Raw genomic sequence first — 56,122 nt, forward strand, 5'->3', positions numbered from 1 at the left:
TCGGAGGGCCGGAGCGTCGGACCGAGATCGTCACGCTGGTCAATGGCTTCGAGGAACGCAACAGCCTCTGGGCCCATTCGCGCCGCCGCTACGACGCGGGCGTGGCGCTGCGCTCGCTCGACGATATCCAGGCGCTCCTGGCCTTCTTCGAGGCGCGCCGTGGCCAGCTTTACGGTTTTCGCTGGAAGGACTGGGCCGACTATCGCTCGTGCCCGGCCACCGCCTCTCCGGGGCCCAAGGATCAGCCTCTCGGCATCGGCGACGGGATCAGCCGGGAGTTCGCGCTGGTCAAGACCTATCGCTCGGGAAGCGAGCAGTATGTGCGGCCGGTGGCGAAACCCGTTGCAGGCTCGGTGAAGGTGGCGGTGGCAGGCGCGGTGCTGGTAGAAGGCGCGGGCTTCTCGGTCGACGAGACCAGGGGGCTCGTCACGCTCGCCGCGGCCCCTGCCGAAGGCGCCGCGGTCACGGCGGGGTTCGAGTTCGACGTGCCGGTGCGGTTCGATACCGACCGGATCCAGATCTCGATGGCCTCCTTCCAGGCAGGCGAGGTTCCGAGCGTTCCGGTGATGGAGGTGCGGGTCTGATGGGCGCGGCAGAGCTTCATGCGCATCTGAAGGGCGGCGCTGCCACCGTCTGCCGGTGCTGGGCCGTGACACGGCGGGACGGGACGGTGTTCGGCTTCACCGATCACGACCGGGATCTGACGTTCGAGGGGCGGCTGTTCCGGGCAGAGACGGGGCTCACCTCGTCGGCGTTGCAGCAGACGACGGGCCTGTCGGTGGACAATGCCGAGACCGTCGGGGCGCTCTCGCATGTGTCGGTGACGGAGGCAGATCTGCTCGCAGGCCGGTTCGACGGCGCGGAGGTGCTGGCATGGCTCGTGAACTGGGCCGATGTCAGTGAGAGGCTGCTGCAGTTCCGCGGAACGCTGGGCGAGATCACCCATTCCGGGGGACGGTTCCGGGCAGAGTTGCGTGGCCTGACCGAGGCGCTGAACCAGCCGCAGGGGCGGGTCTATCAGCGGTCTTGTCAGGCGGTTCTGGGCGACCGGGCCTGCGGTTTCGACCTGAGCGCCGAAGAATTTGCCACCGAACGGGCTGTCGAAACCGTCGTCGGGCGGCAGAGCTTCAGTTTCGAGGGTCTGCACTCTTTCCCGGATCGCTGGTTCGAGCAGGGGCGGCTTGTGGTGATGACCGGTGAGGCGGCAGGAGCGATGGGCGTGATCAAGTCCGACCGGCGCCGGGGAGAGGTGCGAACAGTGGAGCTGTGGGAGGCGCTCGGTCCGCAGATCACCGTGGGCGACCGTGTCCGTCTTGAGGCGGGCTGCGACCGGATGGCCGAGACCTGTCGCCTGAAGTTCAACAATCTCAGAAACTTCCGGGGCTTTCCTCATCTTTCGGGAGAAGACTGGCTCAGTGCCTATCCCGCGGCGACGGGGACGCATGACGGTGGGAGCCTGTGGCGATGAACGGGGCCGATGTGGTGGCCGAGGCACGGTCCTGGCTGGGCACGCCCTACGTCCACCAGGCTTCGGCCAGGGGGGCCGGCGCGGACTGTCTCGGCCTTCTCAGGGGCATCTGGCGGTCGTTGATCGGCCCGGAGCCGCTGAAAGTGCCTGCCTATACGCCGGACTGGTCGGAGCCGTCTGGCCATGAAGAGCTGATGGCGGCCTGCGACCGGTGCCTTGTCCGCAAGCCGCTTGAGGCTGCGGCGGAGGGAGACGTCCTGCTCTTCCGCATGCGGCCGGGCGCGGTCGCCAAACATCTCGGCATTCTGGTTCGTCCGGGCCCGAATGCCTCGTTCATCCACGCCTATGGCGGCCATGGCACCGTCGAAAGCCCGCTCTCCGAGCCCTGGGCCGAGCGGATCGCGGCCCGTTATGCATTTCCGGAAAGGACGGACTGATGGCGACGCTTCTGCTGGCCGCGGCCGGATCGGCGATCGGAGCAGGCTTCAGCGGCACGGTGCTCGGGCTGACAGGGGCGGTCATCGGGCGCGCGATCGGGGCGACGGTCGGCCAGCTGATCGACCAGCGGCTGATGGGCGCCGGATCGCAGACGGTCCGCACCGGGCGGATCGAACGTTTCCGTCTGATGGGCGCCGGCGAGGGCGCCCCCGTGGCCCAGCTGTTCGGTCGCAATCGGGTGGCAGGACAGGTGATCTGGGCCTCGCGCTTCCTCGAGAGCCAGTCCGAGAGCACGGGCGGCGGAAAGGGCGGCGGCCCGAGATCGACCGTCGTGAGCTATTCCTATTCCGTCAACCTCGCCGTCGCGCTGTGCGAGGGAGAGATTCTGCGCGTGGGCCGCATCTGGGCCGATGGTGCCGAGATCGCGACGGGGTCGCTCAACCTTCGGCTCTATCGCGGGACGGAGGGTCAGCTGCCGGATCCCAAGATCGAGGCAGTGGAGGGGGCGGGCATGGCGCCGGCCTACCGCGGGATCGCTTATGTGGTGATCGAGGATCTCGACCTCGCCCGGTTCGGCAACCGGGTGCCGCAATTCTCGTTCGAGGTGATGCGGGCAGCGCAGGGGGCTCTGGCGGATCGGGTGATGACGCTTCAGCGCGCGGTGAAGGGCGTGGCACTGATCCCGGGCACGGGAGAATACGCTCTGGCCACGAGCCGTCTCGCCTACAGGCCCGATCCGGGAGAGACCGAGGTCGCCAACGTGCACACGGCGTCGGGGGAAAGCGACATGCGCAGCTCGCTTGCACAACTGAGGGGCGAGCTCCCGGCCTGCCGGTCGGTGTCGCTGGTCGTGTCCTGGTTCGGGAGCGACCTGCGCTGCGGCGCCTGCGAGATCCGCCCCAAGGTCGAGGGCCATCTCGACGCAGCGACCATGGCCTGGCGGTCGGGTGGGATCGACCGCGCGCAGGCCGAGCGGGTGGCGCGGATCGACGACCGTCCGGTCTATGGGGGAACGCCTGCGGATGCGGCGGTGGTCGAGGCGATCCATGCCCTGAAGGCGCAGAACCTCTCGGTGCTCTACTATCCGTTCATCCTCATGGAACAGCTTCCCGGTAATGATCTGCCGGACCCCTGGTCAGGTGCTGCGGGCCAGCCGGTGCTGCCCTGGCGCGGGAGGATCACGCTCTCGACAGCGCCGGGTCAGCCGGGGACGCCTGACAGAACGGGAGCCGCCGAGGATGAGGTGCGCGCCTTCTTCGGGGATGCGGAGCCTCGCCAGTTCCGCATCGAGGACGGGCGCGTGCTCTATGACGGCGCCGACGAATGGCGCTACCGGCGCTTCATTCTCCACGCGGCCTGGCTCTGCCGGCTGGCCGGCGGGGTGGAGGCCTTCTGCGTGGGCTCCGAGTTGCGCGGGCTGACGGCGATCCGGGGGGCGGACGACAGCTTCCCGGCGGTGGCCGAACTGCGGAGGCTCGCGGCCGACGTCCGCGGCATCCTCGGGCCCGAGGTGAAGATCGGTTACGCCGCCGACTGGAGCGAATGGTCCAGCCTCCATGCCGATGGCAATCTCTACTTCCATCTCGATCCGCTCTGGTCGGATCCGAACATCGATTTCATCGGCATCGACAATTACATGCCGCTCTCGGACTGGCGCGAGGCCGAGACTCATGCGGACGCGCGGTGGCCCTCGGTGCAGGATCTGGGCTACCTCAAGTCGAACATCGCCGGAGGCGAGGGTTTCGCGTGGTATTATCCCGACGAGGCCGCGGCGGCGGCTCAGGACCGGCGGCCGATCACGGATGCGGATTTCGGAGAGCCTTGGGTGCATCGCCCCAAGGACCTCCGATCCTGGTGGTCGCTGCCCCATCACGAGCGCATCGACGGCGTGCGGTTGGCGCAGCCGACCGGCTGGGTCCCGCGCTCGAAGCCGATCTGGTTCACCGAATATGGGTGTCCGGCGCTCGACCTCGGGAGCAATCAGCCGAACCTGTTCATCGATCCCAAAAGCTCGGAATCCGCGCTGCCGCGGGGCTCGTCCGGACGACGCGACGACGGGATCGCGATGAATTACCTGCGCGCGATGGCCGAATACTGGCAGGACGAGGCCAACAATCCGGTGTCGGACCTCTATGGTGGCTCCATGGTCGACATGGACCGCGCCCATGCCTGGGCCTGGGACGCCCGTCCATTTCCGGCCTTTCCCGCGCTCGGCGATGTCTGGTCCGACGGTTCGAACTATGCGCGCGGTCATTGGCTGAACGGTCGCGCGGCCTCGCAACCGCTGTCCGCCGTGGTGGCCGAGATCTGCGAACGGTCCGGGGTAACCGCCATCGACGTCACGCAATTGCAGGGCGTGGTGCGCGGCTATGGGATTTCCGAGGTCGTCAGTGCCCGGGCGGCCTTGCAGCCGCTGATGCTGGCCTATGGCTTCGAGGCGCTGGAACGCGATGGCAAGCTGATCTTCCGCATGCGCGACGGGCGCGCGAAGGCCGAGGTCTCGCGCGAGGACCTGGTGGCATCGGACGATCTCGAGGGCGCGCTCGAGCGCGTGCGCGCGGCGGAGGTCGAGACCGCAGGCCGGGTTCGGCTGCATTTCCTCGAGGCGGAAGGCGACTATGAGGCACGGCAGGTCGAGGCGGCCTTCCCGGACGAAGCGACCTTTGCCGTCTCGCAATCCGAAGTGCCGCTCGTGCTCACCTCGGGTGAGGCGCGGGGCGCCGTCGAGCGGTGGCTGGCCGAGGCCCGCGTGGCGCGCGACAGCCTGCGTCTGGCCCTGCCGCGGTCGGCTCTGGCCTTCGGTGCCGGCGACGTTCTGGAGATTGAAGGCCGGCGCTATCGCATCGACCGCCTCGATCAGGCCGAATGCCAGCTGGCGGAGGCGGTTCGTGTGGAACCCGGCATCTACCGCCCCGCCGATATGGCCGAAGAGCAGGTGCGCGCGCGTCGCATTGCGGCTTCCGGTCCGGTCCGGCCGATCTTTCTCGATCTGCCCCTGCTCACGGGAACGGAGCTGCCCCATTCCCCCCACTTCGGTGTGGCAGCAACGCCCTGGCCGGGGCAGGTTGCGGTCTGGAGCGCGACGCAGGATGCGGGCTATCGCCTGAACCGGCTTCTGGGCGTGGCTGCGACGGCGGGCGTCACCGAGACGATCCTGCGGGCTGCACCGATGGGGCGATGGGACATGGGCGCGCCGCTCCGGGTGCGGCTGCTGGGGCCGCCGCTCGCCGCGGCTTCGGATCTCGAGGTGCTGAACGGAGCCAACCTCATGGCCATCGGCGACGGCCGACCCGACGGGTGGGAGCTCTTCCAGTTCGCGGACGCGCGGCTGGTTTCGCCGCGGGTCTGGGAGCTTTCGCGCAGGCTCCGGGGGCAGGCGGGAACGGATGGGCAGATGCCCGAGATCTGGCCCGAGGGCAGCACGGTCGTTCTCGTCAACGGCGCCCTGACGCAGCTTCAGATGCCGCTCGCCGACCGGGGGCTCGCCCGGCATTATCGGATCGGCGCCGCCGCCCGCGGCTACGACGACCCGGACACAGTCCACCGGGTTCAGGCTTTCGCAGGGGTCGGGCTCCGGCCCTATTCGCCGGTCCATCTGGCGGTGGAGCGGGACGGGGAGCACATCCTGCTGCGCTGGATCCGTCGCACCCGCATCGACGGCGACAGCTGGGAGGGGCGCGAGGTGCCGCTGGGAGAGGAGAGCGAGCTTTATCTGGTCCGCGTCGTGGCGTGGGGAGAGGTACGCCGGCAGGAGGAGGTGAGGGAGCCCCGCTGGACATACACCGGGGCCGCGCAGGCGGCGGATGGTGTGGGAAGCGCCTTCGTCCTCGAAGTCGCCCAGGTATCGGAGAGCTTCGGGCCCGGGCCGTTCCGGCGCATCGCGCTCTGACCCATGCGGCGGGTTCTCCTCGCCGACCTCCTTGCCGTAGCAAACTGGCTCGCGCCGATGCCGCCGGGGCAGAGACCGGAGGCGCTGGCAACCCTCATCGAGCGGGCGCATCTCGCTCACAAGGTCTCCAGACGGCTCGGCCACGCGCATCCCTTATGGGGAAACGGGTGCCTCGCCTCGGCCGTGGCCGGGCTCGCGCACCGCAGCGAGGGGCACGACCCGGATCCCGACCAGCTCGAGTCCCTGGCCCTGGTGGCCGCTGCCGTCGCCGGACGGCAACGGCGGGCGCAGGCCCTCCGCGAGGGGCGAGGCCGAAAGAAGGCACCTTCGGAAAGTGAATGCGTCCCTTCCCCTGTCGGCCGGAGTGACTATGTGGTATTTTCGGCGGTGACGAGGAAAGGACGCTGCAATGGCTGAGGCAAGACCCCGTGTTGCGACAGTGGACCCGGTCTGGCAACGGATCGTGGAAGAGGGCCATGCCGCCATCCTTGCCGAGCCTCTTCTCGGCGGACTCGTTCATTCGAGCCTCCTGCACCATCCGTCCATGGAACGGGCGCTCGCCTACCGCTTTTCGCTGAAGCTCGCTTCGGGCGAGATGAGCGAGCAGATCCTGCGCGAGATCGCGGACGAGGCCTATGCGTCGGATCCGGAGCTCGGGCAGATGGCGCGGGCCGACATGGTCGCCGTCTACGAGCGCGACCCCGCCTGCCATCGCTTCCTGCAGCCGATCCTCTTCTTCAAGGGCTATCAGGCGGTTCAGGCCTATCGCGTGGGCCACTGGCTCTGGACGAACGGACGGCAGGACCTGGCCTATTTCGTGCAGATGCGCGTGTCGGAAGCCTTCGGCGTCGATGTCCACCCAGCCGCCCGGATCGGGCGCGGCATCATGATCGACCATGCGCATTCCATCGTCATCGGCGAGACGGCCGTCGTGGGCGACAATGTCTCGATGCTCCATTCGGTCACGCTCGGCGGCACCGGCAAGGAGGATGGCGACCGCCATCCGAAGATCGGCAACGGGGTGCTGATTGGGGCAGGGGCCAAGGTGCTCGGCAACATCCATGTGGGCCATTGCAGCCGGATCGCGGCCGGCTCGGTCGTGCTGCAGGACGTGCCGCCCTGCACGACGGTGGCGGGCGTGCCAGCCCGCGTGGTGGGGGAAGCGGGCTGCGCACAGCCCGCCGTCACGATGGACCATCTGCTCAGCGACGGGTGAGCTGCCCGACATGAAGAAGGGGCCGATCCGCAAGGATCGGCCCCTTCTTCATGTCCAGAGCGTGCAGCGGGCGCTCCCTCGCGAGGAGCGCCGCCGGCGTCAGGCCAGCATGGCGATCGGGTTCTCGAGATTCTCGACGATCGCCTTCAGGAACTCGGCCCCCAGCGCGCCGTCGATCACCCGGTGGTCCACCGAGAGCGTCATCGACATCATGGTGGCCGTCGTGATCGCGCCGTCCTTGCCCACCACCGGCTTGCGGATGCCTGCGCCGACGGCGAGGATCGAGCCGTGCGGCGGGTTGATGACCGCATCGAAATTCTCGACCCCGAACATGCCGAGGTTCGAGATCGCGAAGCTGCCGCCCTGATATTCGTGCGGTGCGAGCTTCTTCGTGCGGGCGCGGGCGGCGAGATCCTTCATCTCGGCCGACAGCGCCGACAGGCTCTTCTGGTGCGCATCGCGCAGGACCGGCGTGAAGAGCCCGCCCTCGATCGCCACGGCCACCGCCACGTCCGAGGGCTTCAGCCGCAGGATCCGGTCTCCGGCCCAGACGGCATTCGCGTTCGGCACCTGCTGGAGCGCCACCGCACAGGCCTTGATGATGAAGTCGTTGACCGAGAGCTTTACGCCCCGGCTCTCGAGCTTCGCATTGAGATCGGCGCGGAAAGCCATCAGCGCATCCAGAGCCACCTCGCGCCGGAGGTAGAAGTGCGGGATGGTCTGCTTGGCCTCGGACAGACGCGCGGCAATGGTCTTGCGCATCCCGTCGAGGGTCACTTCCTCATAGTCGCGATCCGCGAAGAGCTTCGCCACCGAAGCCGCGGAGGCGGCCGGCGCGGCGACGGGCGCGGCCGCAGCGGCGGGCGCTTCTGCCTTCGGTGCCGCGGCGTCCGCCTTGGCGGCGGGAGCGGCCGAGGGTTGCGCCCCCTCGACATCGGCCTTCACGATCCGGCCGCGCGGGCCCGAGCCCTGCACCGCGGCAAGGTCGATCCCCTTCTCCTTGGCGATCCGGCGGGCGAGCGGCGAGGCGAAGACGCGCTCTCCCTCGGATCGGGCCGCCTGCGCCGCGGGCGCCTTGGCGGCCGGGGCAGGGGCCTCCTTCGGAGCCCCCTGCGCGGGTGCGGCCTCGTCGGCCGGTTCCTGCGGCTCCGGCACCTTGGCGGAGGACACGGCGTCCACGCTCTCGCCCTCTTCCACCAGCACGGCGATGGGCGTGTTGACCTTCACGCCTGCCGTGCCCTCGGCGATCAGGATCTTGCCGAGGATGCCCTCGTCGACCGCCTCGAACTCCATGGTGGCCTTGTCGGTCTCGATCTCGGCGATGATGTCGCCCGAGCGGACCTCATCCCCTTCCTTCTTCAGCCATTTCGCGAGCGTCCCCTCCTCCATCGTCGGAGACAGCGCGGGCATCAGGATCTCGGTTGCCATGGGCTTCTCCTCAGCGGTAGCAGACGGATTTCGCGGCCTCGACCACCTCGGCCGTGGTCACGAGCGCGTGCTTCTCGAGATTGGCGGCATAGGGCATCGGCACGTCCTTGCCCGTCAGGTTCAGCACCGGCGCATCGAGCCAGTCGAAGGCCTGCTGCATGATCGTCGCGGCGAGATGGTTGCCGATGGAGCCCACCGGCCAGCCCTCCTCGACGGTGATGCAGCGGTTGGTCTTCTTCACCGACTCGATCACCGTCTCGTAATCGATGGGGCGCAGCGTGCGCAGGTCGATCACCTCGGCCGAGATGCCCTCGGCGGCGAGCTTGTCGGCCGCTTCCAGCGCATAGGTCATGCCGATGCCGAAGGAGACGATGGTGACATCCGTCCCCTCGCGCCAGATCCGGGCCTTGCCGAAGGGGATCGTGAAATCGTCCATCACCGGCACCTCGAAGGACCGGCCGTAGAGGATCTCGTTCTCGAGGAAGATCACCGGGTTCGGGTCGCGGATCGCGGTCTTCAGAAGACCTTTCGCATCCGCCGCCGAATAGGGCATCACCACCCTGAGGCCGGGGATCTGCGCATACCACGCCGCATAATCCTGGCTGTGCTGGGCGCCCACGCGCGCGGCGGCGCCGTTCGGGCCGCGGAACACGATGGGGCAGCCCATCTGACCGCCCGACATGTAGAGCGTCTTGGCGGCCGAGTTGATGATCTGGTCGATCGCCTGCATGGCGAAGTTGAAGGTCATGAACTCGACGATGGGGCGGAGCCCGCCGAAGGCCGCGCCGACCGCGATGCCGGCGAAGCCATGCTCGGTGATCGGCGTGTCGACCACGCGCCGGTCGCCGAACTCGTCCAGAAGGCCCTGGCTGATCTTGTAGGCGCCCTGATACTCGCCCACTTCCTCGCCCATCAGGAAGACATGCTCGTCGCCGCGCATCTCTTCCGCCATCGCCTCGCGGAGCGCCTCGCGCACCGTCATGGTCTTCATCTGCGTGCCGTCCGGCCAGTCGGGCGAGCGGTCGCGCTTGCCCGGCACCGGGGCGCCCGGCGAGGAGACGAGCGGCTCGTCCACGGCCTTGCCTTCCGAGGCTTCGGCGGGCTCGGGCTGCTTTTCCTTCTGGGTCGGGACCGGAGCCTGCACCTCGTCGGCGCTCTCCCCCTCCTCGACCAGAACGGCGATGGGCGTGTTCACCTTCACGCCGGACGTGCCCTCGGCCACGAGCAGCTTGCCCACCGTGCCCTCGTCGACGGCCTCGAATTCCATCGTGGCCTTGTCGGTCTCGATCTCGGCGATGATCTGGCCGGACTTGACCGCATCGCCTTCCTTCACCAGCCATTTGGCGAGCGTGCCTTCCTCCATCGTCGGCGACAGGGCGGGCATCAGAACCTGGGTTGCCATGCGTCTTTACTCCTCAGGCGTAGATGTCGGTCCAGAGTTCCTCGAGCGCGGGCTCGGGGCTCTCCTTGGCGAAGTCGGCGGCCTCGTTCACCACGGCCTTGATCTCCTTGTCGATCGCCTTGAGGTCGTCGTCGGTCGCGAGATTGCCCTGGATCAGCAGGTCGCGGACATGTTCGATCGCGTCCTTCTCGTCGCGCATCCGCTGGACTTCCTCGCGGGTGCGATATTTGGCCGGGTCGGACATGGAGTGGCCCCGGTAGCGGTAGGTCATCATCTCGAGAATGTAGGGCCCCTGGCCCGCGCGGCAGGCGGCGACCGCCTTCTCGCCCGCGGCCTTCACGGCCAGCACATCCATGCCGTCCACCGACTCGCCCTTGATGCCGTAGGCCGCGCCGCGCTCCCAGAGCGAGGGCGATTTCGTCGAGCGCTTCACGCTGGTGCCCATCGCATACTGGTTGTTCTCGATCACGAAGATCACCGGCAGGCTCCAGAGCCGGGCCATGTTGTAGGCCTCGTAGACCTGGCCCTGGTTCGCGGCACCGTCGCCGAAATAGGTGAAGGTGACATTGTCGTTGCCGAGATAGCGGTCGGCGAAGGCCAGCCCCGCGCCGAGCGGCACCTGGGCGCCCACGATGCCGTGGCCGCCGTAGAAATGCTTCTCTTTCGAGAACATGTGCATCGAGCCGCCCTTGCCCTTCGAATAGCCGCCCTCGCGGCCCGTGAGCTCGGCCATCACGCCCTTGGCATCCATGCCGCAGGCCAGCATGTGGCCGTGGTCGCGGTAGGAGGTGATGCGCTTGTCCCCCTCCTTGGCGGCGGCTTCGAGGCCGACCACCACGGCTTCCTGGCCGATGTAGAGATGGCAGAAGCCGCCGATGAGGCCCATGCCGTAGAGTTGGCCCGCCTTCTCTTCGAAGCGGCGGATCAGGAGCATCTCGCGGTAGTAACGGACAAGCTCCTCCTTCGATGCGTTGGATTGCTCCGGCGATTTTCTGGTGGCCATGGCGGCGCCTCCCGTCGAGACAAGTAGTTCAAGGCTAAACTACCTTTAGCGCATCCCAGAAGCGGGGGCGAGAGCGAATCTGCGGCCCGGCGGGGGCGCGCTCTTCAGGCCCCTCCGGGGCCATCATCGCGCGCCGCTGCCGCGGACGCGGCACGGATCGCGCCCCGAAGCGAGGATGCAGGAAGACAAACGACAGGAAAGGGCCGGCGGTTTCCGCGCGTGTCAGCGGATGACGATCTCGTCGGCGCGGACATAGCCCAGCACCGAGCGGGCCTGCTCGTCCAGAAGGTCGAGATCGAGATAGCTGTCCGACAGCCGGCGCGTCCTGTTCTCCATATCGGCCAGCTCGGCGGCGATCCGGTCGCGCTCGCTGCGCAGCGCCTCGGCCTCGGCCTGGATCTGCACTTGCCGGAAGACACCATAGTCGCCCTGAACCGCGGCGAAGGTGAAATAGACGGAGAGCGAGAAGGCCAGCGCGAAATAGAGGCTGGCGCCGATGGCGGGGCGGGAGGTCGGGATGTTCATGCTCTGCCTCTGGTCACGCCCCTCGTTCGGCGGGGGCGATGGCGCGCATCATGCCAGAGCGGGCCGTACTTGGGAAACGGAAAACGCGCGCTGGCCGTGGCGGCATGAGAGGCGATCCCGGCGTAGGTCGGCCATCTGCCGACCGCGGGAAGATCGATGGCGGGGCTTATCGGTCGGGCCGGGGCATTCTGGCGTGCGGAGGAGCGAAAAGCCCGGAAGGGGCCCTTCGAAGGGCGGGGTTGGCCCTCCCCCGAGGGGAAGGGCCGGCAGGGCAGGCCTCAGGCGCGGCCCTTGTAGATGTCGACGAGCTTGCCGAGCATCGCGAGCGCGTCCTCGCGGCTGCGCTGGAAGCTGTTGCGGCCGATGATCGAGCCGTTCCCGCCGCCGTCGCGGATCGCACGGGCGTCGTCATAGACCGAATCCTCGCCCTTCTTGGCGCCGCCCGAGAAGACCACGATGCGGCGGCCGGCGAAGGCCGAATCCATGCAGTGCTTCACGCGCGCGGCCTGGGTGGAGACGTCGATCTGCTGCGCCTCGTAGACCTTCTTCGCTTCGCCCAGCATCAGATGATCGGTCGAAAGCTTGATCTTGATGATATGGGCGCCGATCAGGGCCGCGATCTGCGCGGCATAGGCCGCCACGTCGATCGCCGTCTCGCCGTCCTTGCTGATCGCCTCGCCGCGCGGATAGGACCAGATCACGGTGGCGATCCCCTTGGCCGCGGCTTCCTTCCGCATGGCCACGATCCCTTCATACATGTCGAGCTGCGCATCCGAGCCCGGGTAGATCGTGAAGCCGATGGCCGCGCAGCCGAGCCGCAGCGCATCGTCGACCGACGCCGTGACCGCCTGGTTCTTGCCCGCGGTGTCGCTCATCAGCGAGTTGGCCGAGTTCACCTTCAGGATGGTCGGGATCTGGCCCGCGAACGTGTCGGCGCCGGCTTCCAGCATGCCGAGCGGGGCCGCATAGGCGCTGAGTCCCGCATCGATGGCGAGCTGGTAGTGGTAGTGGGGATCGTACCCCGCCGGGTTCGGCGCGAAGGTGCGGGCCGGGCCGTGCTCGAAGCCCTGGTCGACCGGCAGGATGATCATCTTGCCCGTGCCGCCCAGTTTCCCCTCCATCAGCATCCGGCACAGGTTGGCCTTCACGCCGGGCGTTTCGCCCTCATAGTTGGCGAGGATCTTCTGAACTGCTCTGCTAGCGCGCATTCCGCGGGTCCTTTCAATTGGGTCCCACGGGACTTAGACCGGCGAAATGCGCATATCAATGTTGTTCGCGCTAACTTGGCGCTGCGGCGCGGAAATTCGCCTCAGACCGTGAGCGCGGCCACTCCGGGCAGCTCCTTGCCCTCCATCCATTCGAGGAAGGCACCGCCCGCCGTCGAGATGTAGGAGAAGCCTTCGGCCGCGCCCGCCTTGTTGAGGGCGGCCACCGTATCGCCGCCGCCCGCGACCGAAATGAGCTGGCCCGCCTTGGTGAGCTGCGCCACCTGAAGCGCCGCCGCATTCGTCGCGGCGTCGAAGGGCTCGATCTCGAAGGCGCCGAGCGGGCCGTTCCAGATCAGCGTCTTAGCCGAGGCGAACACTTCGGAGAGGGCGGCCACGGTCTTCGGACCGGCATCGAGGATCATCGCGTCGGCCGGGCAGGCCGCCGTCTCGACCGTCTCGTTCGCGGCCCCCGCCTTGAACTCGCGCGCCACCACCACATCGAGCGGAAGATGGATCGTGCAGCCCGCGGCCTTCGCCTTGGAGAGGATCTCGCGCGCCGTATCGGCCATGTCGCGCTCGGCCAGCGACTTGCCGACCTCGATCCCCTGCGCCACGAGGAAGGTGTTGGCCATGCCGCCGCCGATCACCAGATGATCGACCCGGCCCACGAGATTGCCCAGAAGGTCGAGCTTGGTCGAGACCTTGGCCCCGCCCACCACGGCCACAACGGGGCGCTCGGGATGGCCGAGAGCGGCTTCGAGCGCCTTCAGCTCGGCCTCCATCAGCCGGCCGGCGGCCGAGGGCAGAAGACGGGCGAGGCCCTCGGTCGAGGCATGGGCGCGGTGCGCGGCCGAGAAGGCATCGTTGACATAGACCTGCCCCAGCTTCGCCATCGCGGCGGCCAGCTCGGGGTCGTTCTTCTCCTCGCCGGCATGGAAGCGGGTGTTCTCGAGGAGGAGCACCTCGCCCTCGAGCATGGCGGCCACCGCCTGCTCGGGCTCGGGGCCCACGCAGTCGGCGGCAAAGCTCACCTTGGTGCCAGGCAGCGCGTTCTGCAGCGCGGGCAGCACGAGGCGGAGGCTCATCTCGTCCACGACCTTGCCCTTCGGACGGCCGAAATGGGCGAGCAGGACGGGCTTGCCGCCCTTCTTCAGGATATCCTCGACGGTGGGGACGATCTTCTCGATCCGGGTGGCGTCGGTGACTTCGCCATTTTCCATCGGCACGTTCACATCCACGCGCACCAGCACGACCTTGCCGGCAAGATCCATGTCGTCGAGTGTCTTCCAGCCCATTCCGGTTCCTCCTGAAGCGACGTTTCCCGCTTCCAAGCCGATCGACGTGCGCCCGTCAACCGGCGTTCGGCCGCAGGGGCGCGAATTCAGACCTTTTCCTGACCGCGCGCGGCCACTAGGTTGACCCCGATTGCAAGAGGAGGGCCCCATGGCCGAGATCAAGGATCCCGAGAACACCATCATCATGACGCTGAAGGACGGCGAGGTGGTGATCGAGCTTCTGTCGGACGTCGCCCCGAAGCACAGCGAACGGATGAAGGCCCTGGCCCGCGCCAAGGCCTATGACAACGTGGTCTTCCACCGCGTGATCGAGGGCTTCATGGCCCAGACCGGCGATGTCGCGAACGGAAACACGGAAGACGGCTTCAACATCCGCCGCGCCGGGACGGGCGGGTCGGACATGCCGGACCTGCCGGCGGAATTCTCGAAGCTGCCGCACGCGCGCGGCACGCTCGGTGCGGCCCGGTCGCAGAACCCGAACTCGGCCAATTCGCAGTTCTTCATCAACTTCCGCGACAACGACTTCCTGAACGGCCAGTACACCGTTTACGGCCGCGTGATCTCGGGGATGGAGCATGTGGACAAGATCGCCCGCGGCGAGCCGCCGGCGAACCCGGACAAGATGCTGACGGTGCGGGTGGCGGCCGATGTCGTCTGAGAAATTTCTCTTCGCCGGGCTGATGTCGCTGGGCCTCGCGGTGCTCGGCGGCTACGGCCTCTCGCAATCGGCGGTCTTCGCGCAGGCGGCCGAGGACGGGCCGGGGCCGAACCTCGTGATCGAGTTGACGGGACAGGCCGAGGGCGAGGTGGTGATCGACCTCCTGCCCGACGTGGCGCCCGCCCATGTCGAGCGCATGGTCACGCTGGCCCGCGAGGGCGCCTACGACGGCGTGGTCTTCCACCGCGTGATCGAGGGCTTCATGGCCCAGACCGGCGACGTGGAATTCGGCAAGGGGAACAACCTGCGCCGCGCCGGCACGGGCGGGTCGAGCTATCCCGACCTTCCGGCCGAATTCTCGGACGTGCCCTTCACGCGCGGCGTGGTGGGCATGGCGCGCTCGGACGATCCGAACTCGGCCAATTCGCAGTTCTTCATCATGTTCGCGCCGGGCGAGTTCCTGAACGGCCAGTATACGGTGGTGGGCCGCGTGGTGCAGGGCATGGATGTGGTCGACAGGATCGCCCGCGGCGAGCCTCCGCGGACGCCGGATGCGATGGCGAAGGTGACCGTGGCCGAGTGAGGCCGCGGTCGGACGGGGGGCTGTCTGCCCCCCGCACCCCCCGAGGATATTTGGGCAGAGTGAAAGGGCGCCGGAAGGCGTCCTTTTTGCGTCCGGCCCGGCAGGATGGTTGGCTGCAAGGCCGCGCGGCTCGCCGGGGGCCGGTCGAGCGGCGCGGGGCGCAGCGCAGCGGCCCGAGCACCGCGCCCCGGCAGGGCGGAGAGACCGGGCAGAGCGGCGGACGGCCGCCGCGCGCGGGCCGTCAGGAGAGACGGACGAGCTTGTGCTTCTTCCTGCCGATCGAGACCTTCAGCTCCTCGCCCACGGTCGCGGCCGTGACCGGGGTGTTGGCATCGCCCACCGGCTCGTTGTTGAAGCGCAGCCCGTTCTCGGCCACGAGGCGCTTGGCCTCCTTGCCGGAGGCGACGAGGCCTGCGGCCACGAGGAAATGTGCGACCGAGAGGCCCTCGCCCAGCGTCGCGGCCGGAAGCTCCACCACTTCGAGGGCGCCGCCCACGCCGCCCTCCTCGAAGACCGCGCGCGCGGTGGCCTCGGCCGCTTCGGCGGCGTCCCGGCCGTGGAGGAGCGTCGTCACCTCGTTCGCGAGCAGGATCTTGGCCGCGTTGATCTCCGAGCCCTGCAGCGCGCCCAGCCGGTCGCACTCCTCGACGGGCAGCTCGGTGTAGAGCTTGAGGAACCGGCCCACATCCGCATCGGTCGTGTTGCGCCAGAACTGCCAGAAGTCGTAGGGCGCCAGCATCTCGCCGTTGAGCCAGACCGCGCCGCCCGCGGACTTGCCCATCTTGCGCCCGTCCGAGGTTGTGAGCAGCGGCGAGGTCAGCCCGAAGATCTCGCCTTCGAGCACGCGGCGCGTCAGGTCGATCCCGTTGACGATGTTGCCCCACTGGTCCGACCCGCCCATCTGCAGCCGGCAGCCGGTGCGGCGGAACAGCTCGAGGAAGTCGTAGGCCTGCAGGATCATGTAGTTGAATTCGAGGAACGACAGCGACTGTTCGCGGTCGAGCCGGCTCTTCACGCTTTCGAACGAGAGCATCCGGTTGACCGAGAAATGCCGCCCGATGTCGCGCAGGAAATCGAGGTAGTTCAGCTGGTCCAGCCATTCGGCATTGTTGAGCATCAGCGCGTCGGTCGCGCCCTCGCCGTAGGAGAGGTAGCGCGCGAAGACCTTGCGCATGCCTTCGATATTCTCGTCGATCCTGTCGGGCGTGAGCAGCGGACGCTCTTCGGAGCGGAAGGAGGGATCGCCCACCTTCGTCGTGCCGCCGCCCATCAGGGTGATCGGCTTGTGCCCGGTCTTCTGCAGCCAGCGCAGCATCATGATGTTGAGAAGGTGCCCCACATGCAGCGAGGCCGCCGTCGCATCATAGCCGATGTAGGCAGGAACGACCCCTTTCGACAGGGCCTCGTCCAGTGCCTGCATGTCGGTGCAGTCGGCGAGGTAGCCGCGCTCCTGCATCACGCGCAGGAAATCGGATTTGGGATGGTAGGTCATCGGTCCCTCGTGCCTTGGCCGGTCGTCGCGGCTATGATGGCGGGATATATCCGGGGCGGTCGTGGAGGGAAAGCCATGTTGAAGGGCGGAGCGGTCTGGGCGCTGGGGACGATGTCGGGCACCTCGCTCGATGGGGTCGATGCGGCGATGGTGCTGACCGACGGCGAGCGGATCCTCGAGTTCGGCGAGACGCGGTATCGCGCCTATTCCGAGGCCGAGCGCGCGGTGCTGCGGGCGGCCCTCGGGCGCTGGCCGGGCGAGGCGGCGGTGGCCGAGGCCGCAGAGGTGGTCGAGGCGGCCCATGCCGAACTGCTCGCCGCGTTCCGCGGGGCGGAGATCGTGGGCTTTCACGGCCAGACGCTCGCGCATGAGCCGGGCGGGCGGGGCACGCATCAGGCGGGCTCGGGCGAGCGGCTCGCGCAGGCGCTGGGGGTGCCGGTCGTGTGGGATTTCCGGTCGGCGGATGTGGCGGCCGGCGGGCAGGGCGCGCCGCTCGCGCCCTTCTACCATTTCGCCTGCGCGCGGCGGGCAGGCGCCGACCGGCCGGTGGCCTTCCTCAATCTCGGCGGCGTCGGCAACCTGACCTGGGTCGATCCGCGCCAGGCCGCGCCCGAGGCGCCCGGCGCCTGTCTCGCCTTCGACACCGGCCCCGCCAATGCGCCGATCAACGATCTGATGCAGGCCCGCCTCGGGCGGAGCCACGACGAGGGCGGGCGGCTCGCGGCCGAGGGAGAGGTGGCCGAAGCGGTGCTCGCGCGCTTTCTCGATCATGCCTTCTTCGCCCGGATGCCGCCAAAATCGCTCGACCGGGATGCGTTCGCGGATCTCCTCCCGGCGGTCGCGGATCTCTCCGATGCGGATGCGGCGGCGACCCTGACGGCGGCGGCAGCGGCGGCGGTGGCGCGCGGGGCCGCGCATTTCCCCACGCCGGTGCGCCAGCTTCTCGTGACCGGGGGCGGGCGGCACAATCCCGTGCTGATGGCGATGCTCGAGGCGCGCACCGGGATCGAGGTGGTGCCGGTCGAGCAGGCGGGCCTCGACGGCGACATGCTGGAGGCGCAGGCCTTCGCCTATCTCGCGGTTCGGGTGGCGCGGGGGCTGCCGACCTCGGCCCCCTCGACCACCGGCGTGCCCGCCTGCCTCGGCGGCGGCCGCATGAGCCGGCCCGAGGCTCTGGCGCTTCAGCCCTGAAGGTCCGGTCTCCGCTTGCCGGGAGCGCCGGCGCGGCTCAGGCGCGGGGGATGTCGAACCCTTCCGGCGCCAGCTCGAAGCCCTCGAAGCGGAAGCCGGGGCTGACGGTGCAGCCGACGAGGCTCCAGTCGCCTGTCGAGCGCGCGGCCTGCCAGTGGTGGGGCGGCACGATCCCCTGCGGGCTCTCGCCCGCGAGCACGTCCGGCCCGAGCCGGATCTCGCGCGCCGGTCCCGCGCCGTCGGCGGCCACCGACAGGATGAGCGGTGCGCCGGCATGGAAGTGCCAGATCTCGGTCGCATCGATCCGGTGCCAGTGCGACCGCTCGCCGGCCTTCAGGAGGAACAGGATCGCCGTCCCGGGCGGGCGCCCCTCGGCCGGGGCCCGCCAGGTCTCGCGATACCAGCCGCCTTCCGGGTGACGGGCGAGCCCGAGGCGGGCGATGATCCGGTCTGCATCCATGCTCTCTCTCCGACGCGCCGTTGCGGCGCCAGTCTGGCGCAGGGGCCGCGGGCTGCAAGCCCGCTCTGCGCCGGATTGCGCGCTTCGGTTGAGGGGCCTTGAGGGAGGAGGTTGTATTCTCCTCCACCCCCCTCGTCAAAGCGGCCCAACCCGTTGTCAGATATGGCCCTTCGGCCAAATTCGATCCGGCCGGAGACCCATCCGACACAGGGGAGACGAGATTTGGACAAGGCAATCACCACCGCCGACTGCGCCTACGAGGCGCCGGTCCTGCGCGTTCACGGCACACTCGAGGAAATGACCCACGGCCGCGGCCATGGCGGCTTCGGCGGGGGCTGGGGCTGGGGCGGCGGCCGTCCGCACCGCCCGCACGATCCCTGCGACTACACCTTCTCCTGATCGCCCGCGCGGCAGGCAAAAGGCCCGGACGCATGCGCGTCCGGGCCTTCGCATGTCCGGGGCCCGGGCCTCAGACCTTCAGGATCGAGCGGCCGGCATATTCCGCCACTTCGCCCAGCATTTCCTCGATGCGGATCAGCTGGTTGTATTTCGCCAGACGGTCCGAGCGCGACAGCGAGCCGGTCTTGATCTGGCCGCAGTTGGTGGCGACGGCGAGATCGGCGATGGTCGCATCCTCGGTCTCGCCCGAGCGGTGCGACATGACGTTGGTATAGCGCGCGCGGTGGGCCATATCGACGGCCATCAGCGTCTCGGTCAGCGAGCCGATCTGGTTCACCTTGACCAGCATCGAGTTCGCGACGCCCGCCTTGATGCCCTGTTCGAGACGCTTGGGGTTGGTCACGAAGAGGTCGTCGCCCACCAGCTGCACCTTGGCGCCGAGCTTGTCGGTCAGCAGTTTCCAGCCCTCCCAGTCGTCCTCGGCGCAGCCGTCCTCGATCGAGATGATCGGATAGTCGGCGCAGAGGGCGGCGAGATAATCCACGTTCTCGGCCGAGGTCAGCGACTTGCCCTCGCCCTTCATCTCGTATTTGCCGCCCTTGAAATATTCGGTCGAGGCGCAGTCGAGTGCGAGGTAGATGTCTTCGCCCGGCTTGTAGCCCGCCTTCTCGATCGAGCGCAGGATGTAGTCCAGCGCCTCGCGGGTCGAGGAGATGTTCGGCGCAAAGCCGCCCTCGTCGCCGATGCCGGTGTTGAAGCCGCCCGCGGCGAGCTCCTTCTTCAGCGTGTGGAACACTTCCGAGCCCATGCGGATCGCCTCGCGCACATTCTGCGCGGCCACCGGCATGATCATGAATTCCTGGATGTCGATCGGGTTGTCGGCATGTTCGCCGCCGTTGATGATGTTCATCATCGGCACCGGCAGGACGCGCGCGGACGAGCCGCCCACATAGCGGAAGAGCGGCTGGTTGGTGAATTCGGCCGCGGCCTTGGCCACCGCCAGCGAGACGCCGAGGATCGCGTTCGCGCCGAGGCGGCCCTTGTTCGGCGTGCCGTCCATCTCGATCATGGTGCGGTCGATGCCGACCTGTTCGGTCGCATCGAAGCCCACCAGCATCTCGGCGATCTCGCCGTTGACAGCCGCAACCGCCTCGAGCACGCCCTTGCCCATGTAGCGCGACTTGTCGCCGTCGCGCTTCTCGACGGCCTCGTGCGCGCCGGTCGAGGCGCCCGAGGGCACGGCGGCGCGGCCGAAGGCGCCGCTTTCCAGCGTGACGTCCACCTCGACGGTGGGGTTGCCGCGGCTGTCGAGGATCTCGCGGGCGTGGATGTCGATGATCGTGCTCATGGGTCGTCCCTGGTTGCCGAGGTTCGCGCGCTTCTTACTCCGCGGCAGCCCGCATGGAAAGACGGCGAAGCCGCTGCTCGCGCATGAAGCTGTAGAGGCCCGAGCCGATGATGAGCGCGGCGCCGGCCAGCATCCAGCCGTCGGGCCGCTCGTGGAAGACGAGGAAACCGATCAGCATGGCAAAGACGAGGCGCGAGTAGCGGAAGGGCACGATGGCCGAGACATCGCCCACCCGGGTGGCGAGGATCAGCGTCCAGTAGCCCACGAAGCTGAAGCTGACCGCGCCCAGAAGAAGGGCCGCCTGTCCCGGTGTGGGCCAGGTGGCGCCGCCGCCCACGGCCAGCATCATGGCCCCCAGAACTGCCACGGTGAGAAAGGCCCAGGCGCCTACCTGCATGGTCGAGGTCGAGGGCGCCACCCGCCGCGTCGCGAGGTCGCGGATGGCGAGGCCCGCCACCCCCAGCACCGCCCAGAGCGAGGCCGTGTCGAACCCGTCGAGCCCCGGCCGGATCACGACGATCACGCCCACGAAGCCCACGGCGATGGCGCTCCAGCGCCGCCAGCCCACGCGCTCGCCGAGAAAGAGCGCGGCCCCGAAGGTCACGACGAGGGGCGCGGCCTGCAGGATGGCAGACACCGAGGAAAGCTGCCCGAGCGTGAGCGCGGTCACGAAGCCCGCCGTGCCCACCATCTCGCCGCCGTTCCGCCAGAGGATCGGCCCCGCCAGCGCCTCGCGCGAGAGCACGGCCTTGCCCTCGCGGCGGGCGAGCGCCCAGAAGAGGGGCGCGGCGAAGAGGCCGAGGAGCATGAGGATCTGCCCCGTCGGCATGTTCGCCGCGGCGAGTTTCACGAACATGTCCTCCATGGCGAAGCCGGCCATCGACACGACCATCATCACGATGCCGCGCAAGTTTTCCATGTCTGTCCCAATCTTGGGGAGCCTGTCCCCGGATGCGAGCGAAGGGCCGCCCTGATGTCGGGCGTCAGCCCTTCCGGACGGGCCGGCCGAACAGTTCGAACCGGTGGCCCACCAGCCGGTAGCCCAGCCGGGCCGCGATCTTCTCCTGCAGAGCCTCGATCTCGGGATCGACGAACTCGATCACCTCGCCCGTGGTCACATCGATCAGATGGTCGTGGTGGTCGCGCTCGGCGTCCTCGTAGCGCGAGCGCCCGTCGCCGAACTCGAGCCGCTCAAGGATGCCCGCCTCCTCGAAGAGCTTGACCGTGCGGTAGACCGTGGCGATCGAGATCCGCGGATCCACGGCCGAGGCGCGGGCGTGCAGTTCCTCGACATCGGGATGGTCGGCGGATTCGCCGATCACGCGCGCGATGGTGCGGCGCTGTTCGGTCATGCGCAGGCCCTTGGCCTCGCAGCGGGAAATGATCGAATCCTGCATGTGGATCTCCGGTATCGCGGGCCGGTTTCAGGGCAGGTCTAAGCGATCACCGCGGCCTGGGCCAGACCTTTCCGAAGCGCCGCGGGCCGGGGAATCGCCCTGCCGCCAGGATGCCTTGAGGGCCCGTGCGCGTTGTGCGGATGCCACCTGAAAGATTCGCCTTTTCCGCGACTTGCGGAGCCGCGACTCGGCGCGGGGCCGTTCTTCCCCATTTTGCACCATCCGTGCAAGCGCCCGTCCCGGCGAGGCTTTGGGCGCTTGTCCGCCAGACCGCCCGCACTTGTCCACACAGATACCCACAGCCTTTCGGATGATACCACCCATGGAGCCAGATGCCCCGTCAAGCACATTATCTTGGGGGTAGGCCGAAGAATCGCGTTGCCACCCTGTAGGGTTTGAGACAATTTGAGTGAGCAGCGCGGCCGGCCACACCTCGTGGCGGCGGGCGCGGATGAACCACCGACACATGCCCGATCGACGGGCCGATCCAGCTCGCCTGCGCGGGCCGGTCCGGCTTTGCGCGACCGGCGCACGAGATCAACCAGGGGCTCACGGCCCCCGAGGCACAACGGAGAGGCGAGATGAAGATCGAGCGGAAGTTCACCACGGCGGAGGGCGGCGCCTATGGCGGCGTCGGCTTCACCACGACGGTGTCCGAGATCCGGAACCCCGACGGCACCGTGGTCTTCCGCAACGAGAGCGTCGAGGTGCCCGAGGGCTGGAGCCAGGTGGCTTCGGACGTGCTGGCCCAGAAATACTTCCGCAAGGCGGGCGTGCCTGCCCGCCTCAAGCGCGTGAAGGAGAAGGGGGTCCCGGACTTCCTGTGGCGCTCGGTGCCCGACGAGGCGGAGCTGGCGAAGCTGCCCGAAGAGGAGCGGTTCGTCGGCGAGACCTCGGCCCGGCAGGTGTTCGACCGTCTGGCCGGCGCCTGGGCCTACTGGGGCTGGAAGGGCGGCTATTTCTCGACCGAGGCCGATGCGCGCGCCTATTACGACGAGATGCGCCACATGCTGGCCCGGCAGATGGCCGCGCCGAACTCGCCGCAATGGTTCAACACCGGCCTTCACTGGGCCTATGGCATCGATGGCCCGTCGCAGGGCCACTTCTATGTCGATCACGCGACCGGCAAACTCCAGAAGTCGGACAGCGCCTACGAACATCCCCAGCCGCACGCCTGCTTCATTCAGTCGGTGCAGGACGACCTCGTGAACGAGGGCGGGATCATGGATCTCTGGGTGCGCGAGGCCCGGCTGTTCAAATACGGCTCGGGCACCGGCACCAACTTCTCGAGCCTGCGCGGCGAGGGCGAGAAGCTCTCGGGCGGCGGCAAGTCCTCGGGCCTCATGGGGTTCCTGAAGATCGGCGACCGTGCGGCGGGCGCGATCAAGTCGGGCGGCACCACGCGCCGCGCGGCCAAGATGGTGATCTGCGACATGGATCACCCCGACATCGAGCAGTTCATCAACTGGAAAGTCATCGAGGAACAGAAGGTCGCCTCTCTGGTCGCCGGTTCGAAGCAGCATGAAGCGAAGCTGAACGACATCTTCGCCGCCATCCGCAGCTTCGACGGCTCGATCGAGGGAGCGACCGACCCGGCCGGAAACGCAGGCCTCAAGACCGCGATCCGCGCCGCCAAAAAGGCCATGATCCCCGAAACCTACATCAACCGCGTGCTGCAGTATGCGCGGCAGGGCTTCTCCTCGATCGAATTCCCGACCTACGATACCGATTGGGATTCCGAGGCCTACACGACCGTCTCGGGCCAGAATTCGAACAACTCGGTCCGCGTGACCGATGCCTTCCTGCAGGCGGTCAAGGACGACGCCGACTGGGCGCTCGTCCGGCGCACCGACGGCAAGGTCGCCAAGACCATCAAGGCGCGCGAGCTCTGGGATCAGGTGGGCCATGCCGCCTGGGCCTGCGCCGACCCAGGCATCCAGTTCCACGACACGGTCAACGCCTGGCACACCTGCCCCGAGGACGGGCAGATCCGCGGCTCGAACCCGTGCTCGGAATACATGTTCCTCGATGACACGGCCTGCAACTTGGCCTCGATGAACCTGCTCACCTTCTTCGAGGCCGGCCGCTTCGATGCCGAGGGCTATGTCCACGCCACGCGGCTCTGGACGGTCACGCTCGAGATCTCGGTGATGATGGCGCAGTTCCCCTCGAAGGAGATCGCGCAGCTTTCCTACGACTTCCGCACGCTGGGTCTGGGCTACGCCAACATCGGCGGGCTGCTGATGAACATGGGGCTGGGCTACGATTCCAGCGAGGGCCGGGCGCTCTGCGGCGCGCTCTCGGCGATCATGACCGGCGTGGCCTATGCCACCTCGGCCGAGATGGCAGGCGAGCTCGGCGCCTTTTCGGGCTACGAGCGCAACGCGGGCCACATGCTGCGCGTCATCCGCAACCACCGGACCGCCGCCCACGGCCACACGACCGGCTACGAGGGCGTCAACGTGAGCCCGGTCGCGCTCGATCAGGTGAACTGCCCCGATCCGCGTCTCGTGGCGCTGGCCAAATCCTCCTGGGACGAGGCGCTGCGGCTCGGCGAGGCGCATGGCTACCGCAACGCGCAGGTGACGGTGATCGCGCCCACGGGCACCATCGGTCTCGTGATGGACTGCGACACCACCGGCATCGAGCCCGACTTCGCGCTGGTGAAGTTCAAGAAGCTCGCGGGCGGCGGCTACTTCAAGATCATCAACCGCTCGGTGCCCGCGGCGCTCGAGACGCTGGGCTACGCTTCGGCGCAGATCTCGCAGATCGTGGCCTATGCGGTGGGCCACGGCACGCTCGCCAACTGCCCGACGATCAGCCATTCGGCGCTGGTGGGCCATGGCTTCGGCGCCCGCGAGATCGAGAAGATCGAGGCCGCGCTGCCCTCGGCCTTCGACATCCGCTTCGTCTTCAACCAGTGGACGCTGGGCGAGGATTTCTGCAAGGGCGCGCTCGGCATCCCGGCCGACAAGCTCGCCGACCCGACCTTCGACCTGCTGCGCCATCTGGGCTTCACGCGGGCGCAGATCGAGGCCGCCAACGACCATGTGTGCGGGACCATGACGCTCGAGGGCGCGCCGCATCTGAAGGCCGAGCATCTGCCGGTGTTCGACTGCGCCAATCCCTGCGGCAAGAAGGGCAAGCGCTACCTCTCGGTCGAGAGCCACATCCACATGATGGCCGCGGCCCAGAGCTTCATCTCGGGCGCGATCTCGAAGACGATCAACATGCCGAACTCGGCCACCATCGCCGAGACGCTGGCGGCCTACGAGCTGTCGCACTCGCTGGGGATCAAGGCCAACGCGCTCTACCGCGACGGATCGAAACTGAGCCAACCGCTCGCATCGGCGCTGGTCGAGGACGATGAGGAGGCCGAGGAGATCCTCGCCACCGGCACGCCTCAGGAAAAGGCCATCGTGCTGGCCGAGAAGATCGTCGAGAAGGTGATCGTCAAGGAGATCGTGCGCAGCCACCGCGAGAAGCTGCCCGAGCGCCGCAAGGGCTATACGCAGAAGGCCATCGTCGGCGGCCACAAGGTCTATCTGCGGACCGGCGAATACAAGGACGGCAGCCTCGGCGAAATCTTCATCGACATGCACAAGGAAGGCGCGGGCTTCCGGGCGATGATGAACAACTTCGCCATCGCCGTGTCGGTGGGCCTGCAATATGGCGTGCCGCTCGAGGAGTTCGTCGACGCCTTCACCTTCACCAAGTTCGAGCCCGCGGGCATGGTGCAGGGCAACGACTCGATCAAGAACGCGACCTCGATCCTCGACTACATCTTCCGCGAGCTGGCGGTGTCCTACCTCGACCGGACCGACCTTGCTCATGTGAAGCCGGAAGGGGCGAGCTTCGACGATCTGGGCGGCGGCACCGACGAGGGCCGGAAGTCGAACCTGACCGAAGTGTCGGAGGCGGCCGCCTCGCGCAGCCTCGAGGTGCTCAAGCAGATCAGCTCGACGGGCTATCTGCGCAAGCGCCTGCCGCAGGAACTGACGGTGCTGCAGGGCGGGATGGCCGTGGGCTTCGACACGGTCCCCGTGGTGGGCACCATCGGCGAAAGCCGGGGCGTGACCGCGATTGCCTCCGGCACCGTAACGATGGACGCGCGCACCAAGGCCAAGATGCAGGGCTACGAGGGCGATCCCTGCGGCGAATGCGGCAACTACACGCTGGTCCGCAACGGCACCTGCATGAAGTGCAACACCTGCGGCGGCACGAGCGGCTGCAGCTGAGGGAATTGAGGTTGGAGCGTGAACGAGGGGGGAATAAACGCCCTTTTCCCGTGATTTCGGCGCCCTTTTGTCGAGGTTATGGCGCCCTGTCCCAGTAAGCGGTTGATATGATTGCGGTGGAGCGGCAACGCTGGTCGCTCCACCCCGCGACCTCCCGGTCGGACCACCCGCGTTCCGCCAGGCGACTGCTTGGCGCCGCTTACACGGTCGCTGCCATGGCGATCCGGACGTCCGGCACCAGGAACCCGAGCGGCGGATGTGATCCGTTCCTGGCGCCGAGGCCCCTCGCCGCGCGACGAGAACATCCGCCGACACCCGCCTTTCGCCGTCAGCGCAATCGACGGAGCCTCAACCCTTGCAGATGGACCAGCGATGAGCCTTCCCCGAGCAAGATCGACCATTGCCATGTGCCTCGCCCTGACAGCGCTGCTCGGGGCCTGCGGACGCAGCCCGCAGGAGTGCATGGAGCGGGCGATGTATTTTGAATCCAATCGCTCCAGCCGCGACGGGATGGTCGCTGTGGGCAGCGTGGTGATGAACCGTGTCGAGTCCGGCCAGTACCCGAAGTCGGTCTGCGGCGTCGTCGGCCAGCGGTTCCAGTTCGCTCCTCGCATCATGTCCCGCCGGATGGACTCGCGGTCCTTGCCGCTGGTGCGCGAGACCGCCCGCTCCGTCCTGAAAGGCGAACGCCATCCGATGATCGGCGACGCGATGTTCTTCCACACCGCCGGCCACCGCTTCCCCTACGACAACATGCACTATGTGCTCGTGACGGGCGGGAACGCCTTCTACGAGAGGCGCCCGAGCGCCCTCGTGACGCAGCCTGTGCCGCCGCAACCCATGGAAGGCCTGACGGGCTGGCGAGGCTGGTGATCGTCCGCACTGACGGCAATCCTGGATCTGCAGCGATCCAGTAGTCCTGCTCCGGCGTCACGGTGCCTCCTTCGCGCGCCAATGTGACCAGGCTGTCAATCGGCTTCCAAAACTGACCCCGGATCGGCGTCCAATTTTCACCCCCCCCGGCTCTGCGAGATCAGGGCCTGAGCCGACGGAACGGTCAGGGTGTGGAGGCGGCTCAGGCGCTGAGCGGGCTCGCGTGCTGAGGGTCAAGCGCGGTTCTTGAAGCGCCAGCTCTCGTTGCCGGTCTCGATGATCTCGCAGTGGTGCGTGAGCCGGTCGAGGAGCGCGGTGGTCATCTTGGCGTCGCCGAAGACGGTCGGCCACTCGCCGAAGGCGAGGTTGGTGGTGACGATGATCGAGGTGCGTTCGTAGAGACGGCTGATGAGGTGGAAGAGCAACTGTCCGCCAGCCTGGGCGAACGGCAGGTAGCCAAGTTCGTCGAGGATCACGAAGTCGAGGCGGCCGAGATAGTCGGCGGTTCGGCCCTGCTTTCCGCTGCGGGTTTCGGCTTCGAGCTTGTTCACGAGGTCGACGACGTTGAAGAAGCGACCGCGGGTGCCATTGCGGATGAGCGCGCGGGCAATGGCGATGGCGAGATGGCTCTTGCCGGTGCCTGTTCCGCCGATGAGCACGACGTTGCGCTGGTCGGCGACGAGGCTCCGGTGGCCAGTTCGCGCACCAGGGCTTCGTTGACCGGCGTGCCGGTGAAGTCGAACTGCTCTATGTCCTTTACCAGCGGCAGCTTGGCGATCGTCATCTGGCAGCGGATCGAGCGCGCCTGCTTCTCGGCTATCTCGGACTGGAGCAGGTCGCCGACGATCCTCGGTGGCTCGTGCTGGCGCTTGATGCCGTTCGCCATGACCTCGTCATAGGCGCTGCGCATCCCGTAGAGCTTGAGGGCGGTCATCAGGTCGAGGATCTGGGTGCGGTCCATGTCGGCTGGTCCTCCTGAGGCTGTCGTATCTGGCGCAGTCGGCCACCGGCGCATGGGTCAGGCGCAGGCCGGCGGGCGTCAGCAGCAGCGGTGGCGGGGCGGCATCCTTGCGACGGGCCAGGATGTTGATGATGACAGGGGCGGAATGGACGGCCTGGTCGAGGGCCTCGCGGCAGGCGGACTCGACCGCCGGCAATCCATCGGCTGCGACACAGCTCAGGATCTGGACCATCTGGCGGTCGCCGTCGTCCGAGCCCGCCAGCTTGCGCCGGATTGCGGCCAGCGCGGGCGGCAGCACCCAGTCGCGGAAGGGCGCGCCATTGCGCAGGGCACCCGGTGTGCGGGCCAGAACAGGCACATAGTGCCATGGGTCGTAGACGGTCTGGCCGCGCCCGAAGACCCTTTGGTGCTCGCCGACGATGACGCCGTCCTGCCGGATGACGATCCGATCGGCATAGGCGTGGACCTCGACCGGGTGCCCGACCGCCGTGGCCAGCACAGAATACTTGTTGTTGTCGAACCTGACGGTGCAGGTCTTGGAGACGGACGCGGTCACGCTGTGGAAGCCGTCGAAGGGCCCGACATAGGGCACGAGGTTGGGGCGCTCGGCTTCGAACATCTCCCAGATCGTCCGCTCGGATTGCTCGGGATGCTTGTGCGCCTTGGCGTAGGCCACGCACTTGTCCAGCAGCCAGGCGTTCAACTCCTCGAGGCTCTGGACCCGTAGCCGGGGCGTGAAGAACCGCTCGCGGACGAGGCCGACCTGGTTCTCGACCTGGCCCTTCTCCCAGCCCGACGCGGGGGTGCAGGCGACAGGTTCGACCAGGAAGTGGCTGCACATCTGCAGGAAGCGCCGGTTGTACTTCCGCTCCTTGCCCGTGAAGACCGCCTCCACCGCCGTCTTCATGTTGTCGTAGATCCCGCGCGTGCAGGTCCCCCTGAAGAAGGCGAAGGCCCGGTCATGGGCGTCGAACACCATCTCCTGCGTCTCGCGGGGATAGGCGCGGATGAAGAACATCCGGCTGTGGCAGAGCCGGACAGCCGATCAATCTGGCTGTTCGGTCAACGGAGATTCTCGGCATGTGCGTCCTTCGCCACCCGCGAGTCGAGATGGCGACGCAGACCGAGGACGATTGGGACGCGGCCGGCGCGGTCGGCTACGGCTTCACCTCGCGCGGCGCCGAAGGCATTCGGGAAGCTCTCGATGTCATCCGCGCGCGGCCATGCGTCACCCGCAAGCAGGGCGGACCCCAGGCGATCTTCGGGCGTCTCTACCAGTGGCTCCAGTACAACAAGAGCGGGAAGGATCGCGGCCCGATCCGCGATGTGGTCCGCGAGTACTTCCTCGACACGATGCCGATCGAGCCCGGCACGAAGCTCTTCGGCGAACCGGTGGAAGTGCGGCGTCGGCACTCGGTGGCAAGCCTCGCACGACAGTTCGGCTTGAACTATCGGACAATGAACCGCGCGCTCGTCCTGACCGGCGTGATGCCGGACGGGGAGGCGGACGTCCTCGACCGGTTGCTGACGGTCGACGCCGTGGCCGGAGAGCGTCTGGCCGATCGCATGCGGCGTTCGCTTTCCATGGCTGCGATGCCGGAGTACCTGAACTGCGGTCGGCTTCAGGCCGAGGCGCTGATCCGGCATCGCGTGATCCCACGCATTGGCGAGAACCCGAGCACCGGGCAGTTCGGGCTGAACTCGATCGCGGTCGAGGATGTCGACGCCTTCCTCGACCGCTTCCGGTCGGCAGGAGGCAACACGGTGCCGCCGAGGACGGAGTTCACAAACGTGGTGGAGGCGTCGAGGATCCTTCGCTGTCCCGCCATCGACATCATCAAGCTCGTGCTTGCCGGTCGGCTGAGCCGCGTCGCCCTTCTGCCCCGCGAGCTGAAGCTCAAGTCCGTCCTCGTCGATCCCGAAGAAGTTCTGGCCCGGCTGCGCGATGGCGGCACCGATGGCCGCCTGTCCGTCATCCAGGCGGCGGAGCGACTGGGGCTCGAAGCATGGGCTGTCCGGAACCTGACGGTGGCAACGGATCAGGAGGGCAGGGTGCTTCTTCCGGCGATCGAAGGGACGGATGCTGTCGGAGATCCCTGTCTTCATCTTGATCCCTGCGTCGTCGAAACCTTCGCCGACGCGCATGTCGAGCTCCAGGCGCTCGCTGCAGAGCGTGAAGTTTCCGTGAAGGCCTTGCAGGCGGAACTGTCGCGGAGGCGGATCCGGCCGATCCTGCCGAAGTGCTCGTTGAACAGGTTGATCTTCCGACGCCACGACCTCTGAACCCGCGATTTCGGGTTTTCATGCGGCCGCCCTCCGGGCGGCCGTTTCTCATTCCGGCCCCGTCATATTCTGCACTGCTCGAGAGGGCGCCAATTGGCGCACACAAAGGACAGATTGCCGGCCGAAGCGAAAGCTGCTGCGAGCAAAAACAACAACTTGGCTCTTCTGATGAGGGCGTTATTTCTCGGATTCAACAGAGCGCGGAAGTACCCAGTTCCGCGCTCCATTCGCGACCCGTAGGGGAGGCTACGCACCCTGAAGCACGGCCGCACGGAAGCAACAATCCTGAACTTTTCCACCGATTTCCACCAAGCTGTGGATGAGTGTGGATAACTTTGGGAGACTACCCATGAAGAAGAAGTCCGAGATCACGAGCGCAAAAGCGGCCTCGGCAGCCAGCAAAGTGCTCCGCGACCCCAAATCGAGTGCCGCCGCGAAAACTGCCGCCGGTTCTGCATTGACGCAGAGGCCGGCTCAGAAGAAGCCGCGCTAGGCTTTGACCTGGAACCCATGCTCCAGTTTCTTCGCCTGAACAGGGCGGAGGACTGCGGCGGGGTCGCGGATGCGCGTCATGTCGTCTCTCTGCAATGCAAAACTCGCGGACGACGCCATTCCATTCCGGGCCAGCTGATCCGGTCCATCAGCTTCCGCCTGTCAGTCCCTCTCGAAGGCAACCCGGATGTCGGCCAGCGGCGCGTGATAGGGCATCGACGTCATCAGCACATCCGCGCCGCTGGTGGCATAGGCGGCCGCGAGAGATATGGGGATCGCACCGACGGCGATCAGCTGGCCCGTCCATCCCCGATCGAGCGACCGCGCGGTGGCGGCTACCTCTTCCGGCCGCATCTTCCGAAGCTGGATCATATCGGCGCCGAGGTCCGCGGCCGCCAGCGCGTGTGCGAGGGTCTCCACCTCGACGGCGACGGCGCGGCCGGGATCGGTCTGGCGCATTTGCGCCACCCGGTCCCGGACAGAGGCCGCGCCCTCGAAGGCGAAATGCTCGGCGAGAATGAGGGTGGGGGTCGGGGATGCTCCGAGTTGGACCACGGCGCCGCCCGAGACCGCCGCCTTGAGCGCCAGAGGACGCGCACCTGGGATCGCCTTCCGCGGACAGGCGACGACAATCCCCGGGTTGGCCGCCCGGGCCGCCGCGACGAAGTCGGCGGTGGCGGTCGCGACACCGGACGCCCATTCGATCAGGGACTGCGCCGGTTGCCAGCCGGAGGTGAGGGACGCGAGCGGGCCCCGCGCCGCCACGAGGAGGTCGTCCGTCTCGACGCGTGCCCCGCTTGCGGCCGCGATGTCCACGGCGCAGCCCAGCAGGGTGAAGATGCGCTCGGCCTCTTCCAGACCGCAGACGGTGCCGGCGGCGCCGGCCCGCAGGGTGACGGTCATCCCTCGGCTGTCGTGCGATGTCGCCTCTGCGACGGTCACTCCGGGATGCCGATCCCGCTTCAGGAGACAGTGGAGCGCCACATCGTCCAGCATCAGCATGCGAGGCCATCCTTCGCTGCGCAGGATCCGCGCTCTGCCGCGAAAGCGCATTCGGGATGCGCCTCGCGGGACGGTCCGCCTTGGGCCTTCATTCGATCCGCCATTGCCTCACCGCTATGTTTCTCGACTACATAACGAAGCGGAAGCACGAGTCGTGCCAGGGCGGAAGCGGCTCCGGGTCGGGGGCCGACGTCGCAATCCCGACCCTCGGTGTCGGACTTGCGACCGGTAGTGGGCCGGTTGCTGACGAGGGGTGCGGAGACTGGCTGGACGTTCCAGCCGCGGGCAGGCCGTGCTGCGCGGTCATCAGGGCCCGGGCGAAAGGGGAGCACCGGCGGGGCAGGCCGCCGGTGCGGATGCTTATTCCACCGTCACCGACTTCGCGAGGTTGCGCGGCTGGTCGACGTCGGTGCCCTTGGCGATGGCCGTGTGGTAGGCCAGAAGCTGTGCCGGCACCGCATAGAGGATCGGCGCCAGAAAATCGGCGACCTGGGGCAGGGCGAGCGTGCGCCAGCACCCGGCCCCCGCCTCCTCGATGCCGCGCGCATCCGAGATCAAGAGCACCTTGCCGTGACGGGCCATCACCTCCTGCATGTTCGACACGGTCTTGTCGAACAGCGCGTCGCGCGGCGCCATCACGATCACCGGCACCCGGTTGTCGATCAGGGCGATGGGGCCGTGCTTCAGCTCGCCCGAGGCATAGCCTTCGGCGTGGATGTAGCTGATCTCCTTCAGCTTCAGCGCCCCTTCGAGCGCCAGCGGGTACATTGGCCCGCGCCCGAGGAACAGAATGTCCTGCGCCTCGGCAAGCTCGCCCGCCAGATCGCGGATGTCGTCGGCCAGCCGCAGAGCATGGTTCATGAGACCGGGCAGCGTCGCCAGCGCGTCGAGCCTGCGGCCGAGCTCGGCCGCGTCGATCCGCCCGCGATCCTGCGCCGCCTTCAGCGCAAGAAGGGCGAGCACGGTCAGCTGGCAGGTGAAGGCCTTGGTGGAGGCCACGCCCACCTCGATGCCCGCGAGGATCGGCAGCGCGAGGTTCGCCTCGCGCGCGATCGAGGAGGTGGGCACGTTCACCACTGCAAGCGTCCGCGCCACGGCGTCGCCCGCATGCCGGAGAGCGGCCAGCGTGTCGGCGGTCTCGCCCGACTGGCTCACGAACACCGCCCAGGAGGTGGGCGAGAGCACCGGCTCGCGGTAGCGGAACTCCGAGGCGATATCCACGTCCGCCGGCAGGCCCGCAATCTGCTCGAACCAGTATTTCGCCACATGGCAGGCGTAGGAGGCCGTGCCGCAGGCGACGAGCGTCACCCGGTCCACGCCGGTGAAATCCACGCCCGGCAGGTTGATCCGGCCATCCTGCACATAGTGGCGCAGCGCATCCGCCAGAACGACCGGCTGCTCGGCGATCTCCTTGGCCATGAAATGCTTGTAGCCCGCCTTCTCGATCCGCGCGGCATCGATCTGGATCCGGGTGGTCGCGCGGTTCACGCGCCGGCCGTGGCTGTCGAAGATCTCGGCACCGGCGCGGGTCACGACGGCCCAGTCGCCTTCCTCGAGGTAGGTGATCGCATCCGTCATCGGCGCGAGGGCGATCGCGTCAGATCCCACGAACATCTCGCCGTCGCCGTGCCCGATGGCGAGCGGTGAGCCCCGGCGCGCGGCGATCAGCAGATCGTCCTCGCCCTCGAAGAGGAAGCAGAGTGCAAAGGCGCCCGTCAGCCGCGCAAGCGTCTCGGCGGCCGCCTCGCGCGGTCCGAGGCCGCGGGCCATGTGCATCTGCGTGAGCAGCGCCACCGTCTCGGTGTCGGTCTGGGTCTCGAAGGCGAAGCCGGCCTCGGCGAGCTCGGCCCGCAGGTCGCGGAAGTTCTCGATGATGCCGTTGTGAACCACCGCCACGGGGCCTGCACGATGCGGGTGGGCGTTGGTCACGGTGGCTGCACCATGGGTGGCCCAGCGGGTGTGGCCGATCCCGCTCTTGCCCGCCAGCGGATCGTGGACGAGCAGGTCGGACAGATTGACGAGCTTGCCCACGGCACGGCGCCGGTCGAGCCGGCCGCCATTGACTGTGGCGATGCCGGCCGAGTCATAGCCGCGATATTCGAGACGCTTCAGCGCCTCGACCAGCAGCGGTGCGACCTCGTGGTTGCCGAGGACTCCGACGATCCCGCACATCAGGGGGCTTCCTTCTTCTTCGCGGCCTTGGCGGCGCGGAACATCTCCATGAGCCGGGTGGCCATGCCGGGCTTCGTCACCTGACGGGCGCGGCCGAGCGCCAGCGCCTCGGCCGGCACATTCTCGGTGATGACCGATCCGGAGGCGGTCATCGCGCGCGCCCCCACCGTGACCGGCGCCACCAGCATCGTGTCCGAGCCGATGAAGGCATGGGCGCCGATCTCGGTCCGGTGCTTCATCACCCCATCGTAGTTGCAGGTGACCGTGCCCGCGCCGATGTTCGTATGCTCGCCCACATGGGCGTCGCCGAGATAGGTGAGGTGGCCCACCTTCACCCCCTCGTCGAGCACGGCATTCTTGATCTCGACGAAGTTGCCCACATGCACGTCCTCGGCCAGTTCCGCGCCGGGGCGCAGGCGCGCGAAGGGGCCTACCGTGGCCCCGCGCGAGATGTGGCAGCCTTCGAGATGGCAGAAGGCGCGGATCTCGGCCCCGGATTCGACCGTGACGCCGGGTCCGAAGACCACGTTCGGCCCCACTATGGCGTCGCGCCCGAGGAACGTGTCGAGCGCGAAGAAGACCGTGTCGGGCGCGGTGAGCGTGACCCCGTCCTCGAGCGCCGCGGCGCGGGCGCGTTTCTGGAATTCCGCCTCGGCCTCGGCCAGTTGCGCGCGGGTGTTCACACCGAGCGTCTCGGCCTCGTCGCAGATCGCCACGCCGGCCGAGAGCCCGCGGACGCGGGCAAGGGCCACGACGTCTGTCAGGTAATATTCGCCCGCGGCATTGGCATTGCCCACTTCCGAGACGAGGGCGAGGAGAAGCCCCGCCTCGGCGCAGATGACGCCGGAGTTGCAGAGGCTTATGGTGCGTTCTTCGTCCGTTGCATCCTTCCATTCGACGATCCGGTCGAGCTCTTCGCCCCGCGTCACCAGACGGCCGTAGCGACCGGGATCGGTGGCTTCGAAGCCGAGGACCACGACCGCGTGCCGCGACCGCAGGTCGAGCATCCGCTCGAGCGTCTCGGGCCGGATGAAGGGCGTGTCGCCATAGAGCACCACCGCTTCGCCGGGCGCATCGGCCAGCAAAGGCGCGGCCTGCGCCACGGCATGGGCCGTGCCCAGCTGTTCGGCCTGCACCACCACCTCGATGCTCTCGTCGAAGGCGCGCGCGGCCTTGGCGACCGCTTCGGCCCCGTGTCCGGCCACCACCACGACCCGCTCGGGTTCGAGCGACTGGCCCGCCCGGAGCGCGTGATGCAGCATCGGAGCCGCCCCCAGCGGGTGCAGGACCTTGGGCAGGTCCGAGTTCATCCGTGTGCCCTGTCCGGCAGCCAGAACGATCAATGATACGGTGGCACGGTCCATCGGCACCCTTTCCTTTGCGATGCGCCCGTTTTAACGGGGATGGGCGAGGCCGCAAGGCCACGGCCATCACACTCTCTTACCGGCTGTTTCAGGAGGCACCATGCAGAACGGATCGAACGGAACGCGACGCACGGTGGTTCTGGACCTCGACGGAACGCTGGCCGACACGAGCGCGGATCTGATCGCCTCGGCCAATGCCTGTTTCCGCGCTCTGGGCCGCGGCGAGCCGCTCGACCCGTTGAAGGATGCGCTGACGGCCTTCCACGGCGGGCGCGCCATGCTGAGGCTCGGGTTCGAGCGGCTGGACGGGCAGAGCGCCGAGGCCGAGATCGACCTGCAGTATCCGCTGCTGCTCGAGAACTACCGCTGCGCGATCAACGTCCATACGACGCTCTATCCGGGCGCACGCGATGCGGTCGAGCGGCTGAGAGCCGAGGGCTTCGCCACCGCGATCTGCACCAACAAGCCCGAGGCTCTGGCCGAGACGCTGCTCTCGCTTCTGGAGGTGCGTCATCTCTTCGATGCGATGATCGGTGCGGATACGCTGCCCGTCCGCAAGCCCGATCCCGCGCCCTACGTCGCCTCGGTCGAGCGCGCGGGCGGTGCGGTGGCGCACTCGATGCTGGTGGGCGACACGCGCACCGACCGCGACACGGCCCGCGCGGCCGGCGTGCCCGTGGCCCTCGTGACCTTCGGGCCGAGCGGGATGGACGTGGCCGAGCTCGGCCCCGACGGGCTTCTGCACCATTTCGACGAGCTGCCGGACCTCGCCGCCCGCCTGCTCGGCTGAGCCGCGAAGCGGGGCCCGGCAGGCCCCGCCGTTACTCCCGCGCGCGCCAGAGCGGCACCGTCGAGATCGACATCTTGGCCGAGCCCTCGGTCAGCTCCCGCGCATGGACGAGGTAGATGAGCGTGTCGTTCGCCTCGTCGTAGATCCGCGTGATCCGCAGCGATTTCAGCACGAGCGACCGGCTCGCCTTGAAGATCTCCTCGCCGTCCTTCGACCGGTCGATGTCGCCCACCGTGACCGGGCCGGTCTGCCGGCAGGCGATCGAGGCGTTCGAGGGATCCTCGAACCAGTTGCCCTGCCGTAGCCGGTCGATCACCGACCGGTCGAAATAGGCGATGTGACAGGTCACGCCCTGCACCTCGGGATCCGGGATCGCCTCGATCAGGATGTCGTTGCCGACCCAGTCCACGCCGACCTCGCCCACCACCTCGGCGTCCGCGGGGGTTGCCAGCAGCAGCGCCAGCGCCATCCAGACATGTTTCATCCGCACCTCCTGTTCCGGGGCCGGAGCATGGCGCAGATCCGCCCGCTGCGCGAGGCCGCTGCACGCCGCACTTGACCGACTCGGGCCGGACAGGCAAGAAATGAACATACGTTCAATAAAGGGCTCGCCGCATGTTTCACGCTCCGATGACCTTCGACCTCGGCGAGGAGATCGCCGCCCTCCGCGAGACCGTCCATGCCTGGGCGCAGGAGCGGGTGAAGCCCATGGCCGCCCGGATCGACCGCGAGAACGTCTTCCCGGCCGAGCTCTGGCGCGAGATGGGCGAGCTCGGGCTTCTGGGCATCACGGTCCCCGAGGAATTCGGCGGCTCGGACATGGGCTATCTCGCCCATACGGTCGCCGTGGAGGAGGTGGCGCGCGCCTCGGCCTCGGTCTCGCTCAGCTACGGGGCGCATTCCAACCTCTGCGTGAACCAGATCCGCCTGAACGGCAGCCCTGAGCAGAAGGCGCGCTATCTGCCGAAGCTCGTCTCGGGCGAGCATGTGGGGGCGCTCGCCATGTCCGAGGCGGGCGCGGGCTCGGACGTGGTGTCGATGAAGCTCAAGGCCGAGAAGCGGAACGGCTACTATGTCCTCAACGGCACGAAATACTGGATCACCAACGGGCCGGATGCGGATGTTCTGGTGGTCTATGCCAAGACCGACCCTGAGGCGGGCGCGAAGGGCATCACTGCCTTCCTGATCGAAAAGTCGATGACGGGCTTCTCGACCTCGCCGCACTTCGACAAGGTGGGGATGCGCGGCTCGAACACGGGCGAGCTGATCTTCGAGAATTGCGAGGTGCCGTTCGAGAATGTCCTCGGGCAGGACGGCAAGGGGGTGCGCGTCCTCATGTCGGGGCTCGATTACGAGCGCGTGGTGCTGTCGGGGATCGGCACGGGGATCATGGCGGCCTGCCTCGACGAGGTGGTGCCCTACTGCCAGAGCCGCCAGCAGTTCGGTCAGCCGATCGGAAACTTCCAGCTGATGCAGGGCAAGCTCGCCGACATGTATGTCGCGCTGAACACGGCGCGGGCCTATGTCTACGAGACGGCGCGCGCCTGCGATGCGGGGCGGGTGACGCGCGCGGATGCGGCGGGCTGCGTGCTCTATGCCTCGGAGCAGGCGATGGTGCAGGCGCATCAGGCGGTGCAGGCGCTCGGCGGCGCGGGCTTCCTGAACGATTCCGTCGTGAGCCGGCTCTTCCGCGATGCGAAGCTGATGGAGATCGGGGCGGGAACTTCCGAGATCCGCCGGATGCTCATCGGCCGCGAACTTATGGCGGGCTGAGCGATGGCGGGGCGTCCCCTTCATGCCGCGGGCAAAAGGGCTCTCGCCCGCGGGAGGGGCCGGCCCGGGACTCCCGGACCGGCCGCAGGATCAGAACTTCCAGATGTAGGAGACGCCCACCACCACCGGGTCGATCTCCGCGGTGCCGATGCTGGCGCCATTGAGCTTGGCGTCGCTGTCGATATCCATCCAGCGCACGTCGGCCCGGATCGCGTTGCGGTCGTTCAGCCAGTAGTCGAAGCCCGCATGGACCGACAGGCCCCAGCTGTCGTCGAGCTCGAGATCGCCGAGCGGCGTCTCTTCGTCGAAGAAGGTGACATAGGTCACGCCGGCACCCACGAAGGGCGCGAAGGCGCCGCCGGTGGGGAAGTGATACTGCAGCGTCACCGTCGGCGGCAGATGCTTGACCGAGCCGATTTTGCCCAGACCGTCCAGCGACACGTCATGCTTGAAGGGCGTGGCGGCCAGGATCTCGATGCCGAGGTTGTCGCGGATGAAATATTCGAAGGTGATCGTGGGCTGCACGTCATTGCCCACCTCCGCACCCAGTCCGGCGAGCGTGCCATTGTCGGATTTCGGCATCACGCTGCCGAGGCCTATGCCGAAGGTCATGTCTCCGGCCGACTGGGCGGCCACCGGGGCCGCGGCGAGGAGGGCGAGGGTCGCGGCGAAGGCCGCGGGAATCATCGTGTGCATCTGCATACCTTGGGGTTACCAACGCCGGCGACCCTCGTCCCTGATCGGCCCGATCGCCTTGATCTGCGTCAATGGCTTTCGGTGTTCCGCGCGCCGCAGCGCGCAGGCTACGCCTCACCCGTCCTCCAGCTTCCGGGCCGCTCATGAAACTTTCCTCCCGCGTTCTGCCCTCGTCCGAGACCTTCCGCGCCAACCGCGCCCACCATCTGGCGCTGATCGCCGAGACGGCCGAGGCCGCCGCATGGGCTGCGGCGGGCGGCGGGCCTGCCGCACAGGCGCGCCACGCGGCCCGCGGCAAGCTGCCCCCGCGCGAGCGGGTGGCGGGGCTCCTCGATCCGGGCTCGCCCTTCCTCGAGATCGGCGCCTTCGCCGCCCACGGCCTCTATGACGGCGCCGCTCCGGCCGCGGGCGTGATCGCGGGCATCGGCCGGGTGCACGGGCAGGAGGTGATGGTCGTCTGCAACGACGCCACCGTGAAGGGCGGCACCTACTATCCGATGACCGTGAAGAAGCACCTGCGTGCGCAGGAGATCGCCGCCGAATGCCGGCTGCCCTGCGTCTATCTGGTGGATTCCGGGGGCGCGAACCTGCCCAATCAGGACGAGGTCTTCCCCGACCGCGACCATTTCGGCCGCATCTTCTACAATCAGGCGCAGATGAGCGCGGCCGGCATTCCCCAGATCGCCGTGGTCATGGGCTCCTGTACCGCGGGCGGCGCCTATGTGCCCGCCATGTCCGACGTCACGATCATCGTGAGAAACCAGGGCACGATCTTCCTCGCCGGCCCGCCCCTCGTGAAGGCCGCGACGGGCCAGGTGGTCTCGGCCGAGGATCTGGGCGGCGGCGAGGTCCATACCCGGCTCTCCGGTGTGGCGGACTATCTGGCGGAGGACGATGCCCATGCATTGGCGCTTGCGCGCCGTGCGTTGGGGCAGTTGAACCGGACCCGGCCCGAGACCGTGGCCTGGGCCGCGCCCGAGGATCCCGCCCATGACCCCGAGGAGATCCTCGGGCTGGTGCCGGCCGACCTCCGCACGCCCTGGGACATCCGCGAACTGATCGCGCGCCTCGTCGACGGCTCGCGCTTCGACGAGTTCAAGCCGCGCTTCGGCGAGACGCTCGTCACGGGCTTCGCCCATCTCATGGGCTGCCCGGTGGGGATCGTGGCCAACAACGGCGTCCTCTTCTCCGAGGCGGCGATCAAGGGCGCCCATTTCGTCGAGCTCTGCTCGCAGCGCTCCATCCCGCTGATCTTCCTGCAGAACATCACGGGCTTCATGGTGGGACGGCGCTACGAGAACGAGGGCATCGCCCGCCACGGCGCCAAGATGGTGACGGCCGTCGCCACCACCGCCGTGCCCAAGATCACGCTCCTCGTCGGCGGCTCCTTCGGCGCGGGCAATTACGGCATGGCCGGGCGCGCCTATTCGCCGCGCTTCCTCTGGACCTGGCCCAACTCCCGCATCTCGGTCATGGGCGGCGAGCAGGCGGCAGGCGTCCTCGCCACCGTCCGGCGCGACGCGATCGAGCGGCAGGGCGGCCACTGGTCGGCCGAAGAGGAGGCCGCCTTCAAGCGCCCCACCATCGAGATGTTCGAGCGCCAGAGCCACCCGCTCCATGCCTCCGCCCGCCTCTGGGACGATGGGATCGTCGATCCGCGCAAGAGCCGCGAGACCCTGTTCCTCTCGCTGTCGGCGGCCCTCAACGCCCCCATCGCGCCCACCCGCTTCGGCCTCTTCCGGATGTGAGCGGTGACCCTTCTTCCTTTCATTCTGGCAAAAATATCCTCGGGGGGTGCGGGGGGCGGAAAGCCCCCCGCGGCCGGCCCGGAAGGCGAGGTCCGATGTTCCGCAAGATCCTGATCGCCAACCGCGGCGAGATCGCCGTCCGCATCGCGGCCACCGCCCGGCGCCTGGGCGTGGCGACCGTCGCCGTCCATTCCGATGCCGATGCCGAGGCGCTCCATGTGGCCGTGGCCGACGAGGCGGTGCCGATCGGCGGCCCGCAGCCGGCCGACAGCTACCTGCGCGGCGAGCGGCTGATCGAGGCGGCCCTCGCCACCGGGGCGGAAGCCATCCATCCGGGCTACGGCTTCCTCTCCGAGAACCCCGAGTTCGTCGAGGCGGTCGAGGCCGCGGGCCTCGTCTTCATCGGCCCCTCGGCCGCGGCGATCCGCGCCATGGGCCTGAAGGATGCCGCCAAGGCGCTGATGGCCGAGGCGGGCGTGCCCGTCGTGCCGGGCTATCACGGCGCGGATCAGGAGCCCGAACATCTGGCCCTGATGGCCCAGGACATCGGCTATCCGGTCCTCATCAAGGCGGTGGCGGGCGGGGGCGGCAAGGGGATGCGCCGCGTCGAGCGGGCGGAGGAGTTCGCCGCAGCCCTCGCCTCCGCCCGGGCCGAGGCCCGCACCGCCTTCGGCAACGAGGCGGTGCTGATCGAGAAATGGATCGACTGTCCGCGTCATATCGAGCTGCAGGTGTTCGGCGACGGCACCGATGCGGTCCATCTCTACGAGCGCGACTGCTCGCTGCAGCGCCGGCACCAGAAGGTGATCGAGGAGGCGCCGGCCCCCGGCATGACGCCCGCGATGCGCGCCGCGATGGGCGAGGCCGCGGTGCGGGCCGCCCGCGCCATCGGCTACCGCGGGGCGGGCACGGTCGAATTCATCGTGGACGGCTCGGCCGGCCTCAGCCCGGACCGGTTCTGGTTCATGGAGATGAACACGCGGCTTCAGGTCGAGCATCCGGTGACCGAGGCCGTGACGGGCATCGATCTCGTGGAATGGCAGCTGCGCGTGGCCGCGGGCGAACCCCTGCCGCTCGCGCAGGAGGACATCCCCCTCCGCGGCCATGCCTTCGAGGCAAGGCTCTATGCCGAGGACGTCCCCGCGGGCTTCCTGCCCGCGATCGGCCGGCTCGACCATCTGCGCTTCGCCGACGGCATCCGCGCCGATACGGGCGTGCGGACGGGCGACCGGATCAGCCCCTGGTACGATCCGATGATCGCCAAGATCGTCGCCCATGGCCCGTCGCGGGCCTCCGCGCTGAACCGGCTCGCGCGCGCGCTCGAAGAGACCGAGGTGGCGGGCACGGTCACGAACCTCGCCTTCCTGCGCCGCCTCGCGCAGCACCCGGGTTTCGCTGCGGGAGAGGTGGACACGGGCCTCATCGGCCGCGATCTGGCCGCCCTGATCGCGCCCGCGACGCTGGCCCCGGAAACGGTCGCGGCGGCGCTCCTCGTGGCCGAGCTCGGCGAGACGCCCGCCCCCCTTCAGGGCTTCAGCCTCTGGACGCCCCTTCGAAGGCACGTCCGCCTGCGCCATGGCTCGGAGGAGATCGCGGCGGCGCTCACCGTCGAGGCGCCGGGCAGGGCCACCGTCGAGCTGGGCGAGGCGCGCCTCGCCGCGCGGCTGCGCCCCGAGGGCTGGGCGGTGGCGGGGCGCCCTCCGGCGCGCGTCCTGCGGATCGGGACGCAGGTTCATGTCTTCGCCCGCACCGGCACCGTCAGCTTCGAGATCCCCGATCCGCTCGACCGCGGCACGGAGGAGGCGGGGCAGGGCGGCCTCACCCTCTCGCCCATGCCGGGCCTCGTCCGGGAGGTCTCGGTGCGGGCGGGCGACCGGGTGGAGAAGGGCGACCGTCTCGCGGTGATCGAGGCGATGAAGATGGAGCATGTGCTGACCGCCGCCCGGGACGGCACGGTGGCCGAGGTGCTGGTCGAGGCCGGCGCGCAGGTCGAGGCCGGGGCGGCGCTCGTGCGGCTGGAGGAGGCCGATGGCTGAGGCGCAGGCAGGCGGCTCCGCGGGAGCGGAGCGGGTCGAGATCTTCGAGGTCGGCCCGCGCGACGGGCTGCAGAACGAGCCGCGCGCCATTCCTACGTCGGAGAAGATCGCGCTGGTGGATGCGCTGTCCGCCTGCGGCTTCCGCCGGATCGAGGTGGCGAGCTTCGTGAGCCCGAAATGGGTGCCGCAGATGGCCGATGGCGCCAAAGTGCTGGCCGGCATCGGCCGCAGGCCCCGCGTGACCTATGCGGCCCTCGCGCCGAACCTCCGCGGCTACGAGGCGGCCCTCGCTGCGGGCGCGGGCGAGATCGCGGTCTTCGTCTCGGCCTCCGAGGGCTTCTCGAAGGCGAACCTCAACTGCACGGTGGCCGAAAGCCTTGCGCGGCTCGCGCCCATCGCCGAAGCGGCGGGGCGCGACGGGATGCGGCTCAGGGGCTATGTCTCGATGGTGGTGGACTGCCCCTTCGACGGGCCGACCCCGCCCGGTGCGGTGGCGCGCGTCGCGGCGGCGCTGCGCGATCTGGGCTGCGCCGAGGTCTCGCTCGGCGATACGGTGGGGCGCGCCACGCCCGAAGGCTTCGATGCGATGCTGGCGGAGGTTCTGGACGAGATGCCGCCCGACCGTCTTGCCGCCCACTGCCATGACACGGCGGGCCGGGCGCTGCAGGTGATCGACTCGGCGCTGGAGCGCGGCCTGCGGGTGGTGGATGCGGCGGTGGGCGGCCTCGGCGGCTGCCCCTATGCGCCAGGCGCTGCGGGCAATGTGGCGACCGAGGCGGTGGCGGCCCATCTGGCGGCGCGGGGCTACGAGACCGGGCTCGACCCGGAGAAGCTGGCCGCGGCGGCGGCTCTCGCACAGCGCCTGCGGACCGGCTGAGAGGAGGATCGGATGTTCGAGACCATTTCCATCGCCGAGGACAGCCGGGGCGTGGCGACCCTGACGCTCGACCGGCCCGAGAAGCACAATGCGCTGTCGGCCGCGATGATCGGGGAGCTGACCGAAGCCGCGGCGCGTCTCGGGGCCTCCGCCACCGTGCGTGTCGTGGTGCTGGCCGCCGCGGGCGAGAGCTTCTGTGCCGGGGGCGATCTCGGCTGGATGAAGGCGCAGATGACGGCGGACGGGCCCACGCGCGCCTCCGAGGCACGCAGGCTCGCCCATATGCTCCGCGCGCTGAACGACCTGCCGAAGCCCTTGATCGGGCGGGTGCAGGGGCAGGCCTTCGGTGGCGGTCTCGGGCTGATCTCTGTCTGCGACGTGGCCTACGGCGCGGAAGGGGCCCGCTTCGGCCTCACGGAGACGCGCCTCGGTCTGATCCCCGCCACCATCGGCCCCTATGTGGCCGCGCGCGTGGGCGAGGCCATGGCGCGGCGCGTCTTCTTCTCGGCGCGGCTCTTCGGCGCCGAAGAGGCGGTGCGGCTGGGCTTCCTCGCGGGGGCCGTGCCGGCCGAGGCGCTCGATGCGGCGGTCGAGGCCGAGATCCTGCCCTATCTCTCCTGTGCGCCGGGCGCGGTGGCCGAGGCCAAGGCGCTCCTGCGCCGGTTCGGCCCGCGGATCGACGAGGAGACCATCGAGGCGAGCGTTGCGGCCCTCGTCAACCGCTGGGAGAGCCATGAGGCGCGGGAGGGGGTGGAGGCATTTTTCGGACGCCGCGCCGCCGCATGGTCCGCCAAGGTCTGAGTCGGGGCCGGGGTGCGACACGTCGCACCCGCTCCGCATTGCTGCATAAGCATAATTTCAGTTCACCATTGCATACCAATGACATAAGGCACATTTCAATCGCGGTGTTTTGTCGCGACCTTCGGTTGACCCCGGACGGGGCTGAGAGTAAACGAGGCGTCAGCACGTGACTGCCTGCGCTGCCGGAAACGGTGAGCAGCTGCCAGCCGAGGGAGCCGCCATGGACGATCTTCTGCGAGAGTTTCTTCCCATCGTCATTCTGACGGTGCTGGCGGGAGGCCTCGGGCTCCTGCTCATGCTGTCGGCGGTGATCGTCGCGGTCAGGCGGCCGGACCCCGAGAAGGTGTCCGCTTACGAATGCGGTTTCAATGCCTTCGACGATGCGCGGATGAAGTTCGAGGTGCGCTTCTACCTCGTCTCCATTCTCTTCATCATCTTCGACCTCGAGGTGGCCTTCCTCTTCCCCTGGGCCGTGGCCTTCGGCGACATTTCGATGACGGCCTTCTGGTCGATGATGGTCTTCCTCGGCGTGCTGACGGTGGGCTTCGCCTATGAATGGAAGAAGGGGGCGCTGGAATGGCAATGACCGGCCTCAATACCGCGGGGTCCGACCGCGACTATGACACGCAGTCGCTGAACCGCGAGCTTCAGGACAAGGGCTTCCTGCTCACCACGACCGAGGATCTCATCAACTGGGCGCGCACCGGCTCGCTGCACTGGATGACCTTCGGCCTGGCCTGCTGCGCCGTCGAGATGATGCACACCTCGATGCCGCGCTACGACGTGGAGCGGTTCGGGGTGGCGCCGCGCGCCTCGCCGCGCCAGTCCGACGTGATGATCGTGGCCGGCACGCTGACCAACAAGATGGCGCCCGCGCTGCGCAAGGTCTACGACCAGATGCCCGAGCCGCGCTATGTGATCTCGATGGGATCCTGCGCGAACGGCGGCGGCTACTACCACTACAGCTACTCGGTGGTGCGGGGCTGCGACCGGATCGTGCCGGTCGACATCTACGTTCCGGGCTGCCCGCCCACGGCCGAGGCGCTGCTCTATGGCATCCTCCAGTTGCAGCGGAAGATCCGCCGCACCGGCACCATCACGCGCTGAGGAGACCTAGATGCCCGAAGCCCTTCAGGAACTGGCCGCGCATGTCCGGATGCGCCAGCCCGATGCGATCCTCGGCCACCGGGTCGAGTTCGGCGAGCTGACGCTCGACGTCGTGCCCAACCGCATCGTGGGGCTGGTGGAATTCCTCCGCTCCGACGCGAGCTGCCGCTTCTCGAGCCTCGTCGACATCACGGCGATCGACCACCCGGAGCGTCCGGCGCGCTTCGACGTGGTCTATCACTTCCTGTCGATGTATCAGAACCAGCGGATCCGCCTGAAGATGCAGGTGCGCGAGGACGAGACGGTGGCCTCGATCCACTCCGTCCATCCGTCGGCGAACTGGTTCGAGCGCGAGGTGTTCGACATGTTCGGCATCCTCTTCACCGGGCACCCCGACCTGCGGCGGATCCTGACCGACTACGGCTTCCGCGGCCATCCGATGCGCAAGGATTTCCCGACCACGGGCTATACCGAGGTCCGCTACGACGAAGTCCAGAAGCGCGTCGTCTATGAGCCGGTGAAGCTCGTGCAGGAATATCGCCAGTTCGATTTCCTCTCGCCGTGGGAGGGGGCGGACTACATCCTGCCGGGCGACGACAAGGCGCGGACGTAAGGGGATGGCCATGGACACCAAGTTCGACGACGTGCTGACCGGCGAGCAGAAGCTCCGCAACTTCAACATCAACTTCGGCCCGCAACACCCTGCAGCGCACGGCGTTCTGCGTCTCGTGCTCGAGCTTGACGGCGAGGTGGTGGAACGCTGCGATCCGCATATCGGCCTGCTGCACCGCGGGACCGAGAAGCTGATGGAGAGCCGGACCTACCTGCAGAACCTGCCCTATTTCGACCGGCTCGACTACGTGGCGCCGATGAACCAGGAACATGCCTGGTGTCTGGCGATCGAGCGGCTGACGGGCGTGGCCGTGCCGCGCCGGGCCAGCCTGATCCGCGTGCTCTATTCCGAGATCGGCCGGGTGCTGAACCACCTGCTGAACGTGACCACGCAGGCCATGGACGTGGGCGCGCTGACGCCGCCGCTCTGGGGCTTCGAGGAGCGCGAGAAGCTCATGGTCTTCTACGAGCGTGCCTCGGGCGCGCGGCTCCACGCGGCCTATTTCCGGCCGGGCGGGGTGCACCAGGACCTGACTCCGCGCCTCATCGAAGATATCGAGGAGTGGGCCGAGCATTTCCCGAAGGTGCTCGACGATCTCGACGAGCTGCTGACCGAGAACCGGATCTTCAAGCAGCGCAACGTCGATATCGGCATCATCTCCGAGAAGGACATCCTCGACTGGGGCTTCTCGGGCGTGATGGTGCGCGGCTCGGGCTTCGCCTGGGACCTGCGGCGCTCGCAGCCCTACGAGTGCTACGACGAGTTCGACTTCCAGATCCCGGTGGGCAAGAACGGCGACTGCTACGACCGCTATCTCTGCCGCATGGAAGAGATGCGCCAGTCGACCCGCATCATCCAGCAATGTCTGGCCAAGCTCCGGGTGGAGAAGGGCGACGTGCTGGCGCGGGGCAAGCTTACGCCGCCGCCGCGGGGCGAGATGAAGACCTCGATGGAAGCGCTCATCCACCATTTCAAGCTCTATACCGAGGGCTTCCACGTTCCCGCGGGCGAGGTCTATGCCGCCGTCGAGGCGCCCAAGGGCGAGTTCGGCGTCTATCTCGTGGCCGACGGGACCAACCGGCCCTACCGCGCCAAGATCCGCGCGCCGGGCTTCCTGCATCTGCAAGCCATCGACTACATCGCCAAGGGGCACCTGCTGGCCGATGTGTCCGCCATCATCGGCACGCTCGACGTCGTGTTCGGGGAGATCGACCGCTAATGCTTCGCCGCCTGCATCACGCCCAGCCCGACAGCTTCGCCTTCACGCCGGCGAACCTCGAATGGGCGAAGGGTCAGATGACGAAATATCCCGAGGGCCGTCAGGCCTCGGCGATCATCCCGCTGCTCTTCCGCGCGCAGGAACAGGAAGGCTGGCTCACGAAGCCGGCCATCGAATATGTGGCCGACCTGCTCGGGATGGCCTACATCCGGGCGCTGGAAGTGGCGACCTTCTACTTCATGTTCCAGCTGCAACCCGTTGGGAGCGTGGCGCATATCCAGATCTGCGGCACCACCTCGTGCCTGATCTGCGGCGCCGAGGAGCTGATCCGGGTCTGCAAGGAGAAGATCGCGCCGCAGCCGCACATGCTGTCGGCCGATGGCCGCTTCTCGTGGGAGGAGGTCGAGTGCCTCGGCGCCTGCGCCAATGCGCCGATGGCGCAGATCGGCAAGGACTATTACGAGGATCTGAACGCCGAGACGCTGGCCGCGCTGATCGACCGCTTCTCGGCGGGCGAAGTGCCGCGGCCCGGGCCGCAGGCCGGGCGCTTCTCCTCCGAGCCCGCGGGCGGGGCCACGAGCCTCACCGAGATCGGCCCGCAGGCGTCCGAGCACAATGCCTCGGTGGCGCTGGCGCTGGGGATCGGCGACACGATCAAGCGCATCGACGGCACCGAGGTGCCGATGCTCACGCCGTGGCTCGACCGGCGTCCGCCGGTGGCCGAGGCCGCGGGTGAGGTGCAGCAGCCGAAACCGGGTGCGGGGCGTCCGGTGGACAAGACCGGCGTGAGCGTGGAAGAGGCGCCGGCCGACAAGGCGGGCCGGCCCGAGAAGCCGGGCGTGGCCACGGGCGGCACGGCCACGGCCGAGCCGGGCGCGCAGACCTCCGATCCGCAGAAGCCCGAGGGCTGATGGCGGTCGGGCCCGACGACACGCGGCAGGCGCGACAGGTCGCGCTGGTCATTGCGGCGACGGGCCTCATGTGGATCGGGGCGCAGATCCTGGGAGGATGGCTGGGCCTGCCGGCTCGGATCGTCCTTCTCTTCGACCTGGCGGCGCTCGCCGGGTTCAGTTGGGCGCTGGTGACAACCTGGCGGATCTGGCGACGGCGCCAGGGCAAATGAGGACGATGCGATGCTGAAGGACCAGGACCGGATCTTCACCAACCTCTACGGGATGCAGGACCGCAGCCTGAAGGGCGCGATGGCCCGGGGCCAGTGGGACGGGACCGCGGACCTGCTCGCGCTCGGGCGCGACAAGATCATCGACATCGTGAAGGCCTCGGGCCTGCGCGGCCGGGGCGGGGCGGGCTTCCCCACCGGCCTCAAATGGTCCTTCATGCCCAAGCAGTCGGACGGGCGCCCGGCCTATCTCGTCATCAATGCCGACGAATCCGAGCCCGCGACCTGCAAGGACCGCGAGATCATGCGCCACGACCCGCACACGCTGGTCGAGGGGGCGCTGCTCGCGGGCTTCGCGATGGGGGCGGTTGCGGCCTACATCTACATCCGCGGCGAATATGTCCGCGAGAAGGAAGCGCTGCAGGCCGCCATCGACGAGGCCTATGACGCGGGCCTGATCGGCCAGAATGCGGCGAAGTCGGGCTACGATTTCGACGTCTACCTCCACCACGGGGCGGGCGCCTACATCTGCGGCGAAGAGACCGCTCTGCTCGAGAGCCTCGAGGGCAAGAAGGGGATGCCGCGGATGAAGCCGCCGTTCCCGGCGGGCTCGGGCCTCTACGGCTGCCCGACCACGGTGAACAACGTCGAGTCGATCGCCGTCATTCCCGCGATCCTGCGCCGCGGCGGCGAGTGGTTCGCCTCGTTCGGCCGGCCGAACAACGCGGGCGTGAAGCTCTTCGCCATGTCGGGGCACGTCAACACGCCCTGCGTCATCGAGGAGAGCATGTCGATCTCGATGAAGGAACTCATCGAGAAGCACGGCGGCGGCGTCCGCGGCGGCTGGAAGAACCTCAAGGCCGTCATTCCCGGCGGCGCCTCCTGCCCGATCATCCCGGCCGAGCAGTGCGAGGATGCCGTCATGGATTATGACGGGATGCGCGAGCTGAAATCCTCGTTCGGCACCGCCTGCATGATCGTGATGGACCAGCAGACCGACGTCATCAAGGCCGTCTGGCGGCTGGCCAAGTTCTTCAAGCACGAGAGCTGCGGCCAGTGCACGCCCTGCCGCGAGGGGACGGGCTGGATGATGCGCGTGATGGACCGGCTGGTGCGCGGCGAGGCCGAGGTCGAAGAGATCGACATGCTGCTCTCGGTGACGAAGCAGGTCGAGGGCCATACGATCTGCGCGCTCGGCGATGCGGCGGCCTGGCCGATCCAGGGCCTGATCCGGCACTATCGCGAAGAGATCGAGGACCGGATCAAGGCCAAGAAGACGGGGCGCATGGGCGCCATGGCGGCGGAGTGAGACGGTGCGCGCCGGCGGGGTCCTCATCGTGATGGGCGCGCTCTCGGCCTGTGCCTCCCCGGCGCCGGTCGGGGGCCGCGCGATCCCCGGCGCCTCCGAGGTGACGGTCGAGGGTCAGGGCTTCCTGACCGAAGTGAGGGCCGGGTCTGCCGGCGAGCGGCTGACGGCGGCGGGGGCGCGTCCGGTGGCGGGCCTGACGGTCGATGTGCGCCGGCTGGCACCGCCGCTCCATTACAGCGACGGAGCCGCGGCGAAGCGGGCGGCCGAGGCGGCCTGCGAGGGGCAGGGCGGGCGGTTCGATCCGACCGCGGCGGGCCGCGTGAGCGCGCCGGGCCTCTGGCGCTTCGCCGGGGCCTGCGCATGACGGGCGGGCGCGCGGCCGGGCGGGGGCAGTGCGCCCCGCGTCCGAAGCAACGGAACAACGCGCGGGGCATCGGCCTCGCGCTCATCGCGGCGGAGTAGGCGGATGAGCAACCTCAAGAAGATCATCATCGACGGCATCGAAGTCGAGGTCGATGGCGCCATGACGCTGCTGCAGGCGGCCGAAGAGGTGGGGATCGAGATCCCGCGCTTCTGCTACCACGAGCGCCTGTCGATCGCCGGCAACTGCCGCATGTGCCTCGTCGAGGTGGTGGGCGGCCCGCCGAAGCCCACGGCCTCCTGCGCCATGCAGGTGCGCGACCTGCGCCCCGGCCCGAACGGCGAGGCGCCGGTGGTCAAGACCAACTCGCCCATGGTCAAGAAGGCCCGCGAGGGGGTGATGGAGTTCCTGCTCATCAACCACCCGCTCGACTGCCCGATCTGCGACCAGGGCGGCGAATGCGACCTGCAGGACCAGGCGATGGCCTATGGCGTCGATTTCAGCCGCTACCGCGAGCCGAAGCGCGCCTCCGAGAACCTGAACCTCGGCCCGCTCGTCGCCACGCAAATGACGCGCTGCATCTCCTGCACCCGCTGCGTGCGCTTCACGACCGAGGTCGCGGGCATCACCCAGATGGGCCAGACGGGGCGCGGCGAGGACAGCGAGATCACCAGCTACCTCAACCAGACGCTCGATTCGAACCTGCAGGGCAATATCATCGACCTCTGCCCGGTCGGCGCGCTGACCTCGAAACCCTATGCCTTCACCGCCCGTCCTTGGGAGCTCGGCAAGACCGAAAGCATCGACGTGATGGATGCTCTCGGCTCCAACATCCGCGTGGACACGAAGGGTCGCGAGGTCATGCGCATCCTGCCGCGCAACCATGACGGCGTGAACGAGGAATGGATCTCGGACAAGACCCGCTTCGTCTGGGACGGCCTGCGCCGCCAGCGGCTCGACACGCCCTACATCCGCGAGGCCGGCAAGCTTCGGAAAGCCTCGTGGGGTGAGGCGCTGAAGGCGGTGGCCGCGGCGATGAAGGGCCGCAAGGTCGCGGGCCTCGTGGGCGATCTGGCCCCGGTGGAAGCGGCCTTCTCGCTCAAGATGCTGATCGAGGGCATGGGCGGCCGGGTGGAATGCCGCACCGATGGCGCGCGCCTGCCCGCGGGCAACCGCAGCGCCTATGTGGGCAATGCCGCCATCGAGGATATCGACAACGCGAAATCGATCCTGCTCGTGGGCTGCAACCCGCGCGACGAGGCGCCGGTGCTGAACGCCCGCATCCGCAAGGCCTGGCTGCAGGGCGCGCAGGTCTCGGTGATCGGCCCGGCGGTCGATCTGACGTTCGACTACAATCATGCCGGCACCGACCGGGCGGCGCTGATGTCGCTCGTGTCCGAGGCCGAACGGTCCGGCGCCGACGGCAAGCCGGGTCTGGTGATCGTGGGGCAGGGCGCTCTGGCCGAGGCCGACGGCGAGGCCGTGCTGGCGCAGGCGATGAAGCTCGCCCAGACGATGGGCGCGAAGCTTCTCGTGCTGCATACCGCCGCCGCCCGCGTGGGCGCGATGGATGTGGGCGCCGTGACCGAGGGCGGGCTCTCCGCCGCCATCGAGGGCGCGGAGGTGATCTACAACCTCGGCGCCGACGAGGTCGAGATCGGCGCGGGCCCGTTCGTCATCTATCAGGGCAGCCACGGCGACCGCGGCGCGCACCGCGCCGACGTGATCCTGCCCGCCGCCGCCTATACCGAGGAGAACGGCCTTTTCGTGAACACCGAGGGCCGTCCGCAGCTTGCCTTCCGCGCGGGCTTCCCGCCGGGCGAAGCCAAGGAGAACTGGGCGATCCTGCGCGCGCTCTCGGCCGAACTGGGCCAGACGCTGCCCTGGGACACGATGGCGGGCCTGCGCCGCAAGCTGGTCGAGACCGTGCCGCATCTCGGCCGCATCGACCAGCTGACCGAGAGCGAGTGGCAACCGCTGCCGCTGCGCGATCCGGCGACCGCCGACTTCCGCCTTGCGGTGCGGGACTTCTATCTTACGAATCCGATCGCGCGGGCCTCGCAGCTCATGGCCGAGCTCTCGGCCATGGCCTCGCGGCGCGGCCAGCCCTCGCTCGCGGCGGAGTAGGGGGTGCGGCCGGCGGTGCTCTTTCCGGTCGGGCTCGCGCTGGCGGGCCTCGCCTCCTGCGGCCCGCAGGGGGCCCCCGAGGCTGCGGCCGCGGACGAAGAGTTCGCGCCGGTCTACAAGGGCACCGAGACGCGGCTTCTCGACGAGGATCTCGTGGAATTCCTCATCGAAATGGAAGGCGCGCGGGGCATCCCCGACGTCGAAGCCTACGCCCGCTGCGCGGCCGCCCAATACACGCTCATTCGCGGCTACGGCTTCGCCCGGCATCTGCGAACAAATGTCGCGGAGAGGGGTGGCGTTTGGCGAGGGGATGCGATTTACACCATTTCGGCCGCGCTGCCCCGCGGCCTGCAGACGATCGACGCCGAGGTGACGGTGCGCGATTGCCGGGAACAGGGAATACCGACGATATGACGATCGGCATGAGGGATGCGAGGCGCCATGGGTGAGTTCATGAATTCCGGGATGGGTATCATCCTCACGATCGCGGCGCAGGGCCTTCTGGTCATCGCCTTCGTGATGATCTCGCTTCTGTTCCTCGTCTATGGCGACCGGAAGATCTGGGCGGCGGTGCAGCTGCGCCGCGGGCCGAACGTGGTGGGCGCCTTCGGCCTGCTGCAGACGGTGGCGGATGCGGCCAAATACATCTTCAAGGAAGTGGTGGTACCCGCGGGCGTGGACCGTCCGGTCTTCTTCCTCGCGCCGCTCATCTCCTTCGTGCTGGCCGTGCTCGCCTGGGCCGTGATCCCCTTCAGCCCGGGCTGGGTGCTGTCGGACATCAACGTGGCGATCCTCTTCGTCTTCGCCGCCTCCTCGCTCGAGGTCTATGGCGTCATCATGGGCGGCTGGGCCTCGAACTCGAAATATCCGTTCCTGGGCAGCCTCCGCTCGGCCGCGCAGATGATCTCCTACGAGGTCTCGCTCGGCCTCATCATCATCGGGATCATCATCTCGACCGGCTCGATGAACCTGAGCCATATCGTCGAGGCGCAGGACGGTGCCTTCGGGCTCTTCAACTGGTACTGGCTGCCGCACCTGCCGATGGTCGCGCTGTTCTTCATCTCCGCGCTGGCCGAAACGAACCGCCCGCCCTTCGACCTGCCGGAGGCGGAATCCGAACTGGTCGCGGGCTTCCAGGTGGAATACAGCTCGACGCCGTTCCTGCTGTTCATGGCCGGCGAATATATCGCCATCTTCCTCATGTGCGCGTTGATGAGCCTGCTGTTCTTCGGCGGCTGGCTCTCGCCCATCCCCGGACTGCCCGACGGCGTGTTCTGGATGGTGGCGAAGATGGCCTTCTTCTTCTTCCTCTTCGCCATGGTGAAGGCCATCGTGCCGCGCTACCGCTACGACCAGCTCATGCGGATCGGCTGGAAGGTCTTCCTTCCCTTCAGCCTCGGCTGGGTGGTTCTGGTGGCGTTCCTTGCGAAATTCGAAGTGTTCGGCGGCTTCTGGGCCCGCTGGGCGATGGGAGGCTGACATGGCCAGGACAAGCGCAATCGACTACGGCCGGGCGGCGAAATATTTCCTGCTGCTGGACTTCATCAAGGGCTTCGGCCTCGGCATGAAGTACTTCTTCGCGCCCAAGCATACGGTGAACTACCCGCACGAGAAGGGGCCGCTGTCGCCCCGCTTCCGCGGCGAACATGCGCTGCGCCGCTATCCGAACGGCGAGGAACGCTGCATCGCCTGCAAGCTCTGCGAGGCGGTCTGCCCGGCGCAGGCCATCACCATCGACGCGGAACCGCGCGAGGACGGCAGCCGCCGCACCACGCGCTACGACATCGACATGACGAAATGCATCTACTGCGGCTTCTGTCAGGAAGCCTGCCCGGTGGATGCGATCGTCGAGGGGCCGAACTTCGAATTCTCGACCGAGACCCGCGAGGAGCTGTTCTACAACAAGGACCGGCTGCTCGAGAACGGCGCGCGCTGGGAAGCCGAGATCGCCCGCAACCTCGAACTGGATGCGCCCTACAGATGAGCGACGAGCTGGCGAAGATGTTCAAGGCGATGATCGAGCAGGGCCAGGAGATGGCCCGCTCGTTCAATCCGGCCCTTGAGCATTTCCAGGTGAAGGACTTCGAGAAGCTCATCCCCACCATGCCCAAGGACGTGATGGAGATGTGGTTCGGCAAGACCTTCAACCGGGAAGGGCTGGATGCCAAGACCCGGCTTCTGGTCACGCTGGCTGCCCTCACCGTGCTCGGCGCCCATGCCGAGCCTCAGATCCGGCTCACGATCCGCCATGCTCTGGCGGCGGGGGCCACCAAGCGCGAGATCGCCGAGGTGATCTGGCAGATGAGCCTATTCGGCGGCGTGCCCGCCATGCAGAAGGCGCTGGACGTGGCCCAGAGCGTCTTTGCCGAGTTCGAGGAGACAGACGAATGAGTGTCGCCGACGTGGCCTTCTACTGTTTCGCCGTGCCCGCGGTCTTCGCCGCGCTCATGGTGGTGACGCAGCGCAACATGGTTCATGCCGTGCTGTGGCTGATCCTCGTCTTCCTGAGCTCTGCCGGGATGTTCGTGCTGCTGGGCGCCGAGTTCGTGGCGATGCTGCTGGTGATCGTCTATGTCGGCGCGGTGGCGGTGCTGTTCCTCTTCGTCGTCATGATGCTCGACGTCGACTTCGAGGCGCTGAAGTCCGAGGTGGTGCGCTACATGCCGGTGGCCGCGCTGATGGGGATCGTGATCCTGCTGCAGCTCTCGATGGGGATCGGCGCCTGGGTCACGGCCGACGGCGCGCCGGCGATGCGTCAGGCGGTGACGCCCGACCCGAACCAGATCGAGAACAGCCGCGCGCTCGGCCTGCTGATCTACGACAAGTATCTCTACCTCTTCCAGACCGCGGGGCTGATCCTGCTCGTGGCCATGGTGGGGGCGATCCTGCTCACGCTGCGCGAGCGCCGCGACGTCAAGCGCCAGAACGTGCTGGCGCAGATGTGGCGCGATCCCGCGAAGGCGATGGAGCTGAAGGACGTGAAGCCGGGTCAGGGCCTCTGAGCCTACGCCGGACCGGGCTCCGCGGAGCCTGAACAACAGACCGTGGTGCGGACCCGTCGCAGGGTCTGCGGGCGGAAGACCCGGGGGTCGAGGTCTGCGCTGTGCGCGGACCGGTCGCCGGGACGAGGAAAAGACGGGCGGTGAGCCGGAGGGACGAGAATGGTGGGACTTGAGCATTATCTGACGGTATCGGCCGCGCTGCTGGTGATCGGGATCTTCGGCATCTTCCTGAACCGGAAGAACGTGATCGTGATCCTGATGTCCATCGAGCTCATGCTGCTCGCGGTGAACATCAACCTCGTGGCCTTCTCGAGCTTCCTCGGCGACCTGACGGGGCAGGTGTTCACACTGTTCGTGCTGACCGTGGCCGCGGCCGAGGCCGCCATCGGGCTCGCGATCCTCGTCACCTTCTTCCGCAACCGCGGCACCATCGACGTCGAAGACGTCAACGTGATGAAGGGCTGAGGCACATGGCAACGATCATCCTCCTGGCGCCGCTTCTCGGCGCCCTGATCTGCGGCTTCGGCTGGCGCCTCATCGGCGAGCGGGCAGGGCAGGTCATCGCGACCGCGCTCGTCTTCCTCGCCGCGCTGCTCTCCTGGATCATCTTCCTCGGCTTCGACGGCGAGATGTATCAGGTCGTGCTGCTGCGCTGGATCGAGAGCGGCTCGCTTTCGACCGAATGGGCGATCCGCGTGGACAGGCTCACGGCCATCATGCTGGTCGTGGTGAACACGGTCTCGGCGCTCGTGCACCTCTATTCCTTCGGCTACATGGCGCACGACGACAACTGGAACCACCACGAGCACTACAAGGCGCGCTTCTTCGCCTATCTCTCGTTCTTCACCTTCGCCATGCTCACGCTGGTGACGTCGGACAACCTCGTGCAGATGTTCTTCGGCTGGGAAGGCGTGGGCGTGGCCTCCTACCTGCTCATCGGCTTCTACTATCGCAAGCCCTCGGCCAACGCCGCCGCGATCAAGGCCTTCGTCGTGAACCGCGTGGGCGACTTCGGCTTCGCGCTCGGCATCATGGCTCTGTTCTTCCTCGTGGATTCGATCCGCTTCGACGATGTGTTCGCGGCCGGCCCCGAGCTTGCGCAGACGAACCTCACCTTCCTCTGGACGGAATGGAACGCGGCCAACCTGATCGGCGTCCTCCTCTTCATCGGCGCCATGGGCAAGTCGGCCCAGCTCGGCCTGCACACCTGGCTACCCGACGCGATGGAAGGTCCGACCCCGGTGTCCGCGCTGATCCACGCCGCCACCATGGTGACCGCAGGCGTGTTCCTCGTCTGCCGCATGTCGCCGCTCTACGAATTCGCGCCCGACGCCAAGACCATGATCGTGGTCGTCGGCGCCACCACGGCCTTCTTCGCGGCCACCGTGGGCCTCGTGCAGAACGACATCAAGCGCGTGATCGCCTATTCGACCTGCTCGCAGCTCGGCTACATGTTCGTGGCGGCGGGCGTGGGCGTCTATTCGGCGGCCATGTTCCACCTCTTCACGCACGCCTTCTTCAAGGCGATGCTGTTCCTCGGCGCGGGCTCGGTCATCCATGCGATGCACCACGAGCAGGACATGCGGAACTACGGCGGCCTCCGCTCGAAGATCCCGCTGACCTTCTGGGCCATGATGATCGGCACGCTCGCCATCACCGGCGTGGGCATCCCGCTGACCCATATCGGCTTCGCGGGCTTCCTGTCGAAGGACGCGATCATCGAGAGCGCCTGGGTCGGCTCGGGCTATGCCTTCTGGC

The 56,122-nt window shown here is 68.1% G+C and carries 52 protein-coding genes and 2 pseudogenes (2 of these 54 cut by a window edge); 36 read left to right on the forward strand and 18 right to left on the reverse strand.

Translation table 11 applies throughout. From position 1 onward, the window contains the following. The 6 genes in view from RSP_RS05465 to cysE are tightly spaced (at most 3 nt apart) and all read left to right on the forward strand, a layout consistent with a single transcriptional unit that may run on beyond the window. On the forward strand, positions 1-584 hold the 3' portion of the coding sequence (locus tag RSP_RS05465; protein WP_011337517.1) for a DUF2460 domain-containing protein. The gene continues 49 nt to the left of window position 1, outside the view; only the last 584 of its 633 coding nucleotides appear in the window; its start codon lies beyond the left edge, outside the window; it ends in the stop codon at positions 582-584. After that, positions 584-1,468, forward strand: coding sequence for a DUF2163 domain-containing protein (locus RSP_RS05470; protein WP_011337518.1), 885 nt, complete (start codon positions 584-586; stop codon positions 1,466-1,468). The genes RSP_RS05465 and RSP_RS05470 overlap by 1 nt, the downstream gene beginning before the upstream one ends. Next, positions 1,465-1,905, forward strand: coding sequence for a C40 family peptidase (locus RSP_RS05475; RefSeq protein ID WP_009564474.1), 441 nt, complete (start codon positions 1,465-1,467; stop codon positions 1,903-1,905). Before RSP_RS05470 ends, RSP_RS05475 begins: the two co-directional genes overlap by 4 nt. Continuing rightward, positions 1,905-5,795 carry a baseplate multidomain protein megatron gene (locus tag RSP_RS05480; RefSeq protein WP_011337519.1) on the forward strand — a complete coding sequence of 1,297 codons (3,891 nt, stop codon included), beginning with the start codon at positions 1,905-1,907 and terminating at the stop codon, positions 5,793-5,795. The genes RSP_RS05475 and RSP_RS05480 overlap by 1 nt, the downstream gene beginning before the upstream one ends. Before the next feature lie 3 nt (positions 5,796-5,798). Beyond that, positions 5,799-6,212: a DUF7742 family protein gene (locus RSP_RS22810; protein WP_011337520.1), complete on the forward strand. Its 414-nt coding sequence runs from the start codon at positions 5,799-5,801 to the stop codon at positions 6,210-6,212. Next, entirely contained in the window at positions 6,205-7,011 is an 807-nt protein-coding gene (cysE, locus tag RSP_RS05485) for a serine O-acetyltransferase (protein WP_002719636.1), read from the forward strand. The genes RSP_RS22810 and cysE overlap by 8 nt, the downstream gene beginning before the upstream one ends. A gap of 99 nt (positions 7,012-7,110) precedes the next feature. On the opposite strand, the gene RSP_RS05490 is transcribed toward cysE, so the two are convergent. From RSP_RS05490 to RSP_RS05515, 6 genes are all read right to left on the reverse strand, one after another. Further along, the gene (locus tag RSP_RS05490; RefSeq protein ID WP_011337521.1) at positions 7,111-8,439 is read right to left on the reverse strand and encodes a pyruvate dehydrogenase complex dihydrolipoamide acetyltransferase; all 1,329 of its coding nucleotides are present in this window, start codon (positions 8,437-8,439) and stop codon (positions 7,111-7,113) included. Between the two features lie 10 nt (positions 8,440-8,449). Beyond that, entirely contained in the window at positions 8,450-9,841 is a 1,392-nt protein-coding gene (locus RSP_RS05495) for a pyruvate dehydrogenase complex E1 component subunit beta (RefSeq protein WP_011337522.1), read from the reverse strand. A 13-nt stretch (positions 9,842-9,854) separates the two neighbouring features. Beyond that, positions 9,855-10,844 carry a pyruvate dehydrogenase (acetyl-transferring) E1 component subunit alpha gene (gene pdhA / locus RSP_RS05500; RefSeq protein WP_002719639.1) on the reverse strand — a complete coding sequence of 330 codons (990 nt, stop codon included), beginning with the start codon at positions 10,842-10,844 and terminating at the stop codon, positions 9,855-9,857. Positions 10,845-11,066: 222 nt separating this feature from the next. Beyond that, on the reverse strand, positions 11,067-11,369 hold the full coding sequence (locus RSP_RS05505; RefSeq protein WP_002719640.1) for an FtsB family cell division protein: 303 nt from the start codon (positions 11,367-11,369) through the stop codon (positions 11,067-11,069). A 278-nt stretch (positions 11,370-11,647) separates the two neighbouring features. Continuing rightward, on the reverse strand, positions 11,648-12,577 hold the full coding sequence (locus tag RSP_RS05510) for a class I fructose-bisphosphate aldolase (RefSeq protein WP_011337523.1): 930 nt from the start codon (positions 12,575-12,577) through the stop codon (positions 11,648-11,650). Between the two features lie 101 nt (positions 12,578-12,678). Beyond that, positions 12,679-13,872 carry a phosphoglycerate kinase gene (locus RSP_RS05515; protein ID WP_011337524.1) on the reverse strand — a complete coding sequence of 398 codons (1,194 nt, stop codon included), beginning with the start codon at positions 13,870-13,872 and terminating at the stop codon, positions 12,679-12,681. Between the two features lie 148 nt (positions 13,873-14,020). Here RSP_RS05515 and RSP_RS05520 point away from each other — a divergent pair, with 148 nt between their 5' ends. Then, on the forward strand, positions 14,021-14,530 hold the full coding sequence (locus RSP_RS05520) for a peptidylprolyl isomerase (RefSeq protein WP_002719643.1): 510 nt from the start codon (positions 14,021-14,023) through the stop codon (positions 14,528-14,530). Then, on the forward strand, positions 14,520-15,113 hold the full coding sequence (locus RSP_RS05525; protein WP_011337525.1) for a peptidylprolyl isomerase: 594 nt from the start codon (positions 14,520-14,522) through the stop codon (positions 15,111-15,113). The genes RSP_RS05520 and RSP_RS05525 overlap by 11 nt, the downstream gene beginning before the upstream one ends. A 241-nt stretch (positions 15,114-15,354) precedes the next feature. Here RSP_RS05525 and tyrS read toward each other — a convergent pair whose 3' ends face one another. After that, the gene (gene tyrS, locus RSP_RS05530) at positions 15,355-16,605 is read right to left on the reverse strand and encodes a tyrosine--tRNA ligase (protein WP_011337526.1); all 1,251 of its coding nucleotides are present in this window, start codon (positions 16,603-16,605) and stop codon (positions 15,355-15,357) included. A 75-nt stretch (positions 16,606-16,680) separates the two neighbouring features. Between tyrS and RSP_RS05535 the strand changes: the two genes are divergently transcribed. Continuing rightward, on the forward strand, positions 16,681-17,796 hold the full coding sequence (locus RSP_RS05535; protein WP_011337527.1) for an anhydro-N-acetylmuramic acid kinase: 1,116 nt from the start codon (positions 16,681-16,683) through the stop codon (positions 17,794-17,796). A 37-nt stretch (positions 17,797-17,833) separates the two neighbouring features. On the opposite strand, the gene RSP_RS05540 is transcribed toward RSP_RS05535, so the two are convergent. After that, positions 17,834-18,256, reverse strand: coding sequence for a cupin domain-containing protein (locus tag RSP_RS05540; RefSeq protein ID WP_011337528.1), 423 nt, complete (start codon positions 18,254-18,256; stop codon positions 17,834-17,836). 222 nt (positions 18,257-18,478) lie between these two features. On the opposite strand from RSP_RS05540, the gene RSP_RS05545 reads away from it, so the two are divergent. Continuing rightward, a complete protein-coding gene (locus tag RSP_RS05545; protein WP_002719648.1) occupies positions 18,479-18,655 on the forward strand; it encodes a lasso RiPP family leader peptide-containing protein in 177 nt (58 codons plus the stop codon). A 70-nt stretch (positions 18,656-18,725) separates the two neighbouring features. Here the strand turns inward: RSP_RS05545 and eno are convergent, their stop codons facing one another. The 3 genes from eno to RSP_RS05560 all read right to left on the reverse strand — a co-directional run bounded on the left by eno (position 18,726) and on the right by RSP_RS05560 (position 21,400). Further along, entirely contained in the window at positions 18,726-20,003 is a 1,278-nt protein-coding gene (gene eno, locus RSP_RS05550) for a phosphopyruvate hydratase (protein WP_002719649.1), read from the reverse strand. A 34-nt stretch (positions 20,004-20,037) separates the two neighbouring features. Beyond that, positions 20,038-20,922: a DMT family transporter gene (locus tag RSP_RS05555; protein WP_011337530.1), complete on the reverse strand. Its 885-nt coding sequence runs from the start codon at positions 20,920-20,922 to the stop codon at positions 20,038-20,040. A gap of 64 nt (positions 20,923-20,986) precedes the next feature. Beyond that, positions 20,987-21,400, reverse strand: a complete 414-nt coding sequence (locus tag RSP_RS05560) for a Fur family transcriptional regulator (protein ID WP_002719651.1) — start codon at positions 21,398-21,400, stop codon at positions 20,987-20,989. Between the two features lie 581 nt (positions 21,401-21,981). Between RSP_RS05560 and RSP_RS05565 the strand changes: the two genes are divergently transcribed. Both RSP_RS05565 and RSP_RS05570 read left to right on the forward strand, forming a co-directional pair. Further along, positions 21,982-25,638: a vitamin B12-dependent ribonucleotide reductase gene (locus tag RSP_RS05565; protein ID WP_011337531.1), complete on the forward strand. Its 3,657-nt coding sequence runs from the start codon at positions 21,982-21,984 to the stop codon at positions 25,636-25,638. Between the two features lie 372 nt (positions 25,639-26,010). Further along, positions 26,011-26,511 (forward strand): cell wall hydrolase, encoded by a 501-nt coding sequence (locus tag RSP_RS05570; RefSeq protein WP_011337532.1) that lies wholly within the window; start codon positions 26,011-26,013, stop codon positions 26,509-26,511. 233 nt (positions 26,512-26,744) lie between these two features. Here the strand turns inward: RSP_RS05570 and istB are convergent. Together istB and istA are read right to left on the reverse strand one after the other, a co-directional pair. Continuing rightward, a pseudogene (gene istB, locus RSP_RS05575) lies at positions 26,745-27,472 on the reverse strand (IS21-like element helper ATPase IstB). Then, a pseudogene (gene istA / locus RSP_RS05580) lies at positions 27,405-28,511 on the reverse strand (IS21 family transposase); the annotation flags it as partial. The pseudogenes istB and istA, both read right to left, overlap by 68 nt. A gap of 71 nt (positions 28,512-28,582) precedes the next feature. On the opposite strand from istA, the gene RSP_RS05585 reads away from it, so the two are divergent. Beyond that, entirely contained in the window at positions 28,583-29,755 is a 1,173-nt protein-coding gene (locus RSP_RS05585; protein WP_227590636.1) for a hypothetical protein, read from the forward strand. Positions 29,756-30,104: 349 nt separating this feature from the next. Continuing rightward, positions 30,105-30,248 (forward strand): hypothetical protein, encoded by a 144-nt coding sequence (locus tag RSP_RS05590; protein WP_162129769.1) that lies wholly within the window; start codon positions 30,105-30,107, stop codon positions 30,246-30,248. A gap of 161 nt (positions 30,249-30,409) precedes the next feature. Here RSP_RS05590 and RSP_RS05595 read toward each other — a convergent pair whose 3' ends face one another. From RSP_RS05595 to glmU, 3 genes are all read right to left on the reverse strand, one after another. Next, on the reverse strand, positions 30,410-31,249 hold the full coding sequence (locus tag RSP_RS05595; protein WP_011337535.1) for a beta/alpha barrel domain-containing protein: 840 nt from the start codon (positions 31,247-31,249) through the stop codon (positions 30,410-30,412). A 360-nt stretch (positions 31,250-31,609) separates the two neighbouring features. Beyond that, positions 31,610-33,421, reverse strand: a complete 1,812-nt coding sequence (gene glmS, locus RSP_RS05600) for a glutamine--fructose-6-phosphate transaminase (isomerizing) (protein WP_011337536.1) — start codon at positions 33,419-33,421, stop codon at positions 31,610-31,612. Further along, complete coding sequence (glmU, locus tag RSP_RS05605) at positions 33,421-34,785, reverse strand: bifunctional UDP-N-acetylglucosamine diphosphorylase/glucosamine-1-phosphate N-acetyltransferase GlmU (protein WP_011337537.1); 1,365 nt, start codon at positions 34,783-34,785, stop codon at positions 33,421-33,423. Before glmU ends, glmS begins: the two co-directional genes overlap by 1 nt. A 100-nt stretch (positions 34,786-34,885) precedes the next feature. Here glmU and RSP_RS05610 point away from each other — a divergent pair, with 100 nt between their 5' ends. Continuing rightward, entirely contained in the window at positions 34,886-35,575 is a 690-nt protein-coding gene (locus RSP_RS05610) for a phosphoglycolate phosphatase (RefSeq protein WP_011337538.1), read from the forward strand. 31 nt (positions 35,576-35,606) lie between these two features. Here RSP_RS05610 and RSP_RS05615 read toward each other — a convergent pair whose 3' ends face one another. Continuing rightward, positions 35,607-36,059 (reverse strand): CreA family protein, encoded by a 453-nt coding sequence (locus RSP_RS05615; RefSeq protein ID WP_011840846.1) that lies wholly within the window; start codon positions 36,057-36,059, stop codon positions 35,607-35,609. Between the two features lie 131 nt (positions 36,060-36,190). Between RSP_RS05615 and RSP_RS05620 the strand changes: the two genes are divergently transcribed. Further along, positions 36,191-37,348, forward strand: coding sequence for an isovaleryl-CoA dehydrogenase (locus tag RSP_RS05620; RefSeq protein WP_011337540.1), 1,158 nt, complete (start codon positions 36,191-36,193; stop codon positions 37,346-37,348). 90 nt (positions 37,349-37,438) lie between these two features. Here RSP_RS05620 and RSP_RS05625 read toward each other — a convergent pair whose 3' ends face one another. Next, positions 37,439-38,044, reverse strand: coding sequence for an OmpW/AlkL family protein (locus RSP_RS05625; RefSeq protein WP_011840848.1), 606 nt, complete (start codon positions 38,042-38,044; stop codon positions 37,439-37,441). A gap of 143 nt (positions 38,045-38,187) precedes the next feature. On the opposite strand from RSP_RS05625, the gene RSP_RS05630 reads away from it, so the two are divergent. The 20 genes from RSP_RS05630 to nuoL form a co-directional block, all read left to right on the forward strand. Further along, a complete protein-coding gene (locus tag RSP_RS05630) occupies positions 38,188-39,792 on the forward strand; it encodes a carboxyl transferase domain-containing protein (protein WP_023003589.1) in 1,605 nt (534 codons plus the stop codon). Between the two features lie 95 nt (positions 39,793-39,887). Then, the gene (locus RSP_RS05635; RefSeq protein ID WP_011337543.1) at positions 39,888-41,828 is read left to right on the forward strand and encodes an acetyl-CoA carboxylase biotin carboxylase subunit; all 1,941 of its coding nucleotides are present in this window, start codon (positions 39,888-39,890) and stop codon (positions 41,826-41,828) included. After that, the gene (locus RSP_RS05640) at positions 41,821-42,705 is read left to right on the forward strand and encodes a hydroxymethylglutaryl-CoA lyase (protein WP_011337544.1); all 885 of its coding nucleotides are present in this window, start codon (positions 41,821-41,823) and stop codon (positions 42,703-42,705) included. The genes RSP_RS05635 and RSP_RS05640 overlap by 8 nt, the downstream gene beginning before the upstream one ends. Before the next feature lie 12 nt (positions 42,706-42,717). Continuing rightward, positions 42,718-43,506 (forward strand): crotonase/enoyl-CoA hydratase family protein, encoded by a 789-nt coding sequence (locus RSP_RS05645; RefSeq protein ID WP_011337545.1) that lies wholly within the window; start codon positions 42,718-42,720, stop codon positions 43,504-43,506. 220 nt (positions 43,507-43,726) lie between these two features. After that, entirely contained in the window at positions 43,727-44,092 is a 366-nt protein-coding gene (locus RSP_RS05650) for an NADH-quinone oxidoreductase subunit A (protein ID WP_002719664.1), read from the forward strand. Next, the gene (locus tag RSP_RS05655) at positions 44,089-44,613 is read left to right on the forward strand and encodes a NuoB/complex I 20 kDa subunit family protein (RefSeq protein WP_002719665.1); all 525 of its coding nucleotides are present in this window, start codon (positions 44,089-44,091) and stop codon (positions 44,611-44,613) included. The genes RSP_RS05650 and RSP_RS05655 overlap by 4 nt, the downstream gene beginning before the upstream one ends. 10 nt (positions 44,614-44,623) lie before the next feature. Then, a complete protein-coding gene (locus RSP_RS05660; protein ID WP_011337546.1) occupies positions 44,624-45,226 on the forward strand; it encodes an NADH-quinone oxidoreductase subunit C in 603 nt (200 codons plus the stop codon). 10 nt (positions 45,227-45,236) lie between these two features. Beyond that, positions 45,237-46,445, forward strand: coding sequence for an NADH-quinone oxidoreductase subunit D (locus tag RSP_RS05665; protein ID WP_009564438.1), 1,209 nt, complete (start codon positions 45,237-45,239; stop codon positions 46,443-46,445). Continuing rightward, positions 46,445-47,356, forward strand: a complete 912-nt coding sequence (gene nuoE, locus RSP_RS05670) for an NADH-quinone oxidoreductase subunit NuoE (protein WP_011337548.1) — start codon at positions 46,445-46,447, stop codon at positions 47,354-47,356. The genes RSP_RS05665 and nuoE overlap by 1 nt, the downstream gene beginning before the upstream one ends. Further along, positions 47,356-47,568 (forward strand): DUF5337 domain-containing protein, encoded by a 213-nt coding sequence (locus tag RSP_RS05675; RefSeq protein ID WP_011337549.1) that lies wholly within the window; start codon positions 47,356-47,358, stop codon positions 47,566-47,568. The genes nuoE and RSP_RS05675 overlap by 1 nt, the downstream gene beginning before the upstream one ends. 10 nt (positions 47,569-47,578) lie before the next feature. Then, on the forward strand, positions 47,579-48,874 hold the full coding sequence (nuoF, locus tag RSP_RS05680) for an NADH-quinone oxidoreductase subunit NuoF (RefSeq protein WP_011337550.1): 1,296 nt from the start codon (positions 47,579-47,581) through the stop codon (positions 48,872-48,874). A gap of 4 nt (positions 48,875-48,878) precedes the next feature. Continuing rightward, on the forward strand, positions 48,879-49,238 hold the full coding sequence (locus RSP_RS05685; RefSeq protein ID WP_002719671.1) for a hypothetical protein: 360 nt from the start codon (positions 48,879-48,881) through the stop codon (positions 49,236-49,238). Between the two features lie 102 nt (positions 49,239-49,340). After that, on the forward strand, positions 49,341-51,362 hold the full coding sequence (gene nuoG / locus RSP_RS05690) for an NADH-quinone oxidoreductase subunit NuoG (protein ID WP_017140171.1): 2,022 nt from the start codon (positions 49,341-49,343) through the stop codon (positions 51,360-51,362). Between the two features lie 3 nt (positions 51,363-51,365). Next, on the forward strand, positions 51,366-51,776 hold the full coding sequence (locus RSP_RS05695) for a hypothetical protein (RefSeq protein ID WP_011337552.1): 411 nt from the start codon (positions 51,366-51,368) through the stop codon (positions 51,774-51,776). 27 nt (positions 51,777-51,803) lie between these two features. Then, the gene (gene nuoH, locus RSP_RS05700) at positions 51,804-52,841 is read left to right on the forward strand and encodes an NADH-quinone oxidoreductase subunit NuoH (protein ID WP_009564432.1); all 1,038 of its coding nucleotides are present in this window, start codon (positions 51,804-51,806) and stop codon (positions 52,839-52,841) included. A 1-nt stretch (position 52,842) separates the two neighbouring features. Further along, a complete protein-coding gene (nuoI, locus tag RSP_RS05705; protein WP_002719675.1) occupies positions 52,843-53,346 on the forward strand; it encodes an NADH-quinone oxidoreductase subunit NuoI in 504 nt (167 codons plus the stop codon). Next, positions 53,343-53,753: a carboxymuconolactone decarboxylase family protein gene (locus RSP_RS05710; protein WP_002719676.1), complete on the forward strand. Its 411-nt coding sequence runs from the start codon at positions 53,343-53,345 to the stop codon at positions 53,751-53,753. The genes nuoI and RSP_RS05710 overlap by 4 nt, the downstream gene beginning before the upstream one ends. Continuing rightward, positions 53,750-54,364 carry an NADH-quinone oxidoreductase subunit J gene (locus RSP_RS05715; RefSeq protein ID WP_002719677.1) on the forward strand — a complete coding sequence of 205 codons (615 nt, stop codon included), beginning with the start codon at positions 53,750-53,752 and terminating at the stop codon, positions 54,362-54,364. Before RSP_RS05710 ends, RSP_RS05715 begins: the two co-directional genes overlap by 4 nt. Before the next feature lie 159 nt (positions 54,365-54,523). Next, on the forward strand, positions 54,524-54,829 hold the full coding sequence (gene nuoK, locus RSP_RS05720; RefSeq protein WP_002719678.1) for an NADH-quinone oxidoreductase subunit NuoK: 306 nt from the start codon (positions 54,524-54,526) through the stop codon (positions 54,827-54,829). Positions 54,830-54,834: 5 nt separating this feature from the next. After that, on the forward strand, positions 54,835-56,122 hold the 5' portion of the coding sequence (gene nuoL / locus RSP_RS05725) for an NADH-quinone oxidoreductase subunit L (protein WP_011337553.1). The gene runs 875 nt beyond the window's last position; 1,288 of the gene's 2,163 nt are visible here — the first part of the coding sequence; it begins with the start codon at positions 54,835-54,837; its stop codon lies beyond the right edge, outside the window.

This window comes from Cereibacter sphaeroides 2.4.1, from assembly GCF_000012905.2.
GTDB classification, from domain to species: Bacteria; Pseudomonadota; Alphaproteobacteria; order Rhodobacterales; family Rhodobacteraceae; genus Cereibacter_A; species Cereibacter_A sphaeroides.

Coding starts and splice junctions, on each gene's coding strand:
- RSP_RS05495 (WP_011337522.1), bottom strand. CDS start 9,841: ATGGCAACCCAGGTTCTGATGCCCGCCCTGTCGCCGACGATGGAGGAA.
- RSP_RS05710 (WP_002719676.1), top strand. CDS start 53,343: ATGAGCGACGAGCTGGCGAAGATGTTCAAGGCGATGATCGAGCAGGGC.
- nuoI (WP_002719675.1), top strand. CDS start 52,843: ATGGCCAGGACAAGCGCAATCGACTACGGCCGGGCGGCGAAATATTTC.
- RSP_RS22810 (WP_011337520.1), top strand. CDS start 5,799: ATGCGGCGGGTTCTCCTCGCCGACCTCCTTGCCGTAGCAAACTGGCTC.
- RSP_RS05665 (WP_009564438.1), top strand. CDS start 45,237: ATGGACACCAAGTTCGACGACGTGCTGACCGGCGAGCAGAAGCTCCGC.
- RSP_RS05540 (WP_011337528.1), bottom strand. CDS start 18,256: ATGGATGCAGACCGGATCATCGCCCGCCTCGGGCTCGCCCGTCACCCG.
- RSP_RS05625 (WP_011840848.1), bottom strand. CDS start 38,044: ATGCACACGATGATTCCCGCGGCCTTCGCCGCGACCCTCGCCCTCCTC.
- RSP_RS05480 (WP_011337519.1), top strand. CDS start 1,905: ATGGCGACGCTTCTGCTGGCCGCGGCCGGATCGGCGATCGGAGCAGGC.
- cysE (WP_002719636.1), top strand. CDS start 6,205: ATGGCTGAGGCAAGACCCCGTGTTGCGACAGTGGACCCGGTCTGGCAA.
- RSP_RS05555 (WP_011337530.1), bottom strand. CDS start 20,922: ATGGAAAACTTGCGCGGCATCGTGATGATGGTCGTGTCGATGGCCGGC.
- pdhA (WP_002719639.1), bottom strand. CDS start 10,844: ATGGCCACCAGAAAATCGCCGGAGCAATCCAACGCATCGAAGGAGGAG.
- RSP_RS05630 (WP_023003589.1), top strand. CDS start 38,188: ATGAAACTTTCCTCCCGCGTTCTGCCCTCGTCCGAGACCTTCCGCGCC.
- RSP_RS05610 (WP_011337538.1), top strand. CDS start 34,886: ATGCAGAACGGATCGAACGGAACGCGACGCACGGTGGTTCTGGACCTC.
- RSP_RS05560 (WP_002719651.1), bottom strand. CDS start 21,400: ATGCAGGATTCGATCATTTCCCGCTGCGAGGCCAAGGGCCTGCGCATG.
- nuoK (WP_002719678.1), top strand. CDS start 54,524: ATGGTGGGACTTGAGCATTATCTGACGGTATCGGCCGCGCTGCTGGTG.
- RSP_RS05640 (WP_011337544.1), top strand. CDS start 41,821: ATGGCTGAGGCGCAGGCAGGCGGCTCCGCGGGAGCGGAGCGGGTCGAG.
- RSP_RS05490 (WP_011337521.1), bottom strand. CDS start 8,439: ATGGCAACCGAGATCCTGATGCCCGCGCTGTCTCCGACGATGGAGGAG.
- RSP_RS05655 (WP_002719665.1), top strand. CDS start 44,089: ATGACCGGCCTCAATACCGCGGGGTCCGACCGCGACTATGACACGCAG.
- RSP_RS05510 (WP_011337523.1), bottom strand. CDS start 12,577: ATGCGCGCTAGCAGAGCAGTTCAGAAGATCCTCGCCAACTATGAGGGC.
- RSP_RS05660 (WP_011337546.1), top strand. CDS start 44,624: ATGCCCGAAGCCCTTCAGGAACTGGCCGCGCATGTCCGGATGCGCCAG.
- RSP_RS05635 (WP_011337543.1), top strand. CDS start 39,888: ATGTTCCGCAAGATCCTGATCGCCAACCGCGGCGAGATCGCCGTCCGC.
- nuoF (WP_011337550.1), top strand. CDS start 47,579: ATGCTGAAGGACCAGGACCGGATCTTCACCAACCTCTACGGGATGCAG.
- nuoH (WP_009564432.1), top strand. CDS start 51,804: ATGGGTGAGTTCATGAATTCCGGGATGGGTATCATCCTCACGATCGCG.
- glmS (WP_011337536.1), bottom strand. CDS start 33,421: ATGTGCGGGATCGTCGGAGTCCTCGGCAACCACGAGGTCGCACCGCTG.
- RSP_RS05475 (WP_009564474.1), top strand. CDS start 1,465: ATGAACGGGGCCGATGTGGTGGCCGAGGCACGGTCCTGGCTGGGCACG.
- RSP_RS05470 (WP_011337518.1), top strand. CDS start 584: ATGGGCGCGGCAGAGCTTCATGCGCATCTGAAGGGCGGCGCTGCCACC.
- RSP_RS05620 (WP_011337540.1), top strand. CDS start 36,191: ATGTTTCACGCTCCGATGACCTTCGACCTCGGCGAGGAGATCGCCGCC.
- glmU (WP_011337537.1), bottom strand. CDS start 34,785: ATGGACCGTGCCACCGTATCATTGATCGTTCTGGCTGCCGGACAGGGC.
- RSP_RS05525 (WP_011337525.1), top strand. CDS start 14,520: ATGTCGTCTGAGAAATTTCTCTTCGCCGGGCTGATGTCGCTGGGCCTC.
- RSP_RS05585 (WP_227590636.1), top strand. CDS start 28,583: ATGGCGACGCAGACCGAGGACGATTGGGACGCGGCCGGCGCGGTCGGC.
- RSP_RS05650 (WP_002719664.1), top strand. CDS start 43,727: ATGGACGATCTTCTGCGAGAGTTTCTTCCCATCGTCATTCTGACGGTG.
- RSP_RS05675 (WP_011337549.1), top strand. CDS start 47,356: ATGGCGGTCGGGCCCGACGACACGCGGCAGGCGCGACAGGTCGCGCTG.
- RSP_RS05645 (WP_011337545.1), top strand. CDS start 42,718: ATGTTCGAGACCATTTCCATCGCCGAGGACAGCCGGGGCGTGGCGACC.
- RSP_RS05615 (WP_011840846.1), bottom strand. CDS start 36,059: ATGAAACATGTCTGGATGGCGCTGGCGCTGCTGCTGGCAACCCCCGCG.
- RSP_RS05595 (WP_011337535.1), bottom strand. CDS start 31,249: ATGCTGATGCTGGACGATGTGGCGCTCCACTGTCTCCTGAAGCGGGAT.
- nuoG (WP_017140171.1), top strand. CDS start 49,341: ATGAGCAACCTCAAGAAGATCATCATCGACGGCATCGAAGTCGAGGTC.
- nuoE (WP_011337548.1), top strand. CDS start 46,445: ATGCTTCGCCGCCTGCATCACGCCCAGCCCGACAGCTTCGCCTTCACG.
- RSP_RS05520 (WP_002719643.1), top strand. CDS start 14,021: ATGGCCGAGATCAAGGATCCCGAGAACACCATCATCATGACGCTGAAG.
- RSP_RS05535 (WP_011337527.1), top strand. CDS start 16,681: ATGTTGAAGGGCGGAGCGGTCTGGGCGCTGGGGACGATGTCGGGCACC.
- RSP_RS05715 (WP_002719677.1), top strand. CDS start 53,750: ATGAGTGTCGCCGACGTGGCCTTCTACTGTTTCGCCGTGCCCGCGGTC.
- RSP_RS05565 (WP_011337531.1), top strand. CDS start 21,982: ATGAAGATCGAGCGGAAGTTCACCACGGCGGAGGGCGGCGCCTATGGC.
- RSP_RS05515 (WP_011337524.1), bottom strand. CDS start 13,872: ATGGGCTGGAAGACACTCGACGACATGGATCTTGCCGGCAAGGTCGTG.
- eno (WP_002719649.1), bottom strand. CDS start 20,003: ATGAGCACGATCATCGACATCCACGCCCGCGAGATCCTCGACAGCCGC.
- RSP_RS05505 (WP_002719640.1), bottom strand. CDS start 11,369: ATGAACATCCCGACCTCCCGCCCCGCCATCGGCGCCAGCCTCTATTTC.
- tyrS (WP_011337526.1), bottom strand. CDS start 16,605: ATGACCTACCATCCCAAATCCGATTTCCTGCGCGTGATGCAGGAGCGC.
- RSP_RS05570 (WP_011337532.1), top strand. CDS start 26,011: ATGAGCCTTCCCCGAGCAAGATCGACCATTGCCATGTGCCTCGCCCTG.
- RSP_RS05590 (WP_162129769.1), top strand. CDS start 30,105: ATGAAGAAGAAGTCCGAGATCACGAGCGCAAAAGCGGCCTCGGCAGCC.